This window comes from Suilimivivens sp., from assembly GCF_037359455.1.
Lineage (GTDB): Bacteria > Bacillota > Clostridia > Lachnospirales > Lachnospiraceae > Suilimivivens > Suilimivivens aceti.
Genome location: NZ_JAXXXI010000035.1, coordinates 1 through 57671 on the forward strand (window position 1 = coordinate 1; position 57671 = coordinate 57671).

The window sequence follows — 57671 nt, forward strand, 5'->3', positions numbered from 1 at the left end:
CACCCACTTATGAGCAAGCTCATGTGGGCTTAGACCTTTTGACCCTGGTATCATATTATATCAATTATATCACAGGAATTCATACTTTCCAGTTCTTTATGATCTTATATCCGCCGATTAACAGCGTAGGAAGCAGATAGAAGAGGATAAAGCCATAGGAGAGGAGAGAATAGCCTTTCTCGATCAGGGTAACAACACCGATCCTTGATAAGATCAGGGCAGCGATCAGGGTAATGACAGTGATGATTCCGCGCTTCCTGTCAGAAAGCTTCTCTGATCCCTTTTCAACCAGTGCTACATCAAAACGGTCAATGATCATATGGATACAGCCTGTTGCGGTTTCCACAAGAGTCCAGCCCATAACAATACTGAACAGAGTGATCAGGACAGGACCGCCGTTGATGGCAAGGATCATTTCCATCCAGGGGGTTGTTACGTCAGCACCGACAATGGAGGGATCTCCATAGAAGCACATCATTGCGAAGTAAGACAGGAACCACGGGATTACCATCAGAAGACCTGCGATGATACCGGAAATGAAGGTTTCCTTTCTTTTGGTCTGTCTGGTCAGGGAGAACATACCCATGGGAATGGCATTGATGTTATAGGCAACATACAGGATGCCGGTGCCGATACAGAGGGGAACCGTTACGGAACCATCATAGGAGCTGGTATCCATGGTGCTGAAAACATGGGAAATGTTACTGCCTTTGTTTATCAGAACAAGAACTGTGAACAGGATATAGCCACCATAGAGAAGGATCGTACCGATGGACTCAAATTTCTCGATTACCTTGGAGCCTTTGAAATTCAGAAGACCACAGATCAGGACGATCACAACAGAGCCAAGGATATTAGGCAGTCCAGCCTGCTCAAAGATACTGCCGGTAGCGGCGGCCATTACGGCGATCAACAGGATAGCGATCAGAACGGTCAGTATATCCATGACGGGCCATAAGGGACCGATCACCTTTTTGATATAGTTTTTGTAATCATAAACCTTATAGATACGGCAGATCTCAAAGGTAAGGAAAGCAAACAGGGCAAAACCGATACCGATCGTCAGACCGGAGATCCAGCCAAGGGCACCGAATTTGGCACCGTAGGAATAAATTTCACGTCCAGTAGCATAGCCGCCGCCGATTAGAACGGATTGAAGAAGAACACCGGGCAGAATATATTTTGCATAGGTGCCTTCATAGAAATGCTTGAAGTTTTTCATGATAGTGTTCGCTCACTTTCTTTTGTTATTTATAAAATGAATTATAGAGGATACCAGGAAAACTTGCCAATAGAAATATCACATATTATAATAAGTAAAACTTATTATGCCAGAGGCAGAAGACCTAAGCCCCAAGCTGACTCATGTGGGTTTAGAATTATAGACTCTGGCAGTATAAAAAAGGGGAAATTATGAATCTGAAACAGATGGAATATTTTGTGGCGGTAGCAGAGCAGCTTAATTTTACCAGAGCAGCCAGACAGTGCTTTGTTTCACAGACAGCCATGACATTGCAGATACAGTCATTGGAAGAAAAGGTGGGAGTACCTTTATTTGTCAGGGATAAGCACCACGTGGAGCTGACAGCAGCAGGAAAGGTTTATCTGAAGGAAGCCAGGGTTATCCTGATCAGGGCAGAGGAAGCTGCCAAGCTGGCAAGGACAGCAGCAGAGGGAGTATACGGGGAGCTTACCATAGGATTTATCCGTGGTTATGAGCAGAGCCGGTTCTCAGAGACTTTGCGGAGCTTCCGGGAAGCCTATCCGCATATTTCCCTTCACCTTGTCCGGGAAAATATGACAACCTTATACAAGCTGTTGGAGGACGGTACCTGCGATGTGGTGTTTAACCTCTCCCAGTTCACCCAGAGCTTTGAAGATCTGGAGCATCGTTTCCTGAAAAGGTATCCAATGATGGCAGTTCTGTATCCAGGACATATCCTTTCAGGAGAAAATCATCTGCAGTACAGGGATCTTGCCAGGGAGGATTTTATCATCATGCAGCCAAAAGGGCGGTCCAATGACGAAGCGGAGGAGGTTTTGATCTGCTATAACAGAGGCGGGTTTATTCCTAATATAATACTCCGTGAGCAGGAGGTGCAGACAGTACTTCTTGAGGTGTCGGCAGGGTTTGGAATAGCGATCCTGCCGGAATATGCTGTCCGTTATTACAGAAATGCCAGGAATCTGGTGATCGTACCGCTTGTGCGGGAGGATGGCAGCGCAGAGCAGCTGGATCTGGAGATTGGCTGGAAGCGTGAAAATAAAAATCCGGCGATCGAAAAGCTGCTTGCGTGGATGAAAACTCACGAATATACAGAATAATGTCATATCAAAATTATTTTTCCGGGCAAATGTGAAAAAAGATCAAAAGAAATATTACAAAAAACAGGTTGCAAAAAACGCAATACCGTATTAGAATAAAAAACGCAAAGAATCTTAACATGAAATTAACATATGTGGAGAACCATCGGAATGGAATATACAAGAGAAGCAGTCATTGACAGACTGCTGAGGAGCTATAGCTCCTGCTATAATATTCATCTGATCGAAGATGACCAGGTACCAATCACAGCACGCTGTGATTTTTTTGAGCACTCAGGGAAATATGTGATATCAAAAAAGGCAGAACTTTGGTCTGCTGATAATGAAGAATTCCTATATCTTGTCAATATTCCCCATCTGACAATGGAGCTTTATCAGAAATGGAGAGATTATATCCATGAAGATGGCATGAACCGCATTCATGTCGGACCGGGACACATGGCCTCTTATATCACCCCGGTTTTTATCTGTGATACCTGTGAGGAAGAGGCAAGAAAGGCATTGAAGAAGTGCCGCATTTACAAAAGTTTTCATTTTTCGCTGCATGGCTGGGCAGATCATCATACCGCGCTGATAGAGCTGTCAACAGGACAGATTGACGCAAATGCAGGCGGCAGACAGACAGCGAAAATTTTGAAAAAAGTACTATATTCAAAAAAATCGAAGGGAGATAGGTAATATGAATTCATTAGTACTTCTGATCATCTGCGTTGCCATTCTGGTGCTGGGATATATCTTCTACGGCGGCTGGCTGTGCAAACAGTGGGGCGTAGGTGAAGGAAACAATGAGACACCGGCTCATACCATGGAAGATGGTGTTGACTATGTACCGGCGAAAGCACCGGTTCTGATGGGACATCACTTTTCATCTATTGCAGGTGCCGGCCCTATCACAGGACCAATTGGTGCAGCTATGTTTGGATGGCTGCCTGTAACACTCTGGATTCTTATAGGAGGTATTTTCTTTGGTGGTGTACATGACTTTGGTGCACTTTTCGCATCTGTCCGCAACAAAGGCATGTCTATCGGAGAGATTATTTCCGCAAATATGAGCAAGCGTGCAAAGAGGCTGTTCATCATCTTCTCTTATCTGACGCTGATCCTTGTTGTAGCTGCTTTCGCATCTATTGTAGCATCTACATTCGGAGCAACCTTTGATGAGAGCGGAGCAGTAGATATGGTTAAGTCTGAAACACCTGCATCTGTAGCCATGATTTCTTTACTGTTCATCGTTATTGCCATTGTATTTGGCTTCTGCGTATACCGCAGAAATATGCCTATGGGTATTGCATCCGTAGTTGGCGTACTTGCTATCATTGGTATTATGGCGGTCGGTATGAACTTCCATCCCATCTATCTGTCTACAAAGACATGGATGTGGATCGTTGGTCTTTACATTGCAATCGCTTCTGTAACACCGGTATGGATCCTGCTTCAGCCCCGTGACTACTTAAGTTCATTCCTGCTTTATGCAATGCTTGCGGTAGCAATCTTTGCTGTTGTTGTGGGACATCCTACCTTTGATGCAAGCTTCCCGGCATTTGGAGGATTTGCAGTAGACAATGGAAATGGTACGCAGTACTTATTCCCTGTACTGTTTACAACAGTTGCCTGCGGTGCAATCTCCGGTTTCCATTCACTGGTTTCTTCAGGAACAACATCCAAGCAGCTGGATAAGGAAAAGGATGCCAAACCCATTGCTTATGGTGGTATGCTTCTTGAGTGCGTGCTTGCAGTCCTGACTCTTTGTGCAATCGGATATGCATACAAGTGGAATGCAGCTAACCCGGACAATGCCCTGGTTGGTGCAACAGCAATCTTCGGTGGCGGTATCGCTCATATGGTAGATGATGTGATCCCCGGAAGCTATGCAATCCTGAATTCCTTACTGGTATTAACCTATTCTGCATTCTGTCTGACATCACTGGATACAGCAACACGTCTTGCACGTTTCATGTTCCAGGAGTTCTGGCTTGAGCCCGGTCAGACAACAAAGGATGTAAAGGAAGGCTGGAAGAAGGTAATGGTTAACCCTTACTTCGCAACGATCCTTACTGTAGTTCTTGGTATTCTTCTTGGTATGACAGGCTATGCAAAGATCTGGGGTCTGTTTGGTGCTGCTAACCAGCTCCTTGCAGGTATCGGACTTCTTGCAGTTGCAACATGGCTTGGTAATGCAGGAAAGAACAATAAGATGTTCCTGATCCCTATGGCATTCATGATCGTAGTAACGATCAGCTCACTGGCTCTGACTGTAAAGAACCAGATCGGAATTATTTCCGCAGGCGGTGCTGACTGGGGTCCTTATGCACAGACAATTCTTGGTATTCTTCTGATCGTGCTGGCTGTAGTCCTTGTTATTGAGGGTGTACAGACTCTGAAGAATCAGAAGGCAAAGAAAGCCGCATAAGAAAACTGAATTTAGCTGATATCAGAGGGCAGGGCAGCCGGCAGGCTGTTCTGTCCTTTTTTGCCCGGTTCTTTTACAATGGTGAAAATATGTACGAAGTGGCAATTACATATTGAAAAAATGCAGGTAACATATTTATAATAGGAATATCTACCTGCAAAGCAGGGAATGAGCGAAAGAGGAGAGAGCACGGAAATGAAATTACTTGAGGAACGTATCCGTAGGGATGGAACAGTAAAGGCAGGCAATGTATTAAAGGTAGATTCTTTTCTGAATCACCAGATGGACATTGACCTGTTTAATGAAATGGGAAAAGAGTGGGCACGTTTGTTTGCAGACCGTCCGGTCACAAAGATCCTGACAGTGGAGGCATCCGGTATCGGTATTGCCTGTGTGGCTGCCCAGCATTTTCATGTACCGGTGGTATTTGCCAAGAAAACACAGTCTCTGAATATTGACGGAGAGGTGTATACCACAAAGATAGAGTCATTTACCCATAAGAGAGTATATGATGTGATCGTTTCCAAAAAATTTCTGAGCCCGGAGGATCATGTCCTCATCATTGATGATTTTCTTGCTAACGGCTGTGCACTGGAGGGGCTGATCGAGATCGTACAGAAGGCAGGTGCCACAGTAGAAGGAATCGGTATTGCTGTAGAGAAAGGCTTCCAGAAGGGCGGAGACCTGATCCGAAGCAAAGGTGTCAGACTGGAGTCACTGGCAATCGTAGAGAGCATGGATGCAGAGACAGGTGAGATCACCTTTCGCTAAAATATAACAAATTTTGAACCTTCTCTTGACAAGGGCAGTTACAGATGATTATACTGACTATTGTTGAGAAAAGACGGACAATGGGGTTGTATGGAAAGTCATACTGCCCTTTTTACGTCAGGTATGCAAACACCCTAAGAGGGAAAACAGGAGGAAAATTATGAAAAAGAAAGTCGTAAGTTTACTTACAGCTATGGCTTTGACAGTTGTTGCACTGACTGGATGTGGTTCTGCCGCAGCAGATACAACTGACACCGCAGCAGAAGCAGCAGAAGGCACAGAGGAGACGGCTGACGCTGAAGCAGCAGACACAGAGACAGCTGATGCAGACACAGAGGCAGCTGAGGGCGCAGATATGTCCAGCGTAAAGGCAGGTTTTATTTTCCTGCATGATGAAAACTCTACCTATGATCTTAATTTCTTAAACGCAGCAAAGGCAGCTTGTGAAAAGCTTGGCGTTGAATGTGTAACAAAGACAAACATCCCGGAAGGACAGGAGTGCTACGAAGCAGCATGTGAACTGGCAGATGCCGGATGCAATTTCATTTTTGCAGACAGCTTTGGACATGAGGATTATATCATTGAAGCAGCTAAGGAATATCCTGATATCCAGTTCAGCCATGCAACAGGAACCAAGGCACATACAGAGAATCTTTCCAATTATCATAATGCATTTGCATCCATTTATGATGGACGTTATCTTGCAGGTATTGCTGCAGGTATGAAGCTGAATGAGATGATCGATAATGGTGATATCACAGCAGACCAGGCTAAGATCGGTTATGTTGGGGCATATACTTATGCAGAAGTTATCTCCGGTTATACATCTTTCTTCCTTGGCGCACGTTCTGTATGCCCTACAGCAACCATGGAAGTAACCTTTACAGGTTCCTGGTATGATGAGACAGCAGAGAAGGAAGGCGCTAACAAGCTGATCGAGGACGGATGCGTACTGATCAGCCAGCATGCAGACTCCATGGGAGCTCCTACTGCATGTGAAACAGCTGGTGTACCTGATGTTTCCTACAATGGAAGCACAGCAAGTGCATGTCCTAACACATTCCTTGTATCCTCCAGAGTAAACTGGGAGCCTTACTTCGAATATGCTATGACCTGTGTTGCCAATGGAACTGCTATTGACACTGACTGGTGTGGAAATCTTGAGACTGGTTCCGTAGAGCTGTCTGAGCTTGGAAGCTGTGCAGCAGAAGGCACTCAGGAAGCTATTGATGCAGCCAAGGCAGATATCATTGCAGGTAATTTACATGTATTTGATATCTCTACATTTACTGTAGAGGGCAAGACACTGGACAGCTATGAAGCAGATGTTGATACAGATGCTGATTATACACCTGATCATGAAGTAGTAGTTGATGGATATTTCCATGAATCTGGAGAAGGATTCCGTTCAGCACCTTACTTCAATGTTCAGATCGATGGAATCACCCTTCTGGATACAGCATTCTAACAGGGCCATTTGATTGACTTTTGAATGATTCAGAGGGCGGCGCAGCGAATTTCGCCGTGCCGCCCTTTTTCTATTGTCATACAGTGTGTGATAATAGAAAAAGGGCGGAAAATGACGCAAAAGACTCGAAAGGGGATAGAAGATGGAAACCAAAACAGCCGCAGTGTCAATGAAAAATATTACCAAGACATTTGGCCCGGTAATAGCCAATGATAAGGTGAACTTGGATATTTACAAGGGAGAGATCTTATCATTACTTGGAGAGAATGGAAGTGGAAAGACAACTCTGATGAATATGCTTTCTGGAATTTACTTTCCGGATGAGGGACAGATATTTATCAATGGAAGGGAAGTAGTGATCAAATCCCCGAAGGATGCGCTGAAGCTTGGAATTGGTATGGTACATCAGCATTTTAAGCTGATCGATGTGCTGTCGGCGACAGAAAATATCATTCTCGGACTGCCCGGCAAGCTGAATATTAAGGAAGCTTCCAAAAAAATTGAAGATATCTGTAATAAATATGGATTTGAGGTAGATCCGGGTCAGAAGATCTATGATATGTCTGTTTCCCAGAAGCAGACAGTAGAGATTGTCAAGGTACTTTATCGTGGGGCAGATATCCTGATCCTGGATGAGCCGACTGCGGTTCTGACTCCACAGGAAACAGAGAAGCTGTTCCATGTTCTTCGTAAGATGAGGGATGACGGTAAGGCGATCGTTATTATCACCCATAAGATGCATGAGGTGGAATCCCTTTCTGACAGAGTGGCAGTATTGCGGAATGGACAGTATATAGGCAGTATGATGACCAAAGATACCAATGTGACAGAAATGACCAATATGATGGTTGGACATGCAGTTACTCTGAATATTGAAAGACCGGATCCGGTGGATCCAAGGCCGCGTATAGAAGTGGAAGGTCTTACCATACGGAATGAGGATGGGATACTGAAGCTGAAGGATGTTTCCTTCACCGCAAACAGTGGAGAGATCCTTGGTATTGCAGGTATTTCCGGATGTGGACAGAAGGAACTGCTGGAAGCGATCGCAGGTCTTCAGGTAACAGAGTCTGGCAGGATCAGCTATGTGGAGGAAGACGGCACGAAGGAAGAGCTGATCGGTATGGATCCGAGGAAGATCGCAGAAAAGGGAGTATCTCTTTCCTTTGTACCGGAGGACCGCCTTGGCATGGGACTTGTTGGAAATATGGATCTGACAGATAATATGATGCTCCGTTCCTTCAGAAGGGGACACAGCCCGTTTACCAACAGGAAATCACCGAGGAAGCTGGCAGAGGATGTAGTAGAAAGTCTAGAGGTAGTAACACCAGGTATTACAACTCCGGTCAGAAGGCTTTCAGGCGGAAATGTACAGAAGGTACTGGTTGGACGTGAAATTGCATCGGCACCGACGGTACTCCTTACTGCTTATGCTGTGAGAGGGCTTGATATTAACTCTTCCTATACAATCTATGATCTGATCAATGAGCAGAAAAAGAAAGGTGTAGCCGTTATTTTTGTTGGAGAGGATCTGGATGTACTCCTTGAGCTTTCAGATAAGATCCTTGTGCTTTGCGGCGGTGAAGTGAGTGGTATTGTAGATGCCAGAAATACAGATAAAAATGAGGTTGGTATGCTGATGACCAGAGTAGGAGGCAGGAAAGATCATGAATGAAAAAAAGAAAGAACCGCTTTTTCATATAGTGAAAAGAAGTGCGCTTCCTTGGTACCAGGCACTTCTGATCCGTATCGCAGCTATTATACTGGCATTGATCCTGTGCGCTGTTATTACAACGATAACGACAGGGATTAATCCGATCCAGGTGTATGAATCTATTTTTGCAGGGGCATTTGGCAGTGTAAGAAAGACTTGGGTCACTCTGCAGAATATTTCCATTCTTCTTCTGATTTCGCTGGCACTGACACCGGCATTTAAAATGAAGTTCTGGAACATAGGAGGAGAAGGCCAGGTGCTTGTCGGTGGTCTTGCAGCTGCAGCGTGCATGATCTGTCTGGATGATAAAATGCCGGGTGGACTTGTGATTTTATGTATGGTGCTCGCCAGTATCGCGGCTGGTGCTGTGTGGGGATTGATCCCGGCCTTCTTTAAGGCTAAGTGGAATACCAATGAAACACTTTCCACGCTGATGATGAACTATATTGCCACACAGCTTGTAGCCTTCTTTACGATCGTATGGGAGGTGCCAAAGGGCTCCGGAAAGATCGGTATTATCAATCAGGATACCAATCTCGGATGGCTGCCACAGGCATTTGGATCCAAATATCTGCTGAGCATTATTGTAGCAGCTCTTGTTACTTTGTTTATGTATGTTTATCTGAACTTCAGTAAACAGGGATATGAGATCTCTGTTGTAGGTGAGAGTGAAAATACAGCCAAATATGTAGGAATCAAGGTAGAAAAGGTTATTATCCGTACCATGCTGTTATCCGGTGCGGTCTGCGGACTGGTAGGACTTTTATTAGTTGGCGGGATCAATCATACTGTGACAACTACGATCGCAGGCGGACAGGGCTTTACAGGTGTCCTGGTATCCTGGATGTCCAAATTTAATCCGCTTACTATGGTATTTTCCAGCTTTCTGATTATTTTTATGGACAGAGGTGCCAGTGAGATTTCTACAAATTTCGGACTGAATCATTCCTATGCGGATATTCTGACAGGTATCATTCTGTTCTTTATTATCGGATGTGAATTCTTTATCACTTACAGACTGCAGTTCCGTAAGAAAGCAGAAAAGGAGGAACAGTAATCATGTGGAATTTTTTACTTGCCTTTATACCAAGAGCAATCGTCCAGGGAATCCCACTTCTCTATGGAAGTACCGGAGAGATCATCACAGAAAAGTCAGGTAACCTGAATCTGGGTATTCCAGGAGTTATGTATGTGGGTGCGATCAGTGGTGTTATTGGATCCTTCTTTTATGAAAGATCTGCAGGAAGTGCGGCAGCCATGAATCCGGTGCTGGCAATCCTGATTCCCATGCTTTGTTGTCTGATCGGATCCATGCTGATGGGTCTGTTATATTGCTTCCTGACAGTAACTCTGCGGGCAAACCAGAACGTGACAGGTCTTGCCATGACAACCTTTGGTGTCGGTTTTGGAAACTTCTTCGGGGGTTCCCTGATCAAGCTGGTTGCAAGTGATGTTCCGTCTATTGCCCTTTCAGCGACCAGCAGTTATTTCAGCAAGTCCCTTCCGTTTGCAGGAAAGCTTGGCTGGTTTGGAAAGCTGTTTTTATCCTATGGATTTCTGGCATATCTTGCAGTTATCATTGCAGTAGCGGCGTCCTATTTCCTGAATCATACCCGTGCAGGACTGCACCTGCGGGCAGTGGGAGAGGGACCAAATACAGCAGATGCGGCAGGAATTAGTGTAACAAGGTATAAATATCTGGCAACCATAGCGGGCTGTATGATCGCAGGTCTTGGTGGTCTGTATTATGTCATGGATTATGCCTGCGGCGTTTGGTCAAACGATGCCTTTGGTGACAGAGGATGGCTTGCTATCGCTCTTGTTATATTCACCATATGGCGTCCTAACGTCAGCATATTTGCTTCCTTCCTGTTCGGTGGTCTTTATATCCTGTATCTGTATATACCGACAGGAATGGATCATATGGAGTATCAGGAACTATATAAAATGATCCCTTATGTGGTAACCCTGGTGGTACTGGTAGTGACCAGTATCAGGAGTAAGCGTGAAAGTCAGCCGCCGGCAAGTCTTGGACTGGCGTACTTCAGAGAAGAAAGATGATCAAAGAAAGCAGGAAAGGAAAAAAGGATGAATGAGATAAAAAAGCCTAAGAAACCATTGATTTTTTATTACACGCTTGTACTGATAATCATAATTCTGATTAATTCCCTTCTGGTTCCCTGGATGGCAAAAATGCAGATCAAGGAAGTAGATTACGGCACTTTCATGACCATGACCGATAATAAAGAGATCGGAAAGGTAGAGATCCAGAGTAACCAGATTCTGTTTACCAATAAGGATGAATCTGTTATTTACAAAACCGGAGTGATCGAAGATCCGGGACTGGTGGAAAGACTGCACGATTCAGGAGCAGAATTTGCCAGTGAGATCGTAGAACAGACATCACCGTTACTTTCATTCCTGCTGACATGGATCCTGCCGCTTGTGATTTTCTTTGCCATAGGTGAATTCCTGAGCAGGAAGATGATGGACAAGGCAGGAGGCGGAGCCGGTTCCATGATGTTTGGCATGGGTAAGTCCAACGCGAAGGTCTATGTACAGTCATCAGAAGGAATTAAATTTAATGACGTGGCAGGAGAGGATGAAGCCAAGGAGAATCTGACTGAGATCGTAGAATATCTTCATAATCCTGAGAAATATAAGGAGATCGGAGCCTCCATGCCAAAGGGTATCCTGCTTGTAGGTCCTCCCGGAACCGGTAAGACCATGCTTGCCAAGGCAGTAGCAGGAGAAGCAAGCGTTCCATTTTTCTCTATTTCCGGTTCTGAGTTTGTTGAGATGTTTGTCGGTATGGGAGCAGCCAAGGTAAGAGATCTGTTTAATCAGGCCAAGGAAAAGGCACCCTGTATCGTGTTTATTGATGAGATTGATGCCATTGGCAAGAAGCGTGATGGAAGCATGGGCGGCAATGATGAAAGAGAGCAGACTCTGAACCAGCTTCTGACAGAGATGGATGGTTTTGAAGGGAATAACGGTGTCATCATCCTGGCAGCAACCAACAGACCGGAATCTCTTGATCCGGCGCTGACAAGACCGGGACGTTTTGACAGACGTGTACCCGTTGAGCTTCCTGATCTTAAGGGAAGAGAAGAGATCCTTAAGGTACATGCAAAAAAGATCCGCATTGCGGAGGACATTGACTTTAACAAGGTGGCAAGGATGGCATCCGGAGCCTCTGGAGCAGAGCTTGCCAATATCGTAAATGAAGCGGCACTCCGTGCCATCAGGGATAACAGAAAGTATGCAACCCAGTCAGACCTTGAGGAAAGCATAGAGGTTGTTATCGCCGGTTACCAGAAGAAGAATGCGATCCTGACAGACAAGGAAAAATGGACAGTAGCCTACCATGAGATCGGACATGCCATGGTTGCAGCCCTGCAGACCCATTCCGCACCGGTACAGAAGATCACGATCATCCCAAGAACCTCCGGAGCCCTTGGCTATACCATGCAGGTAGAAGAGGGCAATCATTATCTGATGACAAAGGAAGAGCTGGAGAATAAGATTGCTACATTGACTGGTGGACGTGCGGCAGAGGAAGTAGTTTATAACAGTATATCCACAGGCGCTTCCAATGATATTGAGCAGGCAACCAAGCTGGCAAGAGGCATGGTTACCCGTTATGGCATGACAGATGACTTTGACATGGTTGCACTGGAGACAGTAACGAACCAGTATCTGGGCGGAGATGCTTCCCTTGCCTGCTCACCACAGACACAGGCTCTGATCGATGGAAAGGTGGTAAGCCTTGTGAAGACACAGCATGAAAAGGCAATTTCACTGCTGAAGAATAACAGGGAAAAACTGGATGAGCTTGCAAAATTCCTTTATGAAAAGGAAACAATCACAGGAGAGGAATTTATGGAGATCCTGAATAAGGAGCAGCAGTGATATGCAGAGGGTACTGCGTTTTGAAGAGGCCTATAAGGCAGAAAGTATCATAGACAATATGGCACTGCAGAAGGGCGTGCTGAAGGATTATCTGGAAAAGCGCAGAACAGCCGCCTTTGAATCCTATATAAATTTTAATCTGTGCAGCTTTGATTTTTATGATGTAGACAGTACTCTGGTAGATACCGCCAGAGTACTTCTATATCTTGACAGGGAGGATCTGATCATTTTCTGTGAGGATGAAAGAACCTGTCAGAGCATGAAAAAACTTCTGCCAGAGCAGGAATCAGACAAGGAAATGGCGCTTCGTGGATTTTTTACAGCACTTCTGGAAAACGATATGGATTTTATCGACAGCTGGGAGAATTCCATTACTGAGGCTGAGGATCAGGCTCTTGCAGGGGATACGAAGGATTATCTTGGAAAGATCATAGAGTACAGGAAGGAGCTCCTCCGGCTGAAGCGGTATTATACGCAGCTGCAGGTGATCTTTGACGGACTTCTGGATAATGAAAATGGACTTCTTTCCGGAGAAGCACTGAGGCATCTGGGCATCATAGACAGTCGTATTGACCGCTGCTACAGAGGCGTTCTGAACCTCAGGGATTATGTGACACAGATGAGAGAAGCCTATCAGTCTCAGATCGATATTGAACAGAATTCCCTGATGAAATTTTTTACCCTGATCACGGCAATCTTCCTGCCGCTTACCCTGATGGTGGGATGGTATGGCATGAATTTCAAAAATATGCCAGAGCTTGCCAGCAGATATGGATATCCGGTATTTATCGTGGTCAGTATATTGGTCAGTATCTTCCTCATACGGTATTTCAAAAAGAAGAAATGGCTGTAAGGCGATATCGCTTTACAGCCATATTATTTCGTATTCGTTTTAGCCTGAGTCATTCCTACTTCACATCATTTTTGCTTTCCTTACCAGCAGCATAGGTAAGTGCGTTCTCTAAAGTGGTTTCAGCAATTGCTTCCATAGCCTCTCTTGTGAAAAAGCCCTGATGGGAGGTGATCATAACGTTCGGGAAAGAGAGCAGCCTGGCTGTGGTAGAATGCTCCAGGATCTCATCTGAGCGGTCTTCAAAGACATTTTTGGTTTCTTCCTCATATACATCCAGCCCAACACCGGCAAACTTATGCATACGAATGCCTTCGATCAGATCATCCGTTTTGACAAGGGCACCTCTTGAGGTGTTGACAAGGATCACACCATCCATCATTTTTTTGATCGTTTCAATATTGATAAGATGATAGGTGTCATCCGTCAGAGGACAGTGAAGGGAGATCAGATTGCTCCCTGAGAGCACCTCATCCAGTGAAACATATGTTACAAAATCCTTTAAGTCCGGATTCTGATACATGTCATAGGCAAGAACCTTCATGCCAAAACCATTGCAGATCCGGCACATGGCAGCACCAATTTTTCCGGTACCAATGATACCGGCGGTTTTTCCATGGAAGTTAAAGCCCATCAGACCGGCAAGACTGAAATCATTTTCCCGTACCTTGTTATAGGCTTTGTAGAGTCTTCTGTTGCAGGCAAGAGCCAGTGCCATGGCATGCTCGGCAACAGCCTCCGGGGAGTAATTGGGTACACGCATGATACGGATGCCAAGCTCCGTGGCCTTTGCAGAATCTACATTATTAAATCCGGCGCAGCGCATCAGTACAAGTGAAACACCCTTGCTGTGCAGGATCTCAAGAGTCTGTTCACCTACGTTTGAGCTGACAAAAGCGCATACAGCATCAAAGCCCTCTGCAAGGGAAGCAGTACGTGGATCGAGGTCATATTTGATATATTCAATTTCAATTTCCGGAAACCGGGAAAGAGCAGCATCAAAGGACTCTTTATCGTAACTCTTGGTATCATAAAATAAAATTTTCATGGTAAAACCTCCTTCTATCATTGTAACCATTTTGAAACAGTTCATGCGACTGTTATCTTGCTTTCATGATCATTATTATAGCATGTGTTAAAAAATTAACAATATGTTTTAGAAAAATTTTAGAATTGCGGTTACAGAAAGAATCAGATACAATACAGAGGAAACTATAAATATAGGATCGGGTGAACGAATCGTGAACAGGCAGGAAGCAGAACAGTATTTATATTATGCCATGGATATCGGGGAACTTCTTCTGGAAAACGGAGCAGAAGTAGGACGGGTAGAGGATACCGTAAGGAGGATCTGTCTGGCAGGTGGAGCAGAGCGGGCAGATGTATTTTCCATTACCTCCAACATGAGTGCCTCTATTTATGGGAAGGAGTTTGGGAGCTGTACCCAGACAAGACGGGTGGTGAACACCGTTAATGATTTTCACAAGCTGGAGGAGCTGAACTGTTTATCCAGAAAAATATGTGAAGATGGAATGACCTTTGGCGAAATAGAACGAGAAATCGAGAGGATACAGAAGGAGCAGGGGTATTCATTCTGGTGGCTTGTGCTCGATTATGCATTGATATCCGGAAGCTTCTGCGTTTTCTTTGGAGGTAATGCAAGGGACATGGTGATCTCGGCACTGATCGGTGTGCTTCTTAAATTTCTGATGACCTTTATGCAGAAAACGGCAGCCAACCACCTTTTTAATGCGCTGATCTGCTCAGTGGCAGGAGGATTTCTTGCTAATCTTGCTGTATTTGCATCGGTGGCGGATCATGCTGACAGGATCAGTATTGGTAATATCATGCTGCTTATTCCGGGTATTGCCTTTACCAATTCTCTGAGGGACATGTTCTCTGGGGATACGATCACAGGACTGATCCGGTTTATGGAATCGATCCTGCTTGCTGTGATCATTGCATTCGGATTTAACATTGCGGGATTTTATTTCCGTTGAGGATATAAGGAGAAAAGAACATGAAGGAGATCATACAGCTTCTGATGGCAGGGGCAGGATCACTGGGGTTTGCAATTTTATATAATATACGCGGAAAAAAGCTCTGGGTGATAGCTGCCGGGGGAATTGCTGCCTGGGGCGTTTATCTTGCAACACAGCAGCTTACCGGAAATGACTATGCCAGCAGCTTTACAGCCTGTGTGGCACTGACCTTATATGCAGAAGTAATGGCTATTATATTCAGGACACCGGTAACTGTATTCCTGGTATCGGTTGCGATCCCGCTGATACCAGGAGCGCCCCTGTACCGGGCCATGAACAGCCTTATGCATGGCAGTGTGGAGGACTTTGCCAGGGAGGGAATCTATGCCTTTTTATTTGCAGCATCCATGGCGGCAGGAATTACACTGACGACGCTGGTATTCCGTACCATGCGGGCAAAGCGTTACCACAGAAGACATCTGTAACTGCCAGCACATGAAAAAGCCACCACAGCTGTACGTACTGGTGCTGCGGCGGCCTTCGTTTTTACAGCTCTCCACGATATTTTTCTTCACAGTATTTACAGCGGTAAATCTCCCGTTCTTCATCTGCGAGGACAAAGATGTGGGGGAGTCCCTGCTCAATGGAGGTGATACATCTCGGGTTTTTGCAGTGGATGACATTTTTGATCTCTTTTGGAAGCTCCAGTACCTTTTTATCAACGATCTCTCCATCCTTGATCACATTCACAGTGATGTTGTGATCGATAAAGGCAAGGACATCCAGATCCAGCATATTGATGTCACATTCTACCTTCAGGATATCCTTTTTTCCCATCTTATTGCTTTTTGCGTTCTTGATGATAGCAACAGTACAGTCCAGCTTGTCCAGCTGCAGATGATGATAAATGGCAAGGCTTTTGCCTGCCTTGATATGATCAAGAACAAATCCTTCTTCAATTTTTCCTACATTTAACATAATAATCGTACCTCCCTTTATAATGAAGCGGTGTCAATACCAAGAAGCGTCAGGATCAGTGCCATTCTCACATAGACACCATACTGTACCTGCCTGAAATAGGCAGCTCTCGGATCATCATCTACTTCAACGGAGATCTCGTTTACTCTCGGAAGTGGGTGAAGAACGATCATGTCAGGCTTTGCCAGCTTCATTTTGGCCTCATCCAGTATATAGAAATCCTTCAGACGGACATAATCCTCTTCATTGAAGAAACGCTCCTTCTGTACTCGTGTCATATACAGCAGATCCAGATCACCCATGACATCCTCAAGACGGATCTTTTCCTCGTAAGGAATGTTCTTTTCCTTCAGCATATCTGTGATGTAATCCGGGATACGGAGCTCTTCCGGAGATATGAAGAGAAAACGGATGCCGGGATATCTGACAAGGGCATTGATCAGGGAATGTACGGTACGTCCAAATTTCAGGTCACCGCAAAGACCAATGGTGAAATCAGACAGGCGTCCCTTCAGGGAACGGATCGTCATCAGGTCAGTCAGTGTCTGGGTTGGATGCTGATGACCGCCATCACCGGCATTGATCACCGGGATAGAAGAGTGGCTGGCAGCAACCATGGGTGCTCCCTCCTTGGGATGGCGCATGGCACAGATATCTGCAAAGCAGGAGATCACGCGGATCGTATCAGAAACACTTTCACCCTTAGAGGCAGAAGAGGAACCGGCATCGGAAAATCCGATCACACTGCCGCCAAGGTTCAACATGGCAGATTCAAAGCTTAAACGGGTTCTGGTGCTTGGCTCGTAGAAACAGGTGGCAAGCTTTTTGCCATCACAGGCATGGGCATACTTTTCCCGGTTTTTTTCGATATCACCGGCAAGAACAAAAAGCTGATCCAGTTCTTCTACCGTGAAATCAAGAGGATTCATTAAATGTCTCATAACAGAGAACTCCTTTCAAAATAAAATTTTGATCCACAGGAAAGCCTTAGAAAATATTTCCTGTGCTGACATAGAAAATCGAAGAGCTTTACCGCTCTTCGATTTTATTTTTATTATTTGAATGTTAACAGATCAGCAACTGCTTTTCTTCTTGGTGCAACAGGCTCTTCATCAGGAATTCCAACAGGAATCAGAACAGCCACCTCCTGGTTTTCAGGAAGCTCTAATAAAGAAGCAGCCTTTGCTTCATCAAAGATACCCATGATAACGGATCCCAGTCCCTTTTCATATGCGGCAAGACAAAATGCTTCAGAGGCAACCCCCGCATCAAACATCTGCCAGCTATCCTTTCTGTCTGTGGAATAAGAGCCATCTCTTTCGAAACCACTTCTTCCCTTGATAAAGGAAAGACAGATCAGCATGGGAGCATTTTTGATGATTTCACCATTGTGGGGATAAGCATCTGTGCATTCATCAGCGATCTTATCCTTCAGGGCACCTTCTACAGCAACATATCTTGCGATCTGGGAATGCTTCCAGCTCGGTGCATAAGAAGCAGCTTCAATAATTTCGTTTACTACCTCATGGTCAACGGGAGTGTCCTTGAATTTGCGGATACTTCTGCGGCCCATGATACATTCTTTTGCAGTCATGATAACCCTCCTTTTTGCCTATTTTTCCTATCATAGCACAAGAATAAATTTCTTTCAAGAATACTTTGCATTCTAAGAAGGGATATTGTACAATAGCCTTATTACAGAGGAAAAGAGAGGGAGAGGCTTATGGCTACAGAATTGAAAGAGAAGAAAAGATGGCTGTTTTTCGGGCTTCCTTTTACATTTACCACATATACAGTCAAGGAGAATGTACTGACAGTAAACAGTGGATTTCTGAAGAAGGTTGAGAGTGACTGTTACATGTACAAGATTCAGGATGTGGAGCTTGTAAGTACACTGTTTGAAAGAATGTTCGGACTTGGTACGGTGATCTGCTATACAGGAGATACGACAGATCCCAAGCTTCCTCTGACCCATATTAAGAATGCAAGGGCAGTGAAGGATTTTATCCTGGAGATGTCAGAGGCAGCCAGATTAAAGCGCAGGACAGTGAACACACTGAATATCGGGGCAGATGTGACAGATCTTGACGGAGATGGGATTCCGGATTAAGTAAGAGCGGTATGACTTGTTATACCGTTTTTTTTGAGAGAAGCTTTTCAAAGAGCAGGCCGGAAAGGAACCAGTTGGGGAAATAATCCAGCCGGATCACATTTTTAATGCGCCAGCGGCAGTTTTCATAGCTCCATGGACAGATGCCCTTTCTTGTAAGGAACTGCCCGGAGAGAAATTCGCCGGTGAAGATACACAGGGCATAAATACTTCCCCGGACAGAAACAGGAAGTCTTCGGAGGAGGACAAACAGCGGCTTTAAAAGGACAGCACTCCCATAGATCGGGAACATCCAGAGAGAGGTTGTTCCTTTCAGGGAAAGCTCACGTCTTCTTAAGGAGCCGAGAGCAGTATATACAATTTCAAGGCACCAGCCGGTCATACCGCAGGTGAGAAAGTCTTTGAACCATTTTTTCATCATAAGGTAAGTATGGCCAGGCGGAAGGAAAATTATGCAGACAGATGAGAAAAAAATGATGACATATCAGGAAACCATGGACTATATTGACAGCCTGCAGAGCGGCGGGATCGCACCGGGACTTGATAATATCCGGGCATTATGTGAGAAGCTTGGCAATCCGCAGGATGCACTTTCCTTCGTGCATATTGCAGGAACCAATGGAAAAGGGTCTGTTCTCTGTCTGGTTTCCAGTGTGCTGAAGCAGGCGGGCTACCGGATCGGAAGATATATATCACCAACGATCTTTGATTACAGAGAGCGGTTCCAGATCGGGGAGCGGCCGATCAGCAAAAAGGATCTGTGCCTGTATATGACAAGGCTGAAAAAAGCATGTGAGGAGCTGAAGGCAGAAGGAAACAGTCAGCCTACACCCTTTGAAGTAGAGACAGCGCTTGCTTTTCTTTATTTTAAGGAAAAGGACTGTGACATTGTTGTACTGGAAACCGGTATGGGCGGCAGACTGGATGCCACCAATATTATTCAGAATACACTGGTTGCCGTATTTGCATCCATCAGTCTTGACCATATGAGGTTTCTTGGAAACACGCTTGCGGAGATCGCAAAGGAAAAGGCCGGGATCATCAAGCCAGGCTGCAGCGCGGTCAGTGCACCTCAGAAGGAAGAGGTTCTTTCGGTGCTGAAGGCTGCCTGTGAAAAGCAGAAGGTGACGCTTGACGTAGCAGATCCTGGCAGCCTGAAAAAGATCAAGAGTACCATAAAGGGACAGAGGTTTTCTTATGGAAAGTATCAGGATCTGATGATCACATTAGCTGGCAGATATCAGCTTGACAATGCCCTGACAGCCCTTCTTGCCCTTCAGCAGCTTTCAGAAAAGGGATTTCCCGTCAAGGAAAAAGATATTTATAAGGGCTTTGCGGAAGGAACCTGGCCAGGAAGATTTGAAGTGATCGGTCAGAAGCCTCTTTTTATCGTAGACGGGGCACATAACAGAGATGGCGCCGCAAGGCTTGCTGATTCCATTGGTTTTTATTTTACAAATAAAAGGATTATCTATATAATAGGAATGTTGAGAGATAAGGAACAGGAGGAGATCCTGAAGGTTACCTGTCCTTATGCAGAGCAGATCCTGACAGTGTCAACAGAAGGGAGCAGAGGACTTACTTCTTATGAGCTGGCACTGAAGGCGAAAGGATTTCATCAGAATGTGACCTGTACGGACAGTGTGGAGGAAGCGATAGAGCTTGCATATCTTATGGCAGATAAGGATACGGTGATCGTGGCATTTGGATCTTTGTCGTATCTGGGGAAGCTGATCACGGCAGTCAGGAATGGTAAGAAAGGCCAGGCGGTAAAACATGGTTGATAAGGATAAAGTCAGAGAGGGAATTACATTACTGTTAGAAGGAATCGGAGAGGATCCCCTGCGTGAGGGATTGATCGATACCCCAGACAGGGTAGCGAGAATGTATGAGGAGCTTTGTCAGGGCATGGAGGAGGATCCCGGGGAGCAGCTGTCTAAAGCCTTTCATGCAGAAAATAATGAGATGATCCTGGAAAAGGATATCACCTTTTACTCCATCTGTGAGCATCATCTGATGCCCTTTTATGGAAAGGCACATATTGCCTATATTCCGGATGGAAAAGTGGTAGGGATCAGCAAGCTGGCAAGAACTGTAGAGGTTTATGCAAGAAGACTGCAGATCCAGGAAAAGCTGACAGCTGAGATCGCTGATGCCATTATGGAATATGTAAAGCCGAGGGGAGTCATGGTGCAGCTCAGTGCTGAACATATGTGCATGACTATGCGTGGGGTGAAAAAGCCTGGCAGCCAGACCGTGACACTGGTATCACGGGGCGTTTTCAAGGATAATAGAGAGCTGCAGGATACCTTTTTCCATCTGCTGGCACAGTAAAACAGAAAGAAACAGAAAAAACGGGGGAAATCATGAAAATAGGAAACAGGGAATTTGATGTAAACAATCATACGTATGTGATGGGGATCCTGAATGTGACACCGGATTCTTTTTCAGATGGCGGTAAGTTCAACGACATGGACAGGGCACTGTTCCATGTAGAGGAGATGATCGCAGAAGGCATGGATATTCTGGATATTGGCGGTGAGTCCACAAGACCGGGCTACACTGTGCTCAGTGTGCAGGAAGAAACAGACCGGGTTATCCCGGTGATCGAGGCGGTGAAGAAACGCTTTGATATCCCCATTTCCCTGGATACCTGCAAGGGGGCTGTAGCAAAGGCCGGAATACAGGCAGGTACTGACCTGATCAATGATATCTGGGGACTGAAATATGACGATACGATGGCGGGCGTGATTGCAGAAGCAGGACTGCCCTGCTGCCTGATGCACAACAGGGACAATACCGATTACCATAACTTTATGGAGGATGTGGCAGCAGATCTTTCTGATACCCTGTTTCTTGCCAGAAAGGCAGGCATCCGGGAAGACGGCATTATCCTGGATCCGGGCGTTGGTTTTGGCAAGACCTATGAAAATAATCTGGAGATCATCAACCGTCTGGAGGAGCTGAAGGTATTTGGTTACCCGATACTGCTTGGAACAAGCAGAAAATCAGTGATCGGATTGACCCTTTCCCTACCGGTAGAAGAGAGAGTAGAGGGAACCCTTGTGACAACCGTATTTGCGGTAATGAAGGGGTGTGCCTTTGTGAGAGTACATGATATCAAAGAGAATGTGAGAGCCATTAAAATGGCAGAGGCGATCAGGAATGGATGAGATCAGGATTGACAATCTGGAGGTTTACGCCGGACATGGTGTATATGAGCATGAGAAGAGAAACGGACAGTCATTTTTCGTGAATGCTGTTCTTTTTTCTGATCTGAAAAGGGCTGGAAAAAGTGATGCCCTTGCTGATTCCACAAGCTATGGAGATATCGCAAGACTGATCTCTCATTTCCTTAGGGAACACCGGTTCCAGCTCTTAGAGGCAGTGGCAGAGGGCTGTGTCAGAGAGATCCTTACGACATTTGATAAAATAGACAGAGTGATCCTGGAAATCCGGAAGCCTTCTGCACCGATCGGGCTTCCCTTTGAATCTGTGTCAGTCAGGATAGAGCGTGGTTTTAAACGTGCCTATGTGGCTGTCGGCTCCAATATGGGAGATAAGAGGAACTATATTCTGGAGGCAGTGGAAAAGCTGAAGGCAGATCAGAAAATAAGACATCTTCGCTGTTCCACGCTCATTGAAACAGAGCCTTACGGGGGAGTAGAGCAGGATGCATTTATCAATGGCGTACTGGAACTTGATACGCTGTATGAGCCGCTGGAGCTTTTGCATCTCCTGCAGAAGATCGAGCTGGAAGCCGGAAGAGAGCGGAAGATCCACTGGGGACCAAGAACACTGGATCTGGATATTCTTTTTTATGAGGATTTCGTTTCAGAGACAAAGGAACTGACCGTGCCTCATCCGGATATGCAGAACAGGAGCTTTGTACTGGATCCCATGGATGAACTGAACCCGGGCTATGTGCATCCACTGCTTCAGAAGACGATCCGGCAGATGAAGCTGGAACTGGAAGGAGATAAGAATGACCGGAAATAAAAAATCCCCCGCAGGAATCTGCGAGGAATGTAACTTTTATACCTATGATGATGACTATGAGTGCTATACCTGTGAGCAGGATCTTGATGAGGATGAAATGGCCAGGTTCCTGGCTGATGAATTCAGGGACTGCCCCTACTATCAGCCGGGAAACGAATACCTGGTCGTCAGGAAACAGATGTAATGGCAGCGTTTCTTGCACCGTCAAAGGTGCTTACAGAAACAGGGCCGCTTTCTGGTGTGTGGTAAACCGGAACCTCTGTATTGAACTCATTAAAGTAAACATACTGGGAAGTGATATTGATATTGCTGTAGTTGCCTTCTGCAACAACCTCCTGCTCACTTCCGTCAAAGCGCATCCGCATAAGAGCAGGTGATGCGCTGTCTACCTTCTGATAATAGATATAGGTATTTCCTACATTAAAGAAATCCACACGATCTGTTGTCAGAACCTCCACACTCTGATCATAAAGGGAATATCTGCAGAGCTGATAATTATTTCCAACATCCATATAGTAAACATAACCGTCTTTATAAACCGGGAACCAGAGATCTCCTTCATAGATGACTGAAGAGGTATCTGTCCGGGTATCTAAGGCATACAGGTAATGATCCTTATCCTGTCCATTGTAGTAGATAATGCCATTATCGCAGGAAGCAGGATTGATGATGTCGTCAGAGATAAGCAGGTTCTCTGATTTGTCTGTTTTCAGCTTATAAAATTTCGTAAAGTCTTTGTTATTATATCTCTGATAATACAGATAGTTTCCGCACAGCTGCATGGTAACGGCACCGTCTCTGACAAGACATACGGTGTTATTGCCATTTTTCTTTGTACGGAAGACACCATAAGTACGAAGGACATAACCAAAGCCCTCACCGGCCTTACTGGTATCCATAAAGTAGTACAGGTAATCACCTGCAGCATTGATCGAAGAAACACTGCCATTTCCAAGACGTGTAAACTCTGTTTCGTCAGGATTCATGGAGTAGAGTGCGTAGTTGTCATAGGCATTGGCAAAGTACACCTTGCCATCAGATTCACAGAACAGACCATGCTGGTTCAGATTTCCGGCGGTGTTGCCTGTAACGGAAATATCATTGTCCGGAACTCTTCCTTTGAGTGTGGAAAGAAAGCCTGCGGTAATAAGTAACAGAACGATAATCACAGCAAAAATGATATATTTTCCATTTTTTTTCATGGTGTTTTCTCCCTGGATAAAAGTAAAATAGTTTTCTTTATTATACTGAAAACAGGCAGGGACTGCAATGAAAATGTGGGGCAGATGCCTGCTGCGCTTCCGCAAAGTAAAGAACAGGTAAAATAGAGGCAATTGCTTGCTATCCCTATTCGTTTGGTATAAAATTAATAAAGATTTTATGCGAAAGGAACGGAAGAATATGGACTTGACAGAACTGCGGGGGCAGATCGATGAAATAGACAGCAGCATTGTGGATCTCTACGAAAAAAGGATGGATATTTCCAGACAGGTTGCAGAGTACAAGATTGAGAATGGCAAACAGGTATTTGATAAAGCAAGAGAAGAAGAAAAGATCAGAAAGGTGAAGTCGCTCACCCATAACGATTTCAACAGTCATGGGATTGAAGAGCTCTTTGAACAGATCATGTCCATGAGCCGTAAACTGCAATATCAGCTTTTGTCTGAGAGAGGAAGTCTGAATAAGCTTCCTTTTATTCAGGTTGACCAGCTTGAAACAGAGAAGGCAAGAGTGGTTTTCCAGGGAGCAGAGGGAGCCTATTCCCAGGCGGCCATGCATCAGTATTTCGGGGACAGGATTGACAGCTTTCATGTAGATACCTTCCGGGATGCCATGATCGCCATTGACGAGGGCAGCGCAGATTATGCAGTACTTCCGATTGAAAATTCAACAGCCGGGATTGTCAGTGAGATTTATGATCTTCTGGTAGAATTTGAAAACTATATTGTAGGGGAACAGATCATTAAGATCGAACACTGTCTGATGGCACTGCCAGGAACAAAGCTGTCAGATATTAAGACGGTATATTCCCATCCACAGTCCCTGATGCAGTCAGCCAGATATCTGAATACACATCCCTGGCAGCAGATCAGCATGCAGAATAATGCTTTTGCTGCAAGAAAGGTAGCAGAGGAGAAGGATAGGACACAGGCAGCCATTGCAAGTGAATATGCAGCAAAGCTGTACGGACTTGAGATCCTTGAGAAGGGTGTGAACCAGTCCAGCACCAATTCCACCCGTTTTATTATCGTGACCAATCAGAAGATATTCCTGAAGAATGCCAGAAAGGTCAGCATCTGCTTTGAGGTAGCCCATGAAAGTGGTTCCCTGTATCATATGCTGTCACATTTCATTTATAATAACCTGAATATGAACCGGATCGAAAGCAGGCCGATCGAGGATCGGAACTGGGAGTACCGTTTCTTTATCGATTTTGACGGAAACCTGTCTGACAGTGCGGTAAAGAATGCACTGAGAGGACTTCGGGATGAAGCAAGGAACATGAAGATCCTTGGCAATTATTAAAGGACACCGGATAAAACAAGAAAAGTCAGTAAGCGAGGAATATAAAATGGCAGTCAGAACATTTGCGGCAATTGATGTAGGATCCTTCGAGCTTTCCATGAAGATCTTTGAGGTTTCAAGGAGAGGGATGAAGGAGATCGACCATATCAGGCGGGAGATCAACATGGGAACAGAGAGCTACACCACAGGCAAGCTTTCCTATGAGAGAGTAGAAGAGCTGTGTGAGGCTCTGCTGGCCTTTTCTGATATCATGAAGACATACCGTGTCAGTGATTATGCTGCCTACGGTACCAGTGCCATAAGGGAGACTGAGAACACTATAATCCTGTTAAATCAGATCGAGGTCAGGACAGGTATCCATATCCAGGTGCTGAGCAATTCTGAACAGCGCTTCCTGGATTATAAGTCCATTGCCTTCCAGGGAGAGGGCTTTTTGAAGATCATTGAAAATCCGACAGCAATTGTGGATATCGGAGGCGGCAGTATACAGATCTCCCTGTTTGATAAGGACAAGCTTGTTTCTACCCAGAATATGAAGCTCGGAGTTTTACGTCTGCAGGAAAGACTCCGCCATATGAATGCAGGGGCGAAGCAGTCTGATGACCTGATCACAGAGCTTGTAGATTCCCAGATGCTGACCTATAAGAAGCTGTACCTGAAGGACAGGGAGATCAGGAATATCATCATCGTAGATGATTATGTTTCCATGCTGCTCCGCAAAAAAAGCCTGGAGCATGAAATGACAGGCTATGCAGGCAGAGAGCTGTTTGAAAAGTTTGAAAAAGCCTATCATTCGCAGCGTACAGGAGAGCTGGCAAAGAAATGGGATGTTCCGGAAGAGAATATGCCAATGCTCCATATTTCCCTGATGCTGTTAAAACGGATCATGGAGATCATGGGAGCGGAACTGATCTGGGCACCCGGGGTGACTCTTTGTGACGGTATCGCATATGAATATGCAGAGAAGAATAAAATAGTAGCAGCCTCCCATGATTTTGAACAGGATATCATAGCCTGTGCGCAGAATATCAGTAAACGTTATCGTGGCAGCAGCAAAAGGAGTGCCACACTGGAGCAGATCGCACTGCATATATTTGACCACACACGGAAGATCCACGGCCTTGGCAGACGGGAGAGACTTCTTCTGCAGCTGTCAACGATTTTGCATGACTGCGGCAAGTATATCAGCATGGTAAACCTCGGGGAGTGCTCATACAGTATCATCATGGCAACAGAGATCATTGGTCTGTCCCATAAGGAAAGGGAGATCGTGGCCAATGTAGTTAAATTTAATCATCTGGAATTTGATTATTATGAGGAGATGGCAAGGTACAGTACGATTGACAGAGAGGCTTATCTTGTAGTTGCCAAACTGACAGCTATCCTGCGGCTTGCAAACGGACTTGACAGGAGCCATAAACAGAAATTCAAGGATGTACGTACTACATTGAAGGATGACCAGCTTATTATCACAGTAGATACGAATGAGGATATTACACTGGAAAAGGGGCTGTTTGATGCCAGGGCAGGGTTCTTCCAGGAGGTATATAATGTGCGGCCTGTCATAAAGCAGAAGCGTACGGTCAATGGATGAGAGTTTTTGACAGAAAGGAAGTAACAGGGATGAATGAGACAAAAGGTGAAAGCAGCTATAAGGATCCTTCTAATTACATAAACAGGGAGCTTTCCTGGGTGCTTTTTGATAAGAGAGTTCTGGGTGAAGCGAGGGATAAACAGAATCCGCTGTTTGAGAGGCTTAAGTTTCTTAGTATCACAGCGTCTAATCTGGATGAGTTTTTCATGGTAAGGGTGGCTTCCCTGAAGGATATGGTGAATGCAGGCTATGAGAAGAAGGATATCGCCGGTATGACACCGCTTCAGCAGCTGGAGGCACTCAATGTGGCGACACACAGTCTGGTAAAGGAACAGTATAGTATTTACAATAAGACACTGCTCCCTCTTCTTCTGGAGAATGGGCTCAGGGTGATCAGACGCCATGAAGAGCTTACGGAGGAAGAAGGAAAATTTGTGGACCGTTTCTTCGAAGAAAATGTGTACCCGGTCCTGACACCTATGGCGGTAGACAGCTCAAGGCCATTTCCACTGATCAGAAACAAGTCACTGAATATCGGTGCCCTTGTGAAGAAGAAAAATGGGGAAGGAGAGCTGGAATTTGCTACTGTTCAGGTGCCAAGCGTCCTGCAGAGGATTGTAGTCCTTCCAGAGGAAGAGGGAAAAGAAAAGACAGTGATCCTTCTGGAAGAAGTCATTGAACGGAATATCCAGAAGCTGTTCCTGAATTATGATATCGTATGCTCTTATCCCTTCCGTATCATGAGAAATGCTGATTTTTCCCTGGATGAGGATGAGGCAGAGGATCTCCTGAAGGAGATTGAGAAGCAGTTAAAGAAGAGACAGTGGGGACAGGCGATCAGACTCGAAGTGGAGGATGAGATCGATAAGAGACTGCTTGCCATCATCAAGGCAGAGCTGTCTATCGGGGATGGAGATATTTACCGGATCGATGGACCGCTTGATCTGACCTTCCTTATGAAGATGTATGGGCTGCCGGGCTTTGATGCTCTGAAGGAGCAGGGCTATGCAAAGCCACAGCCTGTACCGCAGCTTCCGGCAGACTGTAATATTTTTGAAGAGATCAGCAAGGGAGATATCCTGCTGCACCATCCCTATGAGACCTTTACCCCGGTGGTGGATTTTATCAGGCAGGCAGCAAGGGATAAGGATGTGCTGGCGATCAAGCAGACACTGTACCGTGTCAGCGGTAATTCCCCGATTATTGCAGCACTTGCACAGGCTGCCGAGAATGGAAAACAGGTTACTGTACTGGTAGAATTAAAAGCCAGATTTGATGAGGAAAATAATATCGTATGGGCGAAGATGCTGGAGAAAGCAGGCTGCCACGTTATTTACGGACTGGTGGGACTGAAGACACACAGCAAGATCACTCTGGTAGTACGTCAGGAGGAAGACGGTATCCGCAGATATGTACATCTTGGAACCGGAAACTATAATGATGCCACAGCAAAGCTTTATACTGATGTTGGACTTCTGACATGTGCAGAACCGATCGGTGAGGATGCCACAGCGGTATTCAATATGCTGTCCGGTTACTCGGAGCCTCTTGGCTGGAATAAGCTTTCTGTAGCGCCTCTGTGGCTGAAGGATAAGTTCCTGTATCTGATCAACAGGGAAAAGAAAAATGCAGAGGCCGGCAGGGAGGGACATATCATAGCAAAGGTAAACAGCCTTTGTGATAAGGATATTATTGAAGCCTTATATGAAGCTGGTGCGGCAGGAGTGAAGATCGAGCTGATCATCAGAGGTATCTGCTGTCTGAAAACGGGGCTTCCAGGAATCGGAAGAAATATTACAGTGCGTTCCATTGTAGGAAATTTCCTGGAGCACAGCCGTATCTTTTATTTTGCCAATGACGGAAGAGAGGAATTTTACTGTGCCAGTGCTGATTGGATGCCAAGAAACCTGGAAAGACGTGTGGAGATCATGTTCCCGGTGGAGGAACCGGTACTTCGTGAAAAGCTGATGCACATCCTGACCACTCAGCTTAAGGATACTGTCAAGGCAAGCATCCTGACGGCCGAGGGAATCTATGAAAAGGTTGATAAGAGAGGCAAGGAGCTGATCAATTCCCAGCAGACCTTCTGCAGGGAAGCAGTGGAGGCAGCAAGGGTTTCGGAAGAAGCCGTAAATCACAGAGTATTTATCCCGGAGATGCATCATGAATAATAAGAAGATCATACTGGCAAGCGGTTCCCCAAGGAGAAAGGAACTGCTTTCCCAGATCGGCCTTTCCTTTACGGTAAGGGTAAGTGAGGCTGATGAACATACAGAGGAAACGAAACCGGAGAAGCTTGTCTGCATTCTGTCAGAGCGGAAGACACTGGCCGTATGGGATGAGCTGACAGAGGAAGAGAAGAAGGAGAGTATACTGATCGGCGCAGATACAGTAGTTGCTGTAGACGACAGGATTCTTGGAAAGCCGGCTGATGAGACGGAAGCGTTCCGGATGATAAAGCTTCTTCAGGGGAGATCCCATCAGGTTTATACCGGCGTGACGATCCTTAGGCAGGGTGGCCTGCAGCCTTTTGAGGAAGGAACAAATACATGCAGTATACAGAAAAAGCAGTTTTTCGAAAAGACAGATGTACTGGTATATCCCATGAGTGAGGAAGAAATCACTGCTTATGTGAAGACGGGAGAGCCGCTTGATAAGGCGGGCGCCTATGGCATACAGGGAAGCTTCGCCGCTTATATCCAGGGTATAAACGGCGACTACAGTAATGTAGTAGGACTTCCTGTCGGACGGTTGTATCATGAAATATAAACAGACCAAAGGAGAACTGATATGGATGAGTTTGATGATGTAGTAGTACGGTGCTTTTTAAAAAAGCAGCGCCAGCTGTTCCCGGAGAATGTGGCAGAGACACCGGAGGAAGCAGAAGCCTTTCTGCAGGACTGCTTTGCCGTTGTTGTTGATTCTCTGAAGGAGGTATGGGAATTTTTTGAAGAAGAAGGAATTGATACGGAGGGCATGAAGGGAGACGATATCCTGAAGGCGGAAGAAGTATTTGATGTAGGAGATGGAAGGTACCTGATTGTAGAAGGTTAAGACAGGATAGACAAAAAGGCTGTTGCAGTGCACGGAGGCGTGATACTGTGATGGCCTTTTTGTATCTGGAAAAAAAGATCCAGAGAAGCAAGCTTTGGATTGAATGAAAAAGCAAATAATGATAAACTGAATGACAGATTCTACAGAATAAGACAAATACAGACTATGCGAAGTGAATTTCGTATAATTTCTTATTTTGCGAAGATCACATTCAAAATTGTTTCATGGAATTTCTTATTTTGCGAAGATCAAAGCGGGAATATTTTACGATACGGAAAATGCTTTCTATTGATACAAAGGTTAATATACAATATATTTTGCATAAAATCAATGTTTCAATATGAACTTTAATTGTTTTTTTAGCAATACATAACTGGCAGAGCTTGAAAAACACCGATTTCAAGGGCATTATCCAATACTAATTTTTTATGAACCGTCATTTTTATGGTCAGCAGGAAAGGAGTTACCAAATGCCCAGAAGAGGTACCAATATCTACAAACGAAAGGATGGAAGATGGGAGGGGAGGATTCCCTATGAGCATCCTTCCCATCAAAAAAAATACCATTCCGTCTACGGAAAGACCTATCAGGAAACAAAACAGAAAATGGAGCAGGAACGGGAGCTGTTAAGGATACTGAACAATTACGAAGATCTTGAGATAAAGGCTGCAGCAGAAATCTGGCTGACTGACAGGGATCCCTATCTGAAGGTATCCACCATAGCAGCCTACAGAAATATCATTGAAACACATATTATCCCACAGACAGGCAATATCAAAGTGACCAGATTTACACAGAGGGAAATGGAACGCTTCGCAGCAGGTCTCCGTTCAGCCGAAAAAGGATATTCTCTGTCTCTTACCTACAGCAGAAGCATTTGTGCACTTCTGCTGACCATTTTGTCCTATGCCAGGAAAAAATATGGTTATCATATGATACTGCCTGAAAATCCAATATCAACAGAAAAGAAAAAGCAGCTCCAGCTTCCAGGGGAAAACAGTCTCCACAGGCTGGAGGATTACCTGATCACACATGCGGAAGACGATACCTGCCTTGGGATTCTGATCGCTTTTCATACGGGTATAAGACTGGGGGAGCTCTGTGCCCTCACATGGGAATGCATTGACCTTGAGGAAAGCGTTCTTTCTATCAAAAGAAGCATGCAGCGGACATCAGGAAAAATCGAAGCTGGAAAAACAGAGATCGTCCTGCAGGAGCCCAAATCCCTGACCTCCCTCCGGAACATTCCCCTGCCGCCTGTACTGCTTCCTTTCCTGAAGCAATACAGGCAGCCGGATCCCTGTTATGTGATCCGCGGAAAAAAGAAACCCTTTGCAGAGCCAAGGACTGTGCAGTACCGTTTCTCAAAGATCCTTAAGCAATGCCAGAGCGAGGATTTTCATTTTCATATGCTCAGACATGCCTTTGCCACCAGATGCATCGATATGGGATTCGATGTCAAAAGTCTCAGTGAAATCCTGGGACACAGCAATGTCCAGATCACCATGAATCTGTATGTCCACTCTACCATGCAGCGAAAAAAGCAGTTAATGAATCTTTTTACAGCAAAGCCACCGGAAGATATGCAGTATCCGCCTTTATCCTATAACACGTCAGAATAATGGTCAGCAGGACGGGAAACCGTCCTGTTTTTCTATGTTTTCCAGCCATTTCGCAAAATAAGAAATTTTACGAAAAATATTATTTACGATATATGGAACAAATATACAGCAAACATATTTTACATGACGAGGTGAAACGGCATGAAATATATGGATATTCATTCCCATCTGCTGCCTGGCATTGATGATGGGGCCAGGGATTTTGAAATAAGCATGGAAATGTTTCGCATCGCAGAGAAAAACGGGATCGGGGCAATGATCCTGACACCCCATTATAAACCCATGCATCATAATGCATCACCGGCTACGATCCGGCGGCTGATCAGTGAGATAGAAGAAAAGCTGAAGGAAGAGAAGATAGAGATCCAGCTTTATCCAGGAAACGAGATCTACTATCACAGTGAAGCTGTCTCACAGGCACTTGAGGGAAGGCTGTGTACCATGGCGGGGAGCAGCTATGTACTTGTGGAATTTAATCCCATGGATGAGTTTGAATATATCAGGAATGGTCTGTACCAGTTCCTGGCAGAGGGCTTCCGGCCTGTTCTGGCACATGTGGAGAGATACCGCTGCATGACCGGCAAAGCTGACCGGGCTGAGGAGCTGACCGGCATGGGAGCTTACATACAGGTAAATGCAGGCAGCATTATGGGACGCTATGGTCTGCAGACCAAAATGTTTACCAGAGGTCTGCTGAAAAGAAAAGCGGTTCATTTTGTGGCAACGGATGCCCATGATACGAAAAACAGAGCTCCGGAGCTTAGCGAGTGTGCCAGATTTTTGGCTAAAAAGTTTGGAGAAGATTACACACGGGAGCTGCTTTATGAGAATCCAATGAAGCTCGTCCAGAATGAATATATATAAGCTTCCGGACAAAGAGAGACCTGACGAAGGAAAAGTAGATAACAGGCAGAATATACAGGAGATAAAGAAAACTATGGAACAACAAATGCAAACAAATACCTCTGTGGCGGGCAGAAATGATGATGACATGATAGAGATCGATCTGCTGGAGGTTTTCCAGATACTTCTTGGCAGGATCTGGCTGATCATAAGTGCCGGGCTTTTCTGCGCACTTGCCTGCTTTGCCTTCAGCAAATTCGTACTGGTTCCGACTTATGAATCCACCACCAAAATCTATATCCTGAATAAGACAAGTGAATCTACAGTGACCTACAGTGATGTACAGCTTGGCAGCCAGCTGACCAAGGACTATGCGGAGCTGATCAACAGCCGGTATGTCCTGGAGGAGGTGATCCAGGAGCTGGCACTTGATATGGATTATGATGTGCTGCTGAAAAAGGTCAGTGTATCTACGCCGACTGATACCCGTATCGTTTCGATCACGGTAGAGGATTCAGACCCTGTAATGGCTATGAATATCGCCAATGCCATCCGGGAGGCTGCAAGTAGCCATATCCAGAACGTAATGGATATAGAGGCGGTAAATGTGGTGGAGACAGCAAACATGCCTACTGAAAAGGCAGGACCGAGCGTAGTGAAATGGAGCCTGATCGGAGGGATCATCGGTGTACTTCTCGTCAGTGCCATTGTGATCACACAGTATCTTATGGATGATACGATCAAGACCAGTGATGATGTGGAGAAATATCTGGGACTCAGCACACTGGCACTGATCCCGGTCGCAGTAGAGGAAACAGAGAATAAGAAGAAAAAACATAGAAAGCACTGACACAGGGCAGGAGCAGTGAAGCCGAAAATTACCATATGACAAGGTGAAAAAACATGCAGAATGTAAAACTACAGTTTGAGAAAAAGAATAATGATTACCGGATCCGGGAGGCCTTTAAGACACTCAGGTCCAATATTGAATTCTGTGGCGGGGATGTGAAGGTGATCGCAGTTACGAGCTGCACTCCGAATGAAGGAAAATCCAGTGTGGCAATGGAAATGGCGAGAGCCTTTGCAGAGGCAGGAAGCAAGACCATGCTGATCGACGCGGATATGAGAAAAAGTGTCCTTGTCGGCCGGTATAAGACAGGTGCTGTCCGGAAGGGACTGACACATTGCCTGATCGGAAAGGCCAACTATCTGGAGGTTATGTGTGAGACAAATGTTCCAAATCTATATGTCACCTTTTCCGGACCGGTACCGCCAAATCCCAGTGAGCTTCTCGGAGGAGAAAAGTTCCGCTCTATCCTGAATGTCCTTCGAAGCTCCTTTGACTATGTGATCGTGGATACACCCCCGCTTGGCAGTGTCATTGATGCGGCTGTTGCTGCAAAGAGCTGTGATGGTACAGTGCTTGTCATCGAGAGCAATGCCATCAGCTACCGCTTTGCCCAGAAGGTCAAGGAACAGCTCGATAAGACTGGAAGCCGTATCCTTGGTGTAGTCCTGAATAAGGTGGACATGAACGGGAAGGGCTATTATGGCCATTACGGAAAATATTATGGCAAATACTACGGAAAATATTATGGAAACTACGGATCTGAAACGGCTTCCAGACAGGAGAAGAGCTCTTTGGAGAATGAGGTGCGTCAGTTCCGGGATGATATGGTAGAGGATCCTGAAAAGGGAAGCGCTGATCAGAAAATATCAGAGGCAGGTACAGATCCAGAAGACATTGAATTCATTGAGGACATTTAGGAAGACAGAGTATGAAACAGAGCAAAGTGATCGGAATAATTCTTGTAGTGTTGAATATAGCACTGGCTGTTGTCTGCATCATCCTTTCTGCAGGACAGGATAAAACAAAGCCGGTATTTGATTTCCAGGCAGCGGAGGTTGTTTACCGGACAGGGATGGATGAGGAAAAGCTGAAGGAGGGGATCACAGCCAGGGACAATGCAGATGGTGATATCACAGACCGGATCGTTGTGGAAAAGATCGTAACGGATCCGGCAGAAAATACAGCAGTTGTATTCTTCGCAGTCAGTGACAGAGCCGGCAATGTCGCCAAGTGCTCCAAGGTATTCCCTGCTTCCCTGGAGGGAGAAAACGAAGAGCTGGCAGACCAGCTGACGCAGGCAGGCTATGATGCAGCCTTTGCATCGGAAAGCAGCCTGACGGTTGAATCTACAGATGCTGCAGCTGATCAGGAAAATGAAACAGACAATTCTGAAAATGCAGAGAATGAGGAACAGCAAGAGGATGCGGAGCCTTCAGAAAGTCCGTCACTTGCAGCTTCGCCAAGACCGACCAGAACACCGGAGAATACACCGAAGCCAGAGCCGGAACAGGAGGCAGTGGAAGAGCAGAAGCCCGCGGAAGCACCAAAAACAAATGATGCAGCACCGGTACTCAGCCTGAAGCAGAATTCTGTGAAGGTAGCGGCTGGTTCTACACCGGCATGGGTGAATCTGATCGGTACCCTGAGGGATGACAAGGACAGCTATGAAACCCTGTTCAGGAACCTGAAGGTCAGTAAATATGATGTGAATAAACCGGGTACTTATGAAGTGACAGTCCAGACAGAGGATTCGGATGGCAACAGATCAGCAGCGGTGCCGATCACGATACAGGTGCAGTAGATCAGTGGAGTGGCACCCAATAGAATAAGAGGACAGCAAAGACATGACTAAAAAGGAAAAACGGGATCTTCGGATCAATCAGGAAAAGGAATATCTTCTGGATCCTGAATACGTGGCAGCAAAAAAGAAAAAGAGAAAGAAAAAACTGGCGCTCACAATTGTAATTGAACTGATAGCGGTGGCAGCCCTGATCGTGGCAGCCTTCCAGATCGTCCGCGCAGTTGGTAAAAAAAGCCTTACCAGCAAGGCAGAGGAAGCTGCGCCGGATCTGAACCTTGTCCGTGCATCGGAGACACTGACGGAAGAGGAAGAAACAAAGTGGCAGGAGGGCTGGGTGAAGTATAATGGCAGCATTTATGCCTACAACGAAGATATCAGGACCTTCCTGTTTATGGGAATTGATAAGAAGAGTGATGTGAAGGAAGTAGAAGAAGGGACAAAGGGCGGCCAGGCAGATGCCCTGTTCCTGGCAGTGATGAATCCCCATGATAAGACGCTTAAGATCGTCGGCATCAACCGGAACACCATGGCAGATGTGGATATATATAATGACAGCGGCGCCTATGTGACGACTCAGAAAGCACAGATCGCTGTCCAGCACGGCTTTGGAAATGGTGTAGAGGAAAGCTGCGAGTATCAGAAAAAAGCAGTCAGCAGACTGTTTTACGGACTGCCGATCCATGGCTATGCCGCCATCAACATGAGTGCGATCCCGACCATAAATGATGCGGTAGGGGGTGTGGATGTGACAGTACTTGATGATCTGACGAAGTATGACAGCTCCCTGAAAAAGGATGCAAAGGTGCATCTGATGGGAGAAGCCGCCTTCTGGTATGTGAAGGCCAGGGATGTGAATGTGTTTGGCTCGGCAGATATGCGGCTTGCCAGACAGAAGCAGTACCTGAACGCCTATGTACAGGCAGCCAGGTCGGCAGCAAAGAAGGATATCACCGTAGCCCTTGATCTGTACCAGGCGGTGGTGCCGCAGATGGTAACGGATATTTCCGCAGACGAGGTGGCATACCTTGCGCCGATCCTTGTGGATTACAGCTTTGATGAAAACAGCTTTTACATGATGCAGGGAGAAACTGTCATGGGAGATGAATTTGAAGAGTTCTATCCGGATGAGGATGCTCTTTATGAAATGATCCTGAATATCTTTTATGAGCCGGTGGAGCAGTAAAAGCACTATACATAAAGAAGGAAGCAGAATGAAAAGAAAATTTTTGACGCTGGGACTTGCCGGGATAATACTGGTCAGCAGCCTGCTGACCGGATGTGCCGGCAAAGACCGGAATACAGCAGAAACAGAAGAAACGGAAATGACAGAGAATGTGGGACAGTCTGCAGAAGATCAGAAGCAGACAGGGATCGCAGGTGAAAGCGCTTCCGATTCCCAGATTGATTTCACAGCACTTCAGGCAGAAAATCCAGATATTTTCGGCTGGCTCTATATACCGGGAACCGGGATCGATGATCCCATCCTGCAGAGCGAAGAGGCAGATGATTATTATGAAATAAGAGATGCCTATGGCAGGGATAATGCTGCAGGCGCTCTGTATACAGAGCTTGCCAATCTGAAAAATATGTGTGATTTCAACACAGTTATTCATGGAAGGGGAGACAGCGAAGCTGCACCCTTTGCAGGATTATACGATTTTGCGGATCCGGATTTTTTTGAAAAGCATGAATATGCCTATATTTATATCGATGGCAATCTTCTGACCTATGAGATCTTTGCGGCCTATGAAAGAGAGGATACCAGTCTGATCAGAACCTATGACTTTACCTATCAGAGTGGATGCCAGCAGTTTATAGATGATCTGTATGGAACCCGTGTCATGGGGATGAACCTGCGGGAAAGCTTTGGAGAGGTAAGTCCATACAATTTCCTGATCACCCTTACGACCAAGAAGGATGCAGCTTCAGATAAACAGTTTGTTGTGATCGCAGCCCTTGTGGGAGATGCTGCAGGAACTATAGACAGAGTTGTTGAATAAAAATGACACAGTAACCTGTGATGCAGGTACAGACTATGCAGGTATCAACACCGGTAAAACGGTGATGATATAAAACCACACTCAGGCTTTCGGCTTTTTGCTGAAAAGAAAGGAGGAGACAGTCCAATGAAAAAGCTTATCGCATGTACCCTGATCGGAGCAATGCTCTGCGGTATGACTGTATCTGCAGCAGGATCACCTTCTGCAGCAGTAGTTGCATCCAGCGTTTCTGCAACAGTAGAAGCAGCTGCAGCAGCTGAAAGTAAGTCAGTCGGTGAGTATACCAACAATGCAATTGTTGAGACTCCCGGACTCCCGGATGCACTTCCGACAGGACAGGGTGGACACGTTATCATTAACGGAGCCCCCAGTAATGTAATTTTCTTCTTAACAAAGGCTAATGCAGCTACTGTTAAGGATGCAAAGGCACAGGCTACTGAGCTTGGCGGAAAGGTTCTTTCTGTATTTGGAACCAAAGCAGTTGTCGGCAAGTTCGAATCTGCTCAGGTTAACTTCTACATGAAGGGCGTGAAGGCAGGCCAGAGCATCAAGGTTTACCAGAAGGTAAACGGTGCATGGGTTGAGGTTAAGGTTGTAGAGATCAGAGAGGATCACGTAGTTGTCGATATGACAAGCCACGGAACTCTTGCCTTTATTGAGGTTCCTGCAGCACAGTAATCCAATCCGGTATTAGTGTTTTTTAGCAGTCAGGCATTCTCAACCTGACTGCATAATGGGATTTAAAAGTAATCATGCATGATTATTTTCCGGGTGTGGTCGTCAGTCAGGGGCGTAAGCCTCTGGCTGATATAAAAGGAAGGATGGATAGACAGCCGTCCTTGCCAGAACCTTGACAATTGCATATCTTACATCGAGATGAATACTGAAAAATAAACGAAATCATGTTTAAAAAACTCCTTGCACAGCGTGAGTATATATGATATAGTGTTTCTATCAGAAAAATCATATCATGTAGTTTCAGGCTTTTCGCCAGAGATTCACTTATGACACAACTAAACAGGCGGAGAGATTGAAATAACAGGGGGCGTTCATTTTCTCTTCCGTCAGAGGAAGGGAGAAATGAATGGAAAGTACCAATGATCTTGTAACGAAGAATTTTGAAGCGTATCCAGATGTGGCAGCCGATATTCTCAATGTACTTCTGTATGAGGGAAAGAACGAGATAAAGGAAGAAAACCTTCTGGCATCTCCAACGGAAACCCTGTATCAGGGAAAGAAAAAGCTGCGAAATCAGCTGGAGGATATCGCAAAGTATGATATGGCTGACGGAGAGATACGGACTGTGTATCTCTTTGCTAATCAGACGAAGAAGGATCCTGATATGCTGCTTCGCAAAGCTGGCTATATTGGAGGCATCTACAGAGAGCAGTATGAAAGGAAGACACAGAACAGATTCCCAGTGATAGAGCTGGTTCTTTACTGGGGAAAGAGAAGATGGAATGAAAACAGAAGTGTCCATGAAATATTTCGGGACAAGAAACTTCCGGCTAAGACAATGTCTTATGTGGATGATCTGAAGCTCCATGTATTTGAACTCAGAAATCTGCCGGAAAAAGTAAGAAAACGGTTTCAGAGTGACATGAGGATCGTGGTCGATTATCTTGCAGAAGGAAATGATTACCGGTCAGAACAGAAGGTGGTACATAAGGAGGCTCTTATCAAGCTGCTGAGGGTACTCTCCGGAGATGAAAACGTAGAGGACACAGAGGCTATACTTCAGGAAATGAATGTAAAAGAGGAGGATGAAATCAGTATGTGTGAATTATTTGACCAGTATACCAGAAGAGGCAGAGCAGAAGTGATACCTGCCATGATCCGTACCTGCAAGCGGTTTCATATAAGCTATCAGGATACGGCAGACAGTATCAGAAGGGAACTGAAGCTTCCTGACAGTGAAATCGAAGAAAACATGAAACTCTACTGGTAAAAGCAGAATACAGCTGAAAAGAAAACGGGTGCTCCCGGTGTAAGATATGTGATTGTCTTATGCCGGGAGTTTTATTATGCCATAGGAAATCACTCCGTAATGTTCCAATGACATAAAAAAGCGCTCCGGTGGCAGATTTTCTGCATAAAAGTGAAGAATCTTCTGAGTAGTATATGCTGCCTGAAGCTTTTGAACAGTCATAGCGGAGCAAAAGAAACCGGCAAAGTCCGGTGATGGCGAAGCTATGTCAAAAACAGGAGTGGAGAAGATAGGATATGTGGTATGTAATTCAGACAGTAAACGGAGAAGAACAGCAGGTTTGTACCTGGATCAACCAAAGGATGGACAGGGCACTGTTCAGGCGGTGCTTTGTCCCATTATATGAGGATGTCTGGCGAAAGGAAGGCATCGGCAATATCAGTATCCGGAAGATGTTTGGCGGTTATCTCTTTATCGAAACGGACAGACCTGAGGATGTTTATGAGGAGCTTCGAAAGGTTCCGGGACTTACAATACTGCTTTCTGAAGAGGATCAGATAGGCAAGCGTTTTTGGCCAATTCATAAGGAGGAGGAAGAGTTCCTTGACAATGTCCTTTGGGACGGTCTTATGCGTGTAAGCTATATAGAAAGAAATGCAAATGGGCGGATCACGTTTGTGGCAGGTCCGCTGGCAGACTATCAGGAATATATCGTGAAAATCGATCTGCCTCACCGGAGAGCTATTGTGGAAATGCCGTTTCTTGGTGAAAAAAGAAGACTGAAATTCGGTCTGTGGTCGAGCAAGGATCCAGCGATTCTGTGGCTGGAGGAAGCGAAGAAAAGGCGGCTTGAGAAGAAAAACTCAGGGCATTCAGGAACTGATACACAGAAAGAAGTCAGCACAGGACAGAAGACCGGACAGGGATATCTGCATGAAGGTGGGATTACAGAAGGGGATTATGTAGTCAATACCACAGGAATTTATGGAGATGGACTTCTTAAGGTGATTTCAGTAAATGAAAAAAATCGGAGTGTAACAGCAGCCGTACCTCTGTTCGGGGAGCTGATCCCGGTACAGATGAGTATGGATGATGTGGAAAAAGAGGAACGCCGGAAGGTGGAAGAATAGAAGATTTATAGGTGACCGTTTTATGAACTGGCAATTATAAGAATGAAAAATGAGGCTAAATATTTTAGAAATCTTAGAAAAGAAAGGGAGAAATTTATGAGGGAAATAGCTGTCGAAAATCAGATTGCCAATGAAAAGTGTGAAAGAGAGATTTACATACCAGAGATTGTGAGAACAGAAGGAATACACAAAAACAATAATGAGTTTGTATCAACTGGTATATGTAGAAGTGATATACATAAAAACATGCGTGCTGTTTATGAAAAAAAGAGCAAATTGTATATTGTTACAAAACGTCTTATTGATATTATTCTATCTGGGACAGCATTAGTAATTTTATCTCCAATTTTTATACTAACTGCTATGGCTATTAAAGTGGAAGACAGTGGACCGGTTTTTTTTACGCAGCCAAGAGCAGGTAAAAATATGAAGCCATTCAAGATGTATAAATTTCGAAGCATGTATGTTAATGCAGATGAAAAACTTAAGGAACTTATGAAAAATAATGAGCAGACGGGACATGCCTTTAAAATAAAAAATGATCCAAGAATTACAAAGGTGGGAAAGGTAATCAGAAGGTTATCGATTGATGAATTACCACAGTTAATCAATATCATTAAGGGTGATATGTCTATCGTTGGACCAAGGCCTATTTTAGTATTTCAGATGGAAGAATGTGATGAATATGACAGACAAAGACTTATTGTACAGCCAGGACTGACCTGCTACTGGCAAATAGGTGGGCGCGCAAATATTAAATGGGATCAGTGGGTGGAATTGGATTTGAAATATATTGAAGATATGAGTTTGTGGACGGATATAAAGATGATTATTGGAACGATTCCAGCTATATTTTCAGGAAATGGAGCATATTGAAATGAAAAAAATATTACATATAACGGAATGTCTGGGAAGTGGGGTTTTGAACTATATTAAAAATATATCAACATGGCAAGCAGCAGAATATGATGTATATGTGGCATATGCAACAAGACCGGAAACGCCAGAAAATTTTAGAGAACAATTTAATTCGAAAATTCATTTTATCTTTGTAGAAGGTTTTACAAGAGAAATAGAGCCAAATAATGATTTAAGAGCTTTTTTTAATATTAAGAAAATCGTGAGAAGAATAAGACCAGATTTAATTCATCTTCATTCGACAAAGGCAGGTGTTATAGGAAGATGGGCTATTAATTGTAATAAATTTAAGGTTTTATATTCTCCACATGCCTATAGTTTTTTAATGATGAATTGTTCGAAAACTAAAAGAAACATGTATAAGTTGATTGAAAAAATCTCGGATAAGAAAAAATGTTTAACAATCACAGATATAGACGGTGAGTTAGAAGCAAGCAGACAGGTGACTAAACATGCAATATGCATTGCAAATGGAATTAACCCTGATGAAATGGATATTGTGATAACAAATGCTCAGAAATATAGATGTAAAAAAAAGAAAAACAAGCCGGTTATTACAATGTTAGGTAAAATTGTTGAACAGAAAAATCCATATTTATTTAATGAACTTGCAAGTGAATTTAAGGACATAAACTTTGTGTGGATAGGATCAGGGCCATTAAAGAATGTGTTAGATAGTCCAAATGTAACCATAACAGGATGGCTAAGTAGGGAAGAAGCTATTGCAAGAATTATGGATTCCGATATATTTCTTTTCCCTTCAGCTTGGGAATCATTAAGTATTGCATTAATGGAAGTAATGTATATAGGAAAGCCATGTATAGTTAGTGATGCTGATGGTAATAAGGATGTTATAAGAAATGGAAAGAATGGAATTGTATGTAAATGTAAATCGGAATATATAAATGCTATAAATGAATTATTATTGGATAGTAATAAGGCAATAGCATATGGGAAAGAGGCACGACAGGATATAATAAATAAGTACAATGTTTACTCTATGGAAAATGAATACAAAAAACTATTTCTTGATATTCATTTGAATTATTAGTAATAAAAAAGTGGGTTTACAATGATTCTATTGGAGGATTGAATGAAAAAACAATGGAGATTCTAAAATGTATAGTGAAAATGAAAAATTGAAGAAAGTACAGGTTGCGGAGAAAAAAATATTACAATATTTTGATGCCATATGTAATCAGTATGGATTATCATATTATATTTGTGGAGGAACATTATTAGGCGCAGTTAGAGAGGGAGGATTTATACAATGGGATGATGATGCTGATGTAATGATGCCACGAAAAGATTATGAGTGGCTAAAGGCACATAAAAATGAAATCCTAAATGATAAATATAAATTATATGATTATACCGTAGATAATGATGCAATACCTAGAAGAATGCCTGAACTAAGGGATGAGACAATAAAAGTTATATATCACCAAGGGAATAAAGAAAGAAAGCAATATGTTATGTTAGATATTTTTTTATTGGATGGAATGCCAAAAGGGAAAGTTGCAATTTTTTTTCATTATTATAAATGGCTTTTTTTGAGAATGCTTTTACAGTTATCATGGTATGACGAAACAGTAAATCAATATAAAGCCAATAGACCATTATGGGAAAGATGTATTATATGGATATTGAATAAAACAAGATTTAGACCATCTATTGATCAACGGGAAATTATGCTAAAGGAAGATAGGCTTTTAAAAAAGTATTCATTAGATAATAGTGATTATGTATGTAGCTTATATGGTCCATTTAAGAAAAAGGAAATTTTACCTAGAAGTTTTTTTGAAGAAAAAATACGTTTATCATTTGAAGACATAGAGTTATGGGCTCCTAAAATGTATCATGAGGAACTAACACATTATTATGGTAATTACATGATACCACCTAATAATTTAAATGAAAGAGAACTGCATCACAGAATAGAAATTTGTGAATAAAATGAAAACAAAGATTGAAAATGGTAAACTATACCAAAATCGCTAATAAGATATAAGAAAAGTTTCGCATAGGGAATCTAATTAATGATATTTGTATCTTCGGAAATGAATCATCTGAATATCAATTTTTGGTGGATGGTATAGCTAATAATACTGGGATACCTGTACGCTAAATTTACTAATACTGCAAAGTGTTTTGAATTAATTATATTAATAATGCTTTGTGACTGAGTAAAAAGAAAGGAATGGATAAAAAATGAATATTGCATTATTAACGGCGGCAGGAGTTGGAAGCCGTATGCATCAGGATATTCCTAAGCAATTTTTACATATTAATAATAAACCAGTTATTCTATACACTATGGAAGCTTTTCAAAAATCACCGCTTATAGACGAAATTATGGTAGTAACATTACCAAACTGGAAAGATATGATCTGGGCCTATGCTAAACAATTTGAAATTTCAAAATTGAAGTGTTTGGTAGATGGAGGGGATACAGGACAAAAATCTATTTTATGTGGATTGAAGGAATTAGAAAAGAACCATAATTTAAGTGATGTAGTCATGGTGCATGATGGAAATCGTCCAATGATTTCACAGGAAATAATAGCAGATAGTTTGGCTGTTTATCAGCAATATGGCAGTGCTGTTGCAGCAATTCCATGTATAGAAGCCATTTTTGAAAGTGATGATGGAATTTCTTCGGATGTTTCTATTCCAAGAGAAAAGCTACTACGGACACAGACCCCACATACATATATGCTAAAAGATTTGTTACAGGCACATGAAGAGGCAAAGAAAAGACATATTTATAATACAGCAGCCTCCTGTGTTCTGATGCAGAACCTTGGGAAAAAAATTTATTTTTCAAAGGGTTCTGAAAAAAATCTTAAGCTGACTACTGTAGAGGATGTAGAAACTTTTCAGGCATATTTGAATGAACAAAACAGTGTAGATTATTTGAAGTGAGATTATGAGAAAGAATCGAATGTACCAAGAAGAAATTAATAGTATTCTTGCAGAACCGTATAAATGGGAAAAATTTAGAAATAAAACAGTTCTCTTAACTGGGGCAAGCGGAGCCATAGGACAGGTAATTGTTGATGTGATCATGAAATTGAATAGAGAACATAATTATTGTTGTCAAATGATCGCAGTGAGCCGAAATTTAGAAAAGGCAAAAAGAATATTTTCGGACTATTGGAAAGACAATTGCTTTACATACTTTTCTTATGATATTACAGAAGAAATTAATATAGAACAGAAAATTGATTATATAATTCATGCAGCCAGTAATACACATCCGTTGTTATACGCAAAAGATCCCATAGGAACAATAACAGCAAATACATTGGGAACTTATCAATTGATGAAGTTGGCAGTTCAAAATGATGCTGAATTTATATTTCTTTCATCTGTGGAAATATATGGAGAAAGCCTTACAGGAGAGGGAAAATTTCAAGAGAATGACATGGGATATATTAATTGTGCAACATTACGGGCAGGATATCCAGAAAGTAAAAGGGTGGCAGAAAGCTTGTGCTATGCATTTTCTCAACAGGAAGGGGCTTTATTTAAAATAGTAAGATTGGCCAGAGTTTATGGTGGAACAATAAGTAGGGAAGATTCCAGAGCAATTGCCCAATTCTTTCATAATGGATTAAATAGAGAAAATATTGTTTTAAAGAGTGAAGGAAGGCAATTGTATTCATATGTATATGTCATGGACTGTGTGTCTGGAATATTAGCAGTTATGCTTAATGGGAAAAATTCGGAGGTATATAATATTGCAGGAACCAACTCAATAATTACATTATATGAGCTTGCAAAACTTATAGCGAAAGAGTTTGGAGTAAGTGTAGTACGTGATTTACCTGATAAAACTGAAGCGGCAGGATTTTCGAAAGCTACATGCGCAGTGTTGGATAATCATAAGCTTATGTCTTTGGGATGGAAAGAAAAAACAACTATCGAAATGGGAATTCATAGAGTTAAGGAACAATTAGAGGATTCATATTTTTAGAGTGGAGAAAAAAGAATGGCACAGGTCTTGCTTGACGGACGTTGTATACAAAATGGAAAATTTGATGGCGCACAGAGATATGCAGAGGAAGTCATAAAAAAATTAGATGAGTTGGTTGAACCAGGCAAATATGAACTTCTGATATTTGAAGGAAATGAAAATCTGATACAGCTGGAAAATATAACAAAAATTCTAGTAAAACCTAATACATTTAATAAAAAATGTTGGGCTACTTATAAATATTTGGATCATGGGAAAAAACTTTATGTTGGATTTGCTAATGAGGTTGTTCCTAATAGAAATTCTATTGTTACAATTCATGATATATATGCGTTTTATGGAGTTTATAATAATTCATTTTATTATTATTTCAAGAAAAAAATCAAGGCTATTGTTGATGCATTATTTGCATTGAAGATAGTAACAGTATCGCAATATAGTAAGCAGACAATGATAGAGAAATTACCGGTTAAAGCAGAGAAGATTCAAGTCATATACAATGGGTGGCAGCATTTGATTGGAAAATCTGCGGATTATGATGTGTTAAAAAAGTACAATATATGTTCGAAAAATTATTATTTGTATTTGGGAAGATTAGTGAAAAATAAAAACATAGATTGGATATTTAAGATCGCAGATAAGAATCCAGGTGATATCTTTTTGATTGCCGGGGCGCTTAGTAATGAACAATTTGAAAAGTATTATGGAAAGGCACAAAATATAATTTATACCGGTTATGTGCCGGATGAAGAATTAAGATCACTTTACAGAAATTGTAAAGCATTTCTATTTCCATCTTTGATGGAGGGATTTGGAATTCCTCCAATGGAGGCGTTGTATCATGGAGCACCAATTATCATTTCAAACACATCCTCGCTTCCGGAAATTTATGGGAATTCTGCACATTATATAGATCCTTATTGCTATGACTATAATTTAGATGAATTGTTAAATGAGCCAGTAGAGAGTCCAGATAAAATTTTAAAGAAATTTAGCTGGGAAAAATCAGCAAGAGAATGGTATGCATTAATAGAAGAATGCTTAAAAAACAAAAACTGAGTTAATGGTATAAGAATGGAAAATACGATGAAAAAAATAGATGTATGCTTTATTATTTTGCATTATATGGATCAAAATTTAACGGAAAGAACGGTAGCATCTATATTAGGATTGAATGACATTCATAACAGTAAAATAGTTATAGTTGATAATGCTTCTTCCAATGGAAGTGGAATGGAATTGAAGAAGTTATACGAAAAAAATAATAATATTGAAGTTGTAATTTCTGATATAAACGGAGGTTTTGCAACAGGAAATAATTTGGGATATCAGCTATGCAAGAGCAAATATGATATGGATTTTGTGATAGTAGTAAATAATGATGTTGTGTTTGAACAAAAGGATTTTATAAGAGTACTTTATCAATGTTATAACACAGAAAGCTTTTTTGTTGCAGGTCCGGATATCTTTGTTCTCCACAGATCTTACCATCAAAGTCCTATTTCAACACAATTACGAACAATAAAAAACATAGAAAAGGTTATTCAAAAAGAGATAAAAAGGGAATATAAATGTTCTAAAAATTTTTCAGTAACAATGTATCGAAAGTGGCTGGTTGAAAAATTCAGAGACTGCAAATTTATGGTAAAGTTCATTCAAATATACAGGAAAATCAGACCACAAAGAAATATTGAATGGAAAAAGATGAAAGAAGGAGCTGTGTTGTTCGGTGCCTGTATTATTTTTTCGAACCAATATTGTAAAATTAATGATATATTATTTGAGCCTTTGACTTTTATGTATGGAGAAGAAGATTATTTAGCTTTAAGATGCAAAAAAAACAATTGGAGAATGATCTATTTTCCACAGCTTCAAGTTTTACATACAAATCAGGGTTCTACGATTGCAAATAGAGTTTCTTATAGAGAATTTTGCAGAAAGAAAAGAAATAGTATTAATGAATGCAATAAGACATATAAAATATACATTGAAATGTATAAAAAGATGATGGGAAGCGATATGGATGTACAATAAGGAATAAGAGATGAAAATTTATCAGGAATAAATGAGCGAAATGTTGAAGATTAAATATAAAAGAGTAATTATATATTTTTTTGTTATAGTGATTGTTTTATTACAGTTCAGGATGGCTACAAAGCAAGGATATGTATTATTGCCTATAGAAATAGCAATAGCGTTTCTTTTTTCTATTTGGAATGGAAGAGTAAAGGTATACTGGAATGAAAAAAAAGTGCTATTTATATGGAACCTTTTTTTGATATATATATTGGGAGTATCTGTTTTAATAGATGGAATCAGAATTTCAGCATATCAAAGTATACTATATAAATGTGCAGGGATGACAATTATGGCATATTATGTTGCGATGTATATTAATCATGAGGAGACGTTAAAAAATGTTAGAAATGCTGGAGGAGTACTAAGTCTTCTTGGAGTGGTTGAATGTGTTACGAAACAGAGTCTTTTTTTGCAATTTATTACAGTGGAATCGAGACAATATATGGTTGCACAATTGGGAACTTCTGCGGCGAGGGTAAGGTTAATTTTCATTCAGCCTATAATCTGTGCCGTATTTATGGTTTTTTTCTGGCTGTGTCTTTTGTATAGACATTTTAAAAGTAATATTCTAAACTTGGTTTTTGGATTGTCAATTATTATTAGCATTTTGGGAACGCAATCACGAAGCAGTTGGATTGCTTTTATATGTGTTACCTTATTTGCTTTGAAAAAAAAGATTAAGACATTCCGGTTTAAAAAAAGTGATTTTTATAGCGGAGTAATTTTATTGATATTATGCATAGTAATTATTTGCTTTAATTTCGAGAAGCTGCATGCGGTATTAAATTTTTGGTGGATGAGATGGATAACAGGATTGAACATAACAAATGCATCAAATTATAATCGAGTAACGATGATAAGAAACGGATTAAACGATTGGATGCGTTCAGGTCTTATACAAAAACTATTTGGTGGTGGAGCCACCTATGCAATTGACTATTTGAAAAATTACACAATACGTGGATGGAATACAGCAGTAGATAATCAGTATTTGACTATTTTAATGAATTTCGGATTGGTTGGTGAAGTGCTTTTTTTATATCTTGCATATAAAATTGCCACAATAACTTTAAAAGCGAAAAACTCCAAAATAGAATTTTGGGGGCTAACATGTATTTCAATGCTTATTTCAACTTTTTTTTACGAAATGTTATCATGGACAATGATAACAATGTTATTTACATTGTCAGTGTGTATGCTAGAAAAAGAAATAAGGCAGGCAAATGGATTCGCATCATGCGGAGGAACTTGTTGTTTGTATAATAAGGACAAAGATGGAAGGTATAATGTCAAACAAAAGAATAACAATTAATGCAATCCTGAATGTGATAAGAACAGGTTTGTCTATTATATTTCCATTGATTACTTATCCCTATGTGGCGAGAATATTGGGAAAAAATGGAGTAGGGATGGTTTCTTATGCAAGCTCAATAGTAAGTTATTTTGTTTTATTTGCCTCTTTTGGAATATCAAATTATGCGACCAGAGAGGGCGCAAAAATAAGAAGTAATAAATCTTCATTTCAAGAATTTTTTGAAGAAATGTTTAGCATTAACTTAATTTGTATGTTGGCAGCTTATTTAGGATTGATGGGGATAATCTTTTTTTCTAGAGAGTTGCAAGAGTATAAAGGATTATTAGCAATTTTAGGAATAGATATTTTATTTAAGACATTAAGTGTTGATTGGGTTAATAATGTATATGAAGATTTTGCTTATATAACTATTCGAAGTATTATCACTCATGTGACATCCTTGGTGGTGCTATTGATGGTAGTTCGAACACCGCAAGATGTGTATCTATATGCAATCATATTGGTAATGACTAATGCAATTAATTGTATAATGAATTTTTTCTATTGTAGAAAATACATACAACTGCGAATAAATTTTCAGGGAAGATGGAAGAGACATTTTACTTCACTTTTTTATTTTTTTGCTAATGATGTTACAGTTTCGGTGTATGTTAATATTGATACCACTATGCTGGGATATTACAAAGGAGATTCTGCAGTTGGTGCCTATATAATTGCAGTTAAAATATATTCAGTAGTAAAAAGGATGCTGGCAGCAATCTATACGGTTACATTGCCACAGCTTGCAGAATTTGCAGAAAGGAAGAGCCAAGAAGAATATAAAAAATTATATACATATATATGCGCAATATTATCAATAGTATTGATTCCATCTGCTGTTGGATTAGTTGCGTTATCAGAAGAATTAATTCTATTTATGGGGGGTGCAGAATACAAAGAAGCGGTGTTATCATTAAAAATATTGGCATTTGCGTTGATTTTTGCAATATATGGAGGGCTTGTTACGGTATGTTTTAATATAACGCATAAATTGGAGAAAATTAATTTATATGCTACTTTTTTTAGCGCAACACTTAATTTTGTAATTAATATATTTTTGATACCTAAGTGGGGGCAGTATGGAGCAGCTTTTACAACATTATTGTCAGAAGTGTTTGTGTTCTTTTTTTGCTTCGTCAAGGTGAAAACCAAAAGTGATTTTGGGGACATGAGATATATACGTAGAGAAATATTTAATGGATTAATTGGAGCTATACTAATTTTGTGCATAGCATTCAGTGTGCATAAAATTTTACCGGCATGTCTATCCTCATTTTTTATTATTTTGTTTACTAGTATTTTTGTGTATTTTGGTTATTTAATAATTGTTAGAGATGATGTGGTAATGAAAATATGGAAAAGATTAGAAATAAAATGTAAGAATGGATAATTATTAAATTGTTTCCTGAATTGTTTTTCAAAAATGCTTGACTATATTGGCGATGTATTGTCTAAATTATAATCAGTGTGTTAGATTATTGGGTAAAAATGGGCAAAAGATAAGTGCAATCAGCGCTGATGTGAATGAATATGCTAACAGTGGTGAAATGGATTATATAGTCATGGACAACAGCGAATGCAAAGAAGAAGTAAATTCGAAGCTGGATGAGGTGTTAAAGAGGAGAACCTTGCACAAGATAAAATCAATGCTACTGTTGCTGGTGTAAAGAAGGAGTTTTCAGATTCTGAAAAGAAGAATTATAGTGGCTCAGTTGTCAAGACAAAAATCTGAGATTTTTATAATGAACTGATATGGTTGATAAGTTACAGGGAACACTGGGAAGGTAATGGAACTCTCCCCTGTTCCATTTATGCTAAGCTACATATGGCAACAGCATTGCCGGATAGTAGCATTCAGCCGGTGTCTGATAGTCAAGTGCAGAATGACGCCGCTCAAAGTTGTAAGTGTGGATATACTGTCCGATGGCAGCTCTGGCTTCTTTAATGTTATTGTATTGCGTCAGATAGGCTTTTCAGCTTTTTTCTTCTTCGGTGCAATTTTGTGGCCGGAGTAGATTGCCATGCCCATGCAGACCAGAGAGCCACAAGCGAAATACTTGTGAACCTGCATCAGTTTCTTGCAGCCCGTGTAGAAGCATCCTGCCATGCAGGCAAGTGCGCCGAGTGACCAATATTTATGTGCTTTCATTTTGTGTGTCCTCCTTATCTTCTTTCTGTATTTTGAGCAATTCTTCGATTTCCGTTTTACTCGCCGACCGTACTGCCTTTTTATTATCGTGTGCTAGCGGAAGCTCTCTTCATCCAGTTCAGCGATGCGGACTCCGTCCTTGTCAGAGGCAAAACGCAAACTGGCAGAAAGCCTGTCCGATACGCTGATCGATTACCAGAAGGTTCAGAAGTGGGATGGAAAGCTGCCTACTGTGGCATCGCAAAGTGATTTTGACAAAATTTGACAGAATAAAACTCGACGAGCGTGCATATATTAAATATGAAATAAGCACGCTCGTTTGATTTTACTTGACTATCGTGCTTATTTCAATTACAATATAAGCACGGAAGGATGGTGATTCTATGAATGAGATGACAAGATTAGTTCAAAATCATGATTACCTTACGCCGAGAATTGCGGGAAAATCTGGAATTTCAAAATTTAAGTTTTACAAATATGTTCGAGAAAATGGATTGGAGTCGGTCAGCCGTGGTGTTTATTCTACGGGAGTGGATTGGGTCGATGAGTTGTATGTGCTTCATAAGAGATGCCCGAATGCTGTTTTTTCACATGACGAGGCTTTTTATTATCATGGTCTGACAGACAGAGAACCGTTTGTCCACACACTTACCATATACAGCGGTTACAATGCGCATCGGCTTACAGCGGATGGAAGTTGTAAAGCATATACGGTAAAACGGGAATTGCTGGATGCCGGAAAGATTATTGTGAAAGACAATGACGGGAATATGATTCCGATGTATGACCTGGAACGAACGATTTGTGATCTGATGAGAAGTCGGAGCAGTATTGAAGCACAGGATTTCAATTCCGTTCTGAAGACATATGTTTCCAGAAGAGACAAGGACCTGAATCGACTTATGGAATATGCAAAGTTGTTTCGGGTTGATAATGTGATCCGCAGATATATGGGGGTATTATTGTAAAATACAGCTGACACCTGAACAGGTTAAGGGAAGAATTAAGAATGTGGCAAAGGAAAACAAGGCAGATGCCAGAACGCTCATGCGAATTTATATGATGGAGCGTTTCCTTGAGAGAGTTGCCAATTCGCAGTATAAAGATAATTTTATCATCAAAGGCGGAATGCTGGTGACAGCAATGGTTGGCGTAGCATTGCGGTCCACGATGGATATCGATACGAGTATTAAAAATCAGAATCAGTCGGCAGAAGAGGCCAGACGGATTGTCGATGAAATCAAGGACATCGACCTTGGCGATGGAGTGACCTTTGAGGTTAAGGAAGTTTCCAATATCATGGATGAAATGGAATATCCGGGTATTCGGTTTACCATGAATGCCGTGATGGGAAAAATCGTTACACCGATGAAGGTTGATATTTCTACAGGAGATGTTATCACGCCAGGAGCAATCGAGTACAACTATAAATTGCTCTTGGATGATCGTTCCATCAGCCTTTGGTCGTATAATTTGGAAACCATTCTGGCAGAAAAACTTCAGACGGTCCTTGCAAGAGGTCTTTTGAATACCCGAATGAGAGACTTCTATGACATCAAGACACTGCTTTCTATTTACGAGCAGGACATCGATGCTGATGTGCTGAAAAAGGCATTTGAGGCAACCTGTAAGAAAAGAAGCACCGAAAATCTGAAAGAGGAAGCACCCAAAATTATGGCTGCCGTCAGTGATGACGCACAGTTACATACATTTTGGAAGTCCTACCAGAAGAAATATCCGTATGCTGCTGATATCAGCTATGAGGATATTATGGAGAGCACAATGCTCTTATGGAGTAAAATTCAATAATCGGTAGCAACCCCGTTGGAGAAATCTGACGGGGTATTTTTATACCCATTTTTAGCCCGTCTGCCCTGTGCAGATGGGCTTCTCTTATGCCTGCGAGGAGGTGTGGTTACGCACATCGCATCCAGCTGGTGGTTACTTTGGAGTATGGTAGGAGACTAGATTAATAAAAGAACATGATTTTATGAAATTTATATAAATAAGCTCATGTCAAGATGGATTTATAAATTAAATATTATAAAACGATAAACTGACCAAAATATATTGCTGCTAAATGAAATGTATGATATGATATGTTTACAATTCAATGTAAGCATATATGAGATGATAAACAATATCATTGAGTCAGGTGTTCATTATTGAGCAGAATAAAAATTGATTTTTACCAAGGGAAGGATTTTTCCTGCTGCTGTCAGGCCAGTACAGACTGGCGTCTAAATCTGAAATCTATGCTTATTTTCAAAAATATGTAAGCGGGAGATTTTAGAGGATTTTAAAATGGAAGGGTTATCTGTCATCATCTGAATTTCCCGGCAGGGAGAGCAGATGGAAACAAATGATCTTACAGCGAAGAATTTTGAAACATATCCGGATGTAGCAGCTGATATTATTAATGTACTAATATATGAGGGACTGCAGAGGATAAATAAGGATAGCCTTCTGGCATCACCGACAGAAACCGTATATCAGGGAAGAGAAAATCTGAGGAACCAGTTAGAAGACGTAGCTAGGTATGAAATGCATGATGGACGGGTGACGATGCAGTACCTGTTTGCCAATCAGACAAGACTGGATTCCAAGATGATATTTCGGAAGGCAGGTTATATTGGCAGTGCATATCGTGAACAGTACGATGGCAAAGCGAAGGATGTTTATCCGGTAGTCGAAATTGTTTTATACTGGGGAGAAGGATCATGGAAGCAGAACAGAAGCATTTACGAAATGTTCCAGAGCAGAAATTATCCTGGAAAAGTACTGAGTTATATAGATGATTTGAAACTGCATGTATTTGAAATGAGAAAACTGCCGAAGGAAATAAGAAACTTATTTCAGAGTGATATGCGTATTGTGGTGGATTATCTGGCTGAGGGCAATGGATATAGATCCGATCAGAAAGTGGTGCATAAGGAAGCGCTGATTAAGCTTCTGAGAACTTTATCCGGTGAAAAGAATGTGGAAGATACGTTAGAATGTTTACAGAAAATGGGTGTAAAAGAGGAGGATGAGATTACCGTGTGCGAATTATTTGACCAATATACCAGACAGGGAAGACAGGAAGGAATAAAGGAAGGAATAAAGGAAGGAATAAAAGAGGGAATACAGGCACTGATAGTGACTTGCAAGGAACTGGGTGCAGACTTTGACAAAACTGAGGATAAGGTGAAACAACGGTTTCATTTGTCAGATGCGGATGCTGCAGAGAATATGAGGTTGTACTGGTAGGTAATATCAGAGAATCTTTTTTGATTGACTTTGAACATTTCTTGAATTATTATACTCATAAGAAAGTGAATTACGAGTTACTTTCTTATGAGTATAATGATTTGGAGACAAGAAGATGAATAGGTTTTATTGCCGTAAGGAGGAACTAAGAAAACTGAATAAACGTTATGCAGATGGTAAGTTTGAGTGTATTGTTATCTATGGCAGACGACGTGTTGGTAAAACTGCGCTGATTAACGAATTTTGTAAGGACAAACCAACGATTTTTTTCTCTGCGTTGAATACGACAGAAAAAGAAAATCTGGAAGCTCTTTCGAAGTCAATTATGAGTTTTGAACGTCCGGATATGGAGTCTGCACCTGAGTTCAGATCTTATGATGCTGCGCTGGATGAGCTGACAATACTTTCGAAAGAAAAACGAATCGTGTTTGTTATTGATGAATATCCCTATCTTGCCAAAGCGAAACCTGCTATTTCTGCAATGTTGCAGCACATCATTGACCATAAGTGGACAGAGACTAGGATGTATTTGATTCTTTGTGGTTCGTCCATGAGCTTCATGGAGAGTCAGGTGCTTGGAAAGGAAAGCCCGTTGTATGGTAGAAGAACTGGGCAGTTTAAGATAAAGCCACTGGATTATAAAGAAACATCAGTGTTCCATCCTGATTTATCTGTAGAGGATAATTCTCTGATTTACGGCATCACAGGAGGAGTACCTCATTATATTAACAAACTGGATGTGAAGGATAGTGTGGATGAAGCCTTACTGAGTAACTTTTTTGACCGATCCAGTTATTTGTATGAAGAACCAGGAAATCTGCTGAAGCAGGAACTCAGGGAACCGGCTGTTTACAATGCAATCATTAAAGCAATTGCTGAAGGAGCTTCACGGATGAATGATATTAAGACAAAAGTCGGCGAAGAGAATTCAGTAGTATCTAAATATCTTAAGACATTGATGGAACTTGGTATTGTAAAAAAAGAAACACCAATATCAGAAAAAGCAGGTAAGAAGACTATTTATTTGTTGGCAGACAATTTTTTTCGATTTTGGTATCGGTTTGTGCCTGCCAACATGAGTGCAATTGATTCGGGCAGGATTGCAAAGATCTATCCGCACGCTGTAAAACAATATCTTCCTGATTATATGGGACTGATATTTGAGAAGATGTGTCGGGATTATCTGCTTTATTATTCAGATAACCTTCCTGTTGAACTGAGTGAAATTGGTCAATGGTGGGGGACTGATCCGAATAAGAAAATGCAGATACAAATTGATATTGTAGGAACGCCTGTTGAGGGTAGGAACTATATTATTGGTTCGTGTAAGTACAGAAATGAGAAAATTGGAGTGGACGAACTTGAGTTAATCAGGGAGTATGCAGCTGCCTTTGGAAAGGGCAGCACCTATCATTACTATATTTTTTCAAAGGGGGGATTTACAGATGGCCTTCTTCAGGCAGAGGAGCGTGGAGAAGTTCATTTAATAACGCTGGAAGATCTCTATAAATAAATTATTTATTCAAGCATTAAAGTACAGACTTTGACAGAACTGAGGATCTTTTTTGTTGATTTTGAGGATTTCTTGAATTAATACACTCACAAGAAAATAACTTACGAGTTACTTTCTTGTGAGTGTATTGTTATCTATGACAGACATCGTGTTGGTAAAAATGCGTTGATTAATGAATTTTGAACGTCCGGATATGGAGTCTGCACCTGCGTTCAGGTCTTATGATGCTGCCCTGGATGAGCTGACAATACTTTCAAAAGTTGATGATATGACATGGTTTTATGAACAGTTTATAGATAAGCTGATGTAGAAATGCATTTATAAATTAAATATTATAAAACGGTAAACTGACCAAAATATATTGCTGCTAAATGAAATGTTGATTAAGCTTCTGAGAACCTTATCCGGTGATAAGAATGTGGAAGATACGTTAGAATGTTTACAGAAGATGGGTGATGATTTATCAAAATTCCGATAGATCATATCAGCGAAACTCTGGCATTGAACTTTGACAAGTAAATATTATCCAAAACGGAAAAAATGGGCACAAAAAATAGACATAGGACTGTTGCTATGCCGAAAAATGAGGTATGATAACGGTAGGATCATGCTACATTCAAAATCAGCTTTTGCAGGGTGGATTCGAAAGGCAGATCCCAGGCATCCAGATGCTGTAGCATCAGGATATGATAGAGGCGGCAGTACCACATCTTAGATGCGGTGTCTGCCGCTTTCTAATTGAAAGTCTATTTTCTCACGTTTGTTTGAACGTTCTGCTGATGTCCGGGCATTATATTCCAGTTTCCATTCTTTGCTGTCACGAGGCGGAAAATTAATCAGCCTTGCTTCATGTGTCCAGTTTTAGCTTACCATATCAGGCCGAAATCCAGAATTAAAAATTTCACACACAGAAATTATAAAATTGTGCGTGAAATTATTGATTAATTTAATTTGAATGATATAATAAAATATAAGCACAAAAGTGAATTAAGTGTGTGTGGTTTTTAATAAAAGTTGGTGAATATGTGGATAAGAAAACTCTTTTAAAACAGGTAATTATAGAAAAGGGTGGTATTGCAAAAACATCAGATTTTGTTGCAGCTGGCATACCCGCTGTTGACGTTGTGAATCTTTGTAACACCGGGTACCTTGAACGCATTCGACACGGATACTATCAACTTGCCGATTGGGACACATCTTCTGAAGAACAACTCATTGCAACATTGATTCCAAAGGCAATCATTTGTGTGGAATCGGCTCTTTTTCATTATGGCTATAGTGACTTTGCACCTCGGAAATGGTCGATTGCTGTTCCGAGATCTATGTCTCGAACAAAATTGGATATAGATGCACTGGCATTGCAAACTTACTATGTGCAATCAGAAATATATGAACTGGGCAAAACAACTGCCGATTTTAACGGTGTCATACTTCCTGTATATGATCGAGAGCGTACAATCTGCGATTGCTTCAAATATCGTTCAAGACTGGACAATGAAATCTTCAACAAGGCGTTGAACGCCTATGTGAATGATTCGAAAAAAGACTTGAGAAACCTTTCTGAATATGCAAAGAAGTTAAGAGTACACAAAAAGGTTACTGAGTTGATGGAGGTGCTGCTGAATGGCTGATACTGCTGCGTCCGTACTGACACGCTTAAAGAATAAAGGCAAGGAAACCGGGAGGAGCTACCAGCTTTGTCTGCAGCTTTTCTGCCAGGAAGAATTTCTCCGCAGGTTGGAGAAGTCCCAATATACAGAAAACCTTGTTCTAAAAGGTGGACTTTTTATCTATTCCATTACCGGCTTTGACAGCCGTGTGACGGTAGATGTAGATTTCCTGCTCAGGAAAGTTCCAAATACACCGGAAAAACTGAAAAAAGTTTTGGAAGAGATCATTGCGACACAAACGGGAAATGATTTTGTGACATTTGAAATTACAAATGTTGCGCCTATTGCAGTGGCAAAAAAATATGCTGGTATTGGTGCTTCCTTAGTCGCAAGGATTAAGAATATCAAAACCCCATTCAGCATTGACTTTGGAGTGGGAGATGTCATTGTGCCAAATCAGGAAAAACACAAGATTCCGACCCAGCTGGCGGATTTTGCAGCTCCTATGGTAAACACATACTCTCTTGAAACAACTATTGCTGAAAAAATAGATGCTATTCTCAATCTGATGGAGTTTTCTAGTCGAATGAAGGATTACTATGATATTTATTATCTTGCCAATAAATTTGACTTTGATGGTGTTGTCTTAACCGAAGCTTTGAAAAAAACTTTTGAAAATCGTGGACATGTATTCACTGTTGAGCAGTTCGAACAAGTGATGGCTTTTGAGAATGACGAAGCTATGCAGAAAAAGTGGAAGGCATTTTGTCGAAAAATTGATACAAAAACCGATAGTTATAGTACCGTTCTGCGTACAATCAGATCCTTTTTGAGAAAGCCAATCGTGGCAGCAATCGACAAGAAGCCTTTTAATGAACATTGGACTGCAACACGAAATACCTGGAGCCCGATTGATGGTTGAAATGATGGAAAATAGCGTCGAATTACCTTATT

At 42.2% G+C, this 57671-nt stretch carries 58 protein-coding genes and 1 pseudogene; 50 read left to right on the plus strand and 9 right to left on the minus strand.

Translation table 11 applies throughout. The features are described 5' to 3' along the window. Positions 1–79: 79 nt before the first annotated feature. Positions 80–1222, minus strand: a complete 1143-nt coding sequence (locus WJQ40_RS05140) for a hypothetical protein (RefSeq protein ID WP_262575721.1) — start codon at positions 1220–1222, stop codon at positions 80–82. A 191-nt stretch (positions 1223–1413) separates the two neighbouring features. Here WJQ40_RS05140 and WJQ40_RS05145 point away from each other — a divergent pair, with 191 nt between their 5' ends. From WJQ40_RS05145 to WJQ40_RS05190, 10 genes are all read left to right on the plus strand, one after another. Continuing rightward, a complete protein-coding gene (locus WJQ40_RS05145; protein ID WP_337538335.1) occupies positions 1414–2325 on the plus strand; it encodes a LysR family transcriptional regulator in 912 nt (303 codons plus the stop codon). 150 nt (positions 2326–2475) lie between these two features. Then, positions 2476–3003: a hypothetical protein gene (locus WJQ40_RS05150; protein WP_118799135.1), complete on the plus strand. Its 528-nt coding sequence runs from the start codon at positions 2476–2478 to the stop codon at positions 3001–3003. A 1-nt stretch (position 3004) separates the two neighbouring features. Continuing rightward, on the plus strand, positions 3005–4735 hold the full coding sequence (locus tag WJQ40_RS05155) for a carbon starvation protein A (protein WP_118799136.1): 1731 nt from the start codon (positions 3005–3007) through the stop codon (positions 4733–4735). Between the two features lie 195 nt (positions 4736–4930). Beyond that, on the plus strand, positions 4931–5506 hold the full coding sequence (locus WJQ40_RS05160) for a xanthine phosphoribosyltransferase (protein ID WP_118799137.1): 576 nt from the start codon (positions 4931–4933) through the stop codon (positions 5504–5506). A 160-nt stretch (positions 5507–5666) separates the two neighbouring features. Further along, positions 5667–6974, plus strand: coding sequence for a BMP family ABC transporter substrate-binding protein (locus WJQ40_RS05165; protein ID WP_262575717.1), 1308 nt, complete (start codon positions 5667–5669; stop codon positions 6972–6974). Positions 6975–7116: 142 nt separating this feature from the next. Beyond that, positions 7117–8649, plus strand: coding sequence for an ABC transporter ATP-binding protein (locus WJQ40_RS05170; RefSeq protein ID WP_118799139.1), 1533 nt, complete (start codon positions 7117–7119; stop codon positions 8647–8649). Then, a complete protein-coding gene (locus tag WJQ40_RS05175; protein WP_118799140.1) occupies positions 8642–9745 on the plus strand; it encodes an ABC transporter permease in 1104 nt (367 codons plus the stop codon). Before WJQ40_RS05170 ends, WJQ40_RS05175 begins: the two co-directional genes overlap by 8 nt. Positions 9746–9747: 2 nt before the next feature. Beyond that, on the plus strand, positions 9748–10749 hold the full coding sequence (locus tag WJQ40_RS05180; protein ID WP_118799141.1) for an ABC transporter permease: 1002 nt from the start codon (positions 9748–9750) through the stop codon (positions 10747–10749). Positions 10750–10776: 27 nt separating this feature from the next. Next, complete coding sequence (gene ftsH, locus WJQ40_RS05185) at positions 10777–12600, plus strand: ATP-dependent zinc metalloprotease FtsH (protein ID WP_337538341.1); 1824 nt, start codon at positions 10777–10779, stop codon at positions 12598–12600. Position 12601: 1 nt separating this feature from the next. Further along, complete coding sequence (locus WJQ40_RS05190) at positions 12602–13453, plus strand: CorA family divalent cation transporter (RefSeq protein WP_118799143.1); 852 nt, start codon at positions 12602–12604, stop codon at positions 13451–13453. A gap of 55 nt (positions 13454–13508) precedes the next feature. On the opposite strand, the gene WJQ40_RS05195 is transcribed toward WJQ40_RS05190, so the two are convergent. After that, on the minus strand, positions 13509–14498 hold the full coding sequence (locus WJQ40_RS05195) for a 2-hydroxyacid dehydrogenase (RefSeq protein ID WP_262575710.1): 990 nt from the start codon (positions 14496–14498) through the stop codon (positions 13509–13511). Positions 14499–14691: 193 nt separating this feature from the next. On the opposite strand from WJQ40_RS05195, the gene WJQ40_RS05200 reads away from it, so the two are divergent. Next, the gene (locus WJQ40_RS05200) at positions 14692–15450 is read left to right on the plus strand and encodes a threonine/serine exporter family protein (RefSeq protein ID WP_337538345.1); all 759 of its coding nucleotides are present in this window, start codon (positions 14692–14694) and stop codon (positions 15448–15450) included. A 20-nt stretch (positions 15451–15470) separates the two neighbouring features. After that, a complete protein-coding gene (locus WJQ40_RS05205; RefSeq protein WP_337538347.1) occupies positions 15471–15917 on the plus strand; it encodes a threonine/serine exporter family protein in 447 nt (148 codons plus the stop codon). Positions 15918–15978: 61 nt separating this feature from the next. Here WJQ40_RS05205 and WJQ40_RS05210 read toward each other — a convergent pair whose 3' ends face one another. The 3 genes from WJQ40_RS05210 to WJQ40_RS05220 all read right to left on the minus strand — a co-directional run bounded on the left by WJQ40_RS05210 (position 15979) and on the right by WJQ40_RS05220 (position 18004). Beyond that, the gene (locus WJQ40_RS05210; protein WP_118799147.1) at positions 15979–16410 is read right to left on the minus strand and encodes an aspartate carbamoyltransferase regulatory subunit; all 432 of its coding nucleotides are present in this window, start codon (positions 16408–16410) and stop codon (positions 15979–15981) included. A 17-nt stretch (positions 16411–16427) separates the two neighbouring features. Further along, positions 16428–17351 (minus strand): aspartate carbamoyltransferase, encoded by a 924-nt coding sequence (gene pyrB / locus WJQ40_RS05215; RefSeq protein ID WP_118799148.1) that lies wholly within the window; start codon positions 17349–17351, stop codon positions 16428–16430. 113 nt (positions 17352–17464) lie between these two features. Then, complete coding sequence (locus WJQ40_RS05220; RefSeq protein ID WP_118799149.1) at positions 17465–18004, minus strand: nitroreductase family protein; 540 nt, start codon at positions 18002–18004, stop codon at positions 17465–17467. Between the two features lie 129 nt (positions 18005–18133). Between WJQ40_RS05220 and WJQ40_RS05225 the strand changes: the two genes are divergently transcribed. Next, on the plus strand, positions 18134–18520 hold the full coding sequence (locus WJQ40_RS05225; protein WP_118799150.1) for a PH domain-containing protein: 387 nt from the start codon (positions 18134–18136) through the stop codon (positions 18518–18520). A gap of 19 nt (positions 18521–18539) precedes the next feature. Here the strand turns inward: WJQ40_RS05225 and WJQ40_RS05230 are convergent, their stop codons facing one another. Further along, a complete protein-coding gene (locus tag WJQ40_RS05230) occupies positions 18540–18941 on the minus strand; it encodes a hypothetical protein (protein ID WP_337402559.1) in 402 nt (133 codons plus the stop codon). A 31-nt stretch (positions 18942–18972) separates the two neighbouring features. Between WJQ40_RS05230 and WJQ40_RS05235 the strand changes: the two genes are divergently transcribed. Genes WJQ40_RS05235 through WJQ40_RS05255 form a run of 5 tightly spaced genes read left to right on the plus strand, consistent with a single transcriptional unit; the run spans position 18973 to position 22703 of the window. Then, entirely contained in the window at positions 18973–20304 is a 1332-nt protein-coding gene (locus tag WJQ40_RS05235) for a folylpolyglutamate synthase/dihydrofolate synthase family protein (protein WP_337538350.1), read from the plus strand. Beyond that, positions 20297–20854 (plus strand): GTP cyclohydrolase I FolE, encoded by a 558-nt coding sequence (folE, locus tag WJQ40_RS05240; RefSeq protein WP_337538352.1) that lies wholly within the window; start codon positions 20297–20299, stop codon positions 20852–20854. Before WJQ40_RS05235 ends, folE begins: the two co-directional genes overlap by 8 nt. 32 nt (positions 20855–20886) lie before the next feature. Then, entirely contained in the window at positions 20887–21693 is an 807-nt protein-coding gene (gene folP, locus WJQ40_RS05245; protein WP_118799152.1) for a dihydropteroate synthase, read from the plus strand. Next, on the plus strand, positions 21686–22519 hold the full coding sequence (folK, locus tag WJQ40_RS05250; RefSeq protein ID WP_337538354.1) for a 2-amino-4-hydroxy-6-hydroxymethyldihydropteridine diphosphokinase: 834 nt from the start codon (positions 21686–21688) through the stop codon (positions 22517–22519). The genes folP and folK overlap by 8 nt, the downstream gene beginning before the upstream one ends. Then, positions 22506–22703: a DUF6472 family protein gene (locus WJQ40_RS05255; RefSeq protein ID WP_118799154.1), complete on the plus strand. Its 198-nt coding sequence runs from the start codon at positions 22506–22508 to the stop codon at positions 22701–22703. The genes folK and WJQ40_RS05255 overlap by 14 nt, the downstream gene beginning before the upstream one ends. Here the strand turns inward: WJQ40_RS05255 and WJQ40_RS05260 are convergent. Further along, a complete protein-coding gene (locus WJQ40_RS05260) occupies positions 22687–23721 on the minus strand; it encodes a DUF5050 domain-containing protein (RefSeq protein WP_337538357.1) in 1035 nt (344 codons plus the stop codon). The two genes, WJQ40_RS05255 and WJQ40_RS05260, sit on opposite strands and share 17 nt — an antisense overlap. A gap of 199 nt (positions 23722–23920) precedes the next feature. On the opposite strand from WJQ40_RS05260, the gene pheA reads away from it, so the two are divergent. From pheA to WJQ40_RS05380, 24 genes are all read left to right on the plus strand, one after another. After that, a complete protein-coding gene (pheA, locus tag WJQ40_RS05265) occupies positions 23921–25045 on the plus strand; it encodes a prephenate dehydratase (RefSeq protein ID WP_118799156.1) in 1125 nt (374 codons plus the stop codon). A gap of 46 nt (positions 25046–25091) precedes the next feature. Continuing rightward, positions 25092–26639, plus strand: a complete 1548-nt coding sequence (locus WJQ40_RS05270) for an exopolyphosphatase (protein WP_337538359.1) — start codon at positions 25092–25094, stop codon at positions 26637–26639. Between the two features lie 29 nt (positions 26640–26668). Beyond that, the gene (locus WJQ40_RS05275; RefSeq protein ID WP_337538362.1) at positions 26669–28810 is read left to right on the plus strand and encodes an RNA degradosome polyphosphate kinase; all 2142 of its coding nucleotides are present in this window, start codon (positions 26669–26671) and stop codon (positions 28808–28810) included. Then, complete coding sequence (locus WJQ40_RS05280; RefSeq protein WP_337538365.1) at positions 28803–29408, plus strand: Maf family protein; 606 nt, start codon at positions 28803–28805, stop codon at positions 29406–29408. Before WJQ40_RS05275 ends, WJQ40_RS05280 begins: the two co-directional genes overlap by 8 nt. Positions 29409–29429: 21 nt before the next feature. Then, entirely contained in the window at positions 29430–29693 is a 264-nt protein-coding gene (locus WJQ40_RS05285; protein WP_262575698.1) for a glyoxalase, read from the plus strand. A gap of 470 nt (positions 29694–30163) precedes the next feature. Beyond that, positions 30164–31315 carry a site-specific integrase gene (locus tag WJQ40_RS05290; protein ID WP_337538369.1) on the plus strand — a complete coding sequence of 384 codons (1152 nt, stop codon included), beginning with the start codon at positions 30164–30166 and terminating at the stop codon, positions 31313–31315. Positions 31316–31456: 141 nt separating this feature from the next. Beyond that, entirely contained in the window at positions 31457–32179 is a 723-nt protein-coding gene (locus WJQ40_RS05295; RefSeq protein ID WP_337538374.1) for a CpsB/CapC family capsule biosynthesis tyrosine phosphatase, read from the plus strand. A 73-nt stretch (positions 32180–32252) separates the two neighbouring features. Continuing rightward, on the plus strand, positions 32253–33008 hold the full coding sequence (locus WJQ40_RS05300; protein WP_337538376.1) for a Wzz/FepE/Etk N-terminal domain-containing protein: 756 nt from the start codon (positions 32253–32255) through the stop codon (positions 33006–33008). A 53-nt stretch (positions 33009–33061) separates the two neighbouring features. Next, a complete protein-coding gene (locus WJQ40_RS05305) occupies positions 33062–33925 on the plus strand; it encodes a polysaccharide biosynthesis tyrosine autokinase (protein ID WP_337405594.1) in 864 nt (287 codons plus the stop codon). 11 nt (positions 33926–33936) lie between these two features. Beyond that, positions 33937–34809: a hypothetical protein gene (locus WJQ40_RS05310; RefSeq protein WP_337538379.1), complete on the plus strand. Its 873-nt coding sequence runs from the start codon at positions 33937–33939 to the stop codon at positions 34807–34809. A gap of 43 nt (positions 34810–34852) precedes the next feature. Then, positions 34853–35992 carry an LCP family protein gene (locus WJQ40_RS05315; protein ID WP_337538381.1) on the plus strand — a complete coding sequence of 380 codons (1140 nt, stop codon included), beginning with the start codon at positions 34853–34855 and terminating at the stop codon, positions 35990–35992. 28 nt (positions 35993–36020) lie between these two features. Continuing rightward, a complete protein-coding gene (locus WJQ40_RS05320; protein ID WP_337538383.1) occupies positions 36021–36809 on the plus strand; it encodes a class B sortase in 789 nt (262 codons plus the stop codon). A 126-nt stretch (positions 36810–36935) separates the two neighbouring features. Further along, entirely contained in the window at positions 36936–37487 is a 552-nt protein-coding gene (locus WJQ40_RS05325; protein WP_262575686.1) for a hypothetical protein, read from the plus strand. A gap of 406 nt (positions 37488–37893) precedes the next feature. Next, the gene (locus WJQ40_RS05330) at positions 37894–38757 is read left to right on the plus strand and encodes an Rpn family recombination-promoting nuclease/putative transposase (RefSeq protein ID WP_337538387.1); all 864 of its coding nucleotides are present in this window, start codon (positions 37894–37896) and stop codon (positions 38755–38757) included. Positions 38758–39032: 275 nt separating this feature from the next. Continuing rightward, entirely contained in the window at positions 39033–39866 is an 834-nt protein-coding gene (locus WJQ40_RS05335; protein WP_337538390.1) for a transcription termination/antitermination NusG family protein, read from the plus strand. A 96-nt stretch (positions 39867–39962) separates the two neighbouring features. Further along, positions 39963–40742, plus strand: a complete 780-nt coding sequence (locus WJQ40_RS05340; RefSeq protein WP_337538393.1) for a sugar transferase — start codon at positions 39963–39965, stop codon at positions 40740–40742. A gap of 1 nt (position 40743) precedes the next feature. Beyond that, positions 40744–41835 carry a glycosyltransferase gene (locus tag WJQ40_RS05345; protein ID WP_337538396.1) on the plus strand — a complete coding sequence of 364 codons (1092 nt, stop codon included), beginning with the start codon at positions 40744–40746 and terminating at the stop codon, positions 41833–41835. 67 nt (positions 41836–41902) lie between these two features. Then, positions 41903–42739: a LicD family protein gene (locus tag WJQ40_RS05350; protein WP_337538398.1), complete on the plus strand. Its 837-nt coding sequence runs from the start codon at positions 41903–41905 to the stop codon at positions 42737–42739. Positions 42740–42995: 256 nt separating this feature from the next. Then, positions 42996–43709, plus strand: coding sequence for an IspD/TarI family cytidylyltransferase (locus WJQ40_RS05355; RefSeq protein ID WP_337538401.1), 714 nt, complete (start codon positions 42996–42998; stop codon positions 43707–43709). Positions 43710–43728: 19 nt separating this feature from the next. After that, complete coding sequence (locus WJQ40_RS05360) at positions 43729–44763, plus strand: NAD-dependent epimerase/dehydratase family protein (protein WP_337538403.1); 1035 nt, start codon at positions 43729–43731, stop codon at positions 44761–44763. Positions 44764–44778: 15 nt separating this feature from the next. Beyond that, the gene (locus tag WJQ40_RS05365) at positions 44779–45822 is read left to right on the plus strand and encodes a glycosyltransferase family 1 protein (RefSeq protein WP_337538406.1); all 1044 of its coding nucleotides are present in this window, start codon (positions 44779–44781) and stop codon (positions 45820–45822) included. Between the two features lie 27 nt (positions 45823–45849). Beyond that, entirely contained in the window at positions 45850–46797 is a 948-nt protein-coding gene (locus WJQ40_RS05370) for a glycosyltransferase (RefSeq protein WP_337538408.1), read from the plus strand. Positions 46798–46828: 31 nt separating this feature from the next. Further along, entirely contained in the window at positions 46829–48154 is a 1326-nt protein-coding gene (locus tag WJQ40_RS05375) for an O-antigen ligase family protein (RefSeq protein ID WP_337538411.1), read from the plus strand. After that, positions 48129–49586, plus strand: a complete 1458-nt coding sequence (locus tag WJQ40_RS05380; RefSeq protein ID WP_337538414.1) for an oligosaccharide flippase family protein — start codon at positions 48129–48131, stop codon at positions 49584–49586. Before WJQ40_RS05375 ends, WJQ40_RS05380 begins: the two co-directional genes overlap by 26 nt. Before the next feature lie 424 nt (positions 49587–50010). On the opposite strand, the pseudogene WJQ40_RS05385 reads toward WJQ40_RS05380, so the two are convergent. Together WJQ40_RS05385 and WJQ40_RS05390 are read right to left on the minus strand one after the other, a co-directional pair. Beyond that, positions 50011–50169 (minus strand): annotated as a pseudogene (locus WJQ40_RS05385) (integrase core domain-containing protein); the annotation flags it as partial. Further along, positions 50157–50345 (minus strand): DUF6219 family protein, encoded by a 189-nt coding sequence (locus WJQ40_RS05390; protein ID WP_337538416.1) that lies wholly within the window; start codon positions 50343–50345, stop codon positions 50157–50159. The pseudogene WJQ40_RS05385 and the gene WJQ40_RS05390, both read right to left, overlap by 13 nt. A 139-nt stretch (positions 50346–50484) precedes the next feature. Between WJQ40_RS05390 and WJQ40_RS05395 the strand changes: the two genes are divergently transcribed. The 8 genes from WJQ40_RS05395 to WJQ40_RS05430 all read left to right on the plus strand — a co-directional run bounded on the left by WJQ40_RS05395 (position 50485) and on the right by WJQ40_RS05430 (position 57639). Continuing rightward, complete coding sequence (locus WJQ40_RS05395; protein ID WP_337538418.1) at positions 50485–50610, plus strand: hypothetical protein; 126 nt, start codon at positions 50485–50487, stop codon at positions 50608–50610. 118 nt (positions 50611–50728) lie between these two features. Next, a complete protein-coding gene (locus WJQ40_RS05400; RefSeq protein ID WP_337538421.1) occupies positions 50729–51313 on the plus strand; it encodes an abortive phage infection protein in 585 nt (194 codons plus the stop codon). 43 nt (positions 51314–51356) lie between these two features. Continuing rightward, entirely contained in the window at positions 51357–52154 is a 798-nt protein-coding gene (locus tag WJQ40_RS05405) for a nucleotidyl transferase AbiEii/AbiGii toxin family protein (RefSeq protein WP_337538424.1), read from the plus strand. Positions 52155–52697: 543 nt separating this feature from the next. After that, positions 52698–53594: an Rpn family recombination-promoting nuclease/putative transposase gene (locus WJQ40_RS05410; RefSeq protein ID WP_337538426.1), complete on the plus strand. Its 897-nt coding sequence runs from the start codon at positions 52698–52700 to the stop codon at positions 53592–53594. Between the two features lie 115 nt (positions 53595–53709). Further along, entirely contained in the window at positions 53710–55107 is a 1398-nt protein-coding gene (locus WJQ40_RS05415) for an ATP-binding protein (RefSeq protein ID WP_337538429.1), read from the plus strand. A gap of 172 nt (positions 55108–55279) precedes the next feature. Further along, complete coding sequence (locus WJQ40_RS05420) at positions 55280–55417, plus strand: hypothetical protein (protein ID WP_337538433.1); 138 nt, start codon at positions 55280–55282, stop codon at positions 55415–55417. Positions 55418–56102: 685 nt separating this feature from the next. Further along, positions 56103–56738 (plus strand): type IV toxin-antitoxin system AbiEi family antitoxin domain-containing protein, encoded by a 636-nt coding sequence (locus tag WJQ40_RS05425; protein ID WP_337538436.1) that lies wholly within the window; start codon positions 56103–56105, stop codon positions 56736–56738. Continuing rightward, positions 56731–57639 (plus strand): nucleotidyl transferase AbiEii/AbiGii toxin family protein, encoded by a 909-nt coding sequence (locus tag WJQ40_RS05430; protein ID WP_337538439.1) that lies wholly within the window; start codon positions 56731–56733, stop codon positions 57637–57639. The genes WJQ40_RS05425 and WJQ40_RS05430 overlap by 8 nt, the downstream gene beginning before the upstream one ends. Positions 57640–57671: the final 32 nt, after the last annotated feature.

Coding starts and splice junctions, on each gene's coding strand:
- WJQ40_RS05140 (WP_262575721.1), bottom strand. CDS start 1,222: ATGAAAAACTTCAAGCATTTCTATGAAGGCACCTATGCAAAATATATT.
- WJQ40_RS05145 (WP_337538335.1), top strand. CDS start 1,414: ATGAATCTGAAACAGATGGAATATTTTGTGGCGGTAGCAGAGCAGCTT.
- WJQ40_RS05150 (WP_118799135.1), top strand. CDS start 2,476: ATGGAATATACAAGAGAAGCAGTCATTGACAGACTGCTGAGGAGCTAT.
- WJQ40_RS05155 (WP_118799136.1), top strand. CDS start 3,005: ATGAATTCATTAGTACTTCTGATCATCTGCGTTGCCATTCTGGTGCTG.
- WJQ40_RS05160 (WP_118799137.1), top strand. CDS start 4,931: ATGAAATTACTTGAGGAACGTATCCGTAGGGATGGAACAGTAAAGGCA.
- WJQ40_RS05165 (WP_262575717.1), top strand. CDS start 5,667: ATGAAAAAGAAAGTCGTAAGTTTACTTACAGCTATGGCTTTGACAGTT.
- WJQ40_RS05170 (WP_118799139.1), top strand. CDS start 7,117: ATGGAAACCAAAACAGCCGCAGTGTCAATGAAAAATATTACCAAGACA.
- WJQ40_RS05175 (WP_118799140.1), top strand. CDS start 8,642: ATGAATGAAAAAAAGAAAGAACCGCTTTTTCATATAGTGAAAAGAAGT.
- WJQ40_RS05180 (WP_118799141.1), top strand. CDS start 9,748: ATGTGGAATTTTTTACTTGCCTTTATACCAAGAGCAATCGTCCAGGGA.
- ftsH (WP_337538341.1), top strand. CDS start 10,777: ATGAATGAGATAAAAAAGCCTAAGAAACCATTGATTTTTTATTACACG.
- WJQ40_RS05190 (WP_118799143.1), top strand. CDS start 12,602: ATGCAGAGGGTACTGCGTTTTGAAGAGGCCTATAAGGCAGAAAGTATC.
- WJQ40_RS05195 (WP_262575710.1), bottom strand. CDS start 14,498: ATGAAAATTTTATTTTATGATACCAAGAGTTACGATAAAGAGTCCTTT.
- WJQ40_RS05205 (WP_337538347.1), top strand. CDS start 15,471: ATGAAGGAGATCATACAGCTTCTGATGGCAGGGGCAGGATCACTGGGG.
- WJQ40_RS05210 (WP_118799147.1), bottom strand. CDS start 16,410: ATGTTAAATGTAGGAAAAATTGAAGAAGGATTTGTTCTTGATCATATC.
- pyrB (WP_118799148.1), bottom strand. CDS start 17,351: ATGAGACATTTAATGAATCCTCTTGATTTCACGGTAGAAGAACTGGAT.
- WJQ40_RS05220 (WP_118799149.1), bottom strand. CDS start 18,004: ATGACTGCAAAAGAATGTATCATGGGCCGCAGAAGTATCCGCAAATTC.
- WJQ40_RS05225 (WP_118799150.1), top strand. CDS start 18,134: ATGGCTACAGAATTGAAAGAGAAGAAAAGATGGCTGTTTTTCGGGCTT.
- WJQ40_RS05230 (WP_337402559.1), bottom strand. CDS start 18,941: ATGATGAAAAAATGGTTCAAAGACTTTCTCACCTGCGGTATGACCGGC.
- WJQ40_RS05235 (WP_337538350.1), top strand. CDS start 18,973: ATGCAGACAGATGAGAAAAAAATGATGACATATCAGGAAACCATGGAC.
- folE (WP_337538352.1), top strand. CDS start 20,297: ATGGTTGATAAGGATAAAGTCAGAGAGGGAATTACATTACTGTTAGAA.
- folP (WP_118799152.1), top strand. CDS start 20,887: ATGAAAATAGGAAACAGGGAATTTGATGTAAACAATCATACGTATGTG.
- folK (WP_337538354.1), top strand. CDS start 21,686: ATGGATGAGATCAGGATTGACAATCTGGAGGTTTACGCCGGACATGGT.
- WJQ40_RS05255 (WP_118799154.1), top strand. CDS start 22,506: ATGACCGGAAATAAAAAATCCCCCGCAGGAATCTGCGAGGAATGTAAC.
- WJQ40_RS05260 (WP_337538357.1), bottom strand. CDS start 23,721: ATGAAAAAAAATGGAAAATATATCATTTTTGCTGTGATTATCGTTCTG.
- pheA (WP_118799156.1), top strand. CDS start 23,921: ATGGACTTGACAGAACTGCGGGGGCAGATCGATGAAATAGACAGCAGC.
- WJQ40_RS05270 (WP_337538359.1), top strand. CDS start 25,092: ATGGCAGTCAGAACATTTGCGGCAATTGATGTAGGATCCTTCGAGCTT.
- WJQ40_RS05275 (WP_337538362.1), top strand. CDS start 26,669: ATGAATGAGACAAAAGGTGAAAGCAGCTATAAGGATCCTTCTAATTAC.
- WJQ40_RS05280 (WP_337538365.1), top strand. CDS start 28,803: ATGAATAATAAGAAGATCATACTGGCAAGCGGTTCCCCAAGGAGAAAG.
- WJQ40_RS05285 (WP_262575698.1), top strand. CDS start 29,430: ATGGATGAGTTTGATGATGTAGTAGTACGGTGCTTTTTAAAAAAGCAG.
- WJQ40_RS05290 (WP_337538369.1), top strand. CDS start 30,164: ATGCCCAGAAGAGGTACCAATATCTACAAACGAAAGGATGGAAGATGG.
- WJQ40_RS05295 (WP_337538374.1), top strand. CDS start 31,457: ATGAAATATATGGATATTCATTCCCATCTGCTGCCTGGCATTGATGAT.
- WJQ40_RS05300 (WP_337538376.1), top strand. CDS start 32,253: ATGGAACAACAAATGCAAACAAATACCTCTGTGGCGGGCAGAAATGAT.
- WJQ40_RS05305 (WP_337405594.1), top strand. CDS start 33,062: ATGCAGAATGTAAAACTACAGTTTGAGAAAAAGAATAATGATTACCGG.
- WJQ40_RS05310 (WP_337538379.1), top strand. CDS start 33,937: ATGAAACAGAGCAAAGTGATCGGAATAATTCTTGTAGTGTTGAATATA.
- WJQ40_RS05315 (WP_337538381.1), top strand. CDS start 34,853: ATGACTAAAAAGGAAAAACGGGATCTTCGGATCAATCAGGAAAAGGAA.
- WJQ40_RS05320 (WP_337538383.1), top strand. CDS start 36,021: ATGAAAAGAAAATTTTTGACGCTGGGACTTGCCGGGATAATACTGGTC.
- WJQ40_RS05325 (WP_262575686.1), top strand. CDS start 36,936: ATGAAAAAGCTTATCGCATGTACCCTGATCGGAGCAATGCTCTGCGGT.
- WJQ40_RS05330 (WP_337538387.1), top strand. CDS start 37,894: ATGGAAAGTACCAATGATCTTGTAACGAAGAATTTTGAAGCGTATCCA.
- WJQ40_RS05335 (WP_337538390.1), top strand. CDS start 39,033: ATGTGGTATGTAATTCAGACAGTAAACGGAGAAGAACAGCAGGTTTGT.
- WJQ40_RS05340 (WP_337538393.1), top strand. CDS start 39,963: ATGAGGGAAATAGCTGTCGAAAATCAGATTGCCAATGAAAAGTGTGAA.
- WJQ40_RS05345 (WP_337538396.1), top strand. CDS start 40,744: ATGAAAAAAATATTACATATAACGGAATGTCTGGGAAGTGGGGTTTTG.
- WJQ40_RS05350 (WP_337538398.1), top strand. CDS start 41,903: ATGTATAGTGAAAATGAAAAATTGAAGAAAGTACAGGTTGCGGAGAAA.
- WJQ40_RS05355 (WP_337538401.1), top strand. CDS start 42,996: ATGAATATTGCATTATTAACGGCGGCAGGAGTTGGAAGCCGTATGCAT.
- WJQ40_RS05360 (WP_337538403.1), top strand. CDS start 43,729: ATGTACCAAGAAGAAATTAATAGTATTCTTGCAGAACCGTATAAATGG.
- WJQ40_RS05365 (WP_337538406.1), top strand. CDS start 44,779: ATGGCACAGGTCTTGCTTGACGGACGTTGTATACAAAATGGAAAATTT.
- WJQ40_RS05370 (WP_337538408.1), top strand. CDS start 45,850: ATGAAAAAAATAGATGTATGCTTTATTATTTTGCATTATATGGATCAA.
- WJQ40_RS05375 (WP_337538411.1), top strand. CDS start 46,829: ATGAGCGAAATGTTGAAGATTAAATATAAAAGAGTAATTATATATTTT.
- WJQ40_RS05380 (WP_337538414.1), top strand. CDS start 48,129: ATGTCAAACAAAAGAATAACAATTAATGCAATCCTGAATGTGATAAGA.
- WJQ40_RS05390 (WP_337538416.1), bottom strand. CDS start 50,345: ATGAAAGCACATAAATATTGGTCACTCGGCGCACTTGCCTGCATGGCA.
- WJQ40_RS05400 (WP_337538421.1), top strand. CDS start 50,729: ATGAATGAGATGACAAGATTAGTTCAAAATCATGATTACCTTACGCCG.
- WJQ40_RS05410 (WP_337538426.1), top strand. CDS start 52,698: ATGGAAACAAATGATCTTACAGCGAAGAATTTTGAAACATATCCGGAT.
- WJQ40_RS05415 (WP_337538429.1), top strand. CDS start 53,710: ATGAATAGGTTTTATTGCCGTAAGGAGGAACTAAGAAAACTGAATAAA.
- WJQ40_RS05420 (WP_337538433.1), top strand. CDS start 55,280: ATGAATTTTGAACGTCCGGATATGGAGTCTGCACCTGCGTTCAGGTCT.
- WJQ40_RS05430 (WP_337538439.1), top strand. CDS start 56,731: ATGGCTGATACTGCTGCGTCCGTACTGACACGCTTAAAGAATAAAGGC.